Here is a 47,271-nt window from a genome sequence, read left to right on the forward strand (position 1 = left end):
CACCGCCGTCCGGTGCGCCGGGTCGGTGAGCAGTTCGGTCACCCGTTGCCGCACGGCGGTCCACTGCGGACGCCCGAGCGCCAGGAAGTCGTTCCTCGGCGACCCGCTTCTGCTCGTCGCTGGTGTAGAAGATCGCCGAGCGGTAGCTGGTGCCGATGTCGTTGCCCTGGCGATTCTTCGTCGAGGGGTCGTGCACCTGGAAGAAGAACTCGAGCAGCGCGCGGAAGTCGGTCTTCTCGGGGTCGTATACGACCTCGATGGACTCCGCGTGGGTGCCGTGGTTGCGGTAGGTGGCGTTCGGGACGTCGCCGCCGCTGTAGCCGACGCGCGTGGACACGACGCCGGGCTGGTGGCGGAACAGCTCCTCCATGCCCCAGAAGCAGCCGCCGGCGAGGATCGCCTTTTCGGTGGTCACGTCCTCTCCTTACTTGTCGTCGGTGTCAGTGTTGCTGTCACTCATGAACAGGGTGCGGTATTCGCCGTATCCTGCGTTCTCCAGGTCGTCGAGGTGGATGAACCGCAACGACGCGGAGTTGATGCAGTAGCGCAGTCCGCCCTTGTCGGGGGGACCGTCGTCGAAGACGTGGCCGAGGTGGCTGTCCCCGTACAGCGAGCGGGCCTCAGTCCGAATCATCCCGTGGCTGGAGTCTTCGCGCTCGACGACGTTAGTTCTGGCGATCGGCTTCGTGAAAGTAGGCGTTGGCGAACGGGCGCTCGGTGCCGTCCCGCTGGGTCACGCGGTACTGCTCCGGGTCGAGCCGCGAAACGGCCTCCGGGTTCTTGTGGTACTGGATCTGCTGGGGCACAGCTCTCCCTTCACGGCCTGTGGCGCGAAGCTGAGGAACGAGATGGAACGCACCCCACGCGCAAAGGTACAGACACCCCACGGGCCGGTTGTATTCCCGCAGGCCAAACTTTACGTGGACCATCGAGTCCGTAAGAGATGCCCGGAGGGGCTGGCTGGGCGCCTTCGTTGCGGCAGGTGGCCTTGAATAATTCGCCGCCACTGTAGCACCCGTCGAACTCGGAAGTGGACTTGACAGACCAGTTTTGCCGCAACTAGGTTCGGGGCGTCCGACGGGTCGCCGCTAGCGACGAACTGGCCGGCTCGGGCCCACCGGCGTCGAGTTCGACGGACGTCGCGCCTCTCCTCGGGAACCGGGTGCTGCCACATAGATCGCGATTCGGTGGGGAAGGAACAACTGTTCCTCGACACCCTCGCGCAACAACCGCTACCGATCAGCGCGGTGAGACGCCGAGGCCTGGCGCCGCTGATGCTGGTGGAACGAAATTTGCGCCTCGTGCCCGTGCAAACGAGGACTGGATACAAGGAGGTACCGGATGAAGGCGATTGTGGTGACGGACGAGGCCGCGGGAACGGCCGGGATGACGCTGGTGGAGCGGCCTGAGCCCGAACCGGCGCTGAACGACGTCGTCGTTCAGGTTCATGCGTCCGGATTCGTCCCGACTGAGATGGCGTGGCCCTCGACCTGGACCGATCGCCTCGGCCGTGACCGGACGCCGTCGATCCCTGGGCACGAGCTGGCCGGAGTGGTCACCGCTCTCGGCTATGGCACGACGGGACTGTCGGTGGGACAGCGGGTGTTCGGCCTCACGGACTGGACTCGCGACGGCACCCTGGCGGAGTACGTGGCCGTCGAGGCCCGTAACCTCGCGCCGCTACCCGGTGACGTCGACTTCACGGTGGGCGCGAGCCTGCCGATCTCGGGCCTGACCGCGTGGCAGGGACTGTTCGAGCACGGCCGCCTTCAGGCGGGGCAGGGCGTCCTCGTGCACGGCGCGGCCGGCGCAGTCGGTTCTCTGGTGACGCAGCTCGCACGTGAGGCCGGCGCCTACGTCATCGGCACCGGCCGCGCTGCCGACCGTCAGACGGCGCTCGACTTCGGCGCGCAGGAGTTCGTCGACCTCGAGAACGACGTCCTCGAAGACGTCGGCGGAGTCGATCTGGTGTTCGATGTCATCGGCGGCGACATCGGGAAGCGGTCCGCAGGCCTGATTCGAGCCGGAGGAACGTTGGTGTCCGTCGTCGGGCCGCCGGAGGCGCGGCCCGCCGACGGCCTGGCGGTCGACTTCGTCGTCCTGCCCGATCGCGCCCAACTGGGGGAGATCGTCCGGCGGGTGCGGGACGGACGACTGCGGACGAACATCGGCAACGTCGCGACCCTGAACGACGCCCTCGCCGCTCTTAATCCGACCGAGCGGATCACCGGGAAGACGATCATCCGCGTTCGTCTGTGAGTACTCGGGGACAGCGAGCGTCCTGCCGTCCTTGTGGATCAGCGTCAGACCGCGTGGCCAGTTCGGGCGACTCGTACCGGAAGACGTCATCGGACGTCCGGTGAAGCATTTGACGGGCGGCAGGGTGGGCGGGCGCCCACAATGGCAAGAGTGCGGCTCGCCTTCGTCCTGCACCACCACCGCAAACCACGACCGCACTTTGACCTGCGGCTCGAGGAGGATGGAGTGCTGCGCTCCTGGGCGGTGCCTCGCGGCCTGCCGGACGATCCCAGTGACAACCGGCTCGCGATCGCCGTGCCCGACCACCACCTTGATCACCTCACGTACGAGGACGCCGACAAGTCGATCGCCGACATCGGCACGTGGGAGGAACACGACCGCACCGAGCGCCGCATGCTGTTTACGTTGCACGGCCGCACCGGCCGCCGGCGGTACGCGCTCATCCGCACCGGCGAGGGGTGGCTGCTCCACCTGACGAAAGAGCAGCCTTCGGACGAGCGCGGATAGCAGGCTCCCGAGGTCCACTCCCGCGAGCGTCGGAACGACTATCTCCGGCTGAACAGCTCAACCGGCCGCACCCGAGAGTCGTACTGCTGGGCAGCGGTAATGCAGGAGTCTGTGCGCTCGATGTAGGTTCGCGACAGAGATGTCAGTGCTCAGCCCGAACGTCGCTATGACCTGGCCGGCGATGTGCTGGCGACGGCCATCGACCGGTCGTTGATCGACGCGGTGCCGATCGCGGACGCGGTGCGAGACGCGGCGAAGGAGGAGGGCCGGCGCATCGCCGCGGCGGCTGCGGACGAGGGCGATCGCAGAGATTCGCGGAAAGCCGTAAGACTGCTATGTGCTCTGCGCCGAGTGGGGTGGATGCGGGGCGGTGACCGCCCCGCATCCACCGCCGGTCAGCTCCGGGCGGTCGTCATGTGGAAATGCGTCTGCCGACGCTTCGTCCCAATCGTGGCTTGACAGGCAGGCGGGTCCAGCGTGGACGATTCGGTGTGAGGATTCTTGTGGTGGGCGGAAGTGGTCTGATCGGCGCCCATGTCGCGGAGGTGCTACGCGAACGAGGCCATGCGGTGACCGCGTTGGCGCGTACCGCCCAGCCGGGAGTTGATCACTTACTCGATCTCGACTCTGCGTCGATCGACGACCTGCGGCCGCTGCTTGCCGGCCACGACGGTGTGGTGTACGCCGCCCGCACCGATGAGCAGCGACCGCTGCGCAAGCCGATCTATCCGGTGTTCCGCCGAGACATCGTCGATCCGGTGGTGCGCCTGTTCACCGCGGCCCGCCACGAGGGTCTCACCCGCGGGGCAATCATGGGCTCGTACTACACCTACTTCGATCGGCTGCATCCACAGTGGCGCCTTGCGGCCCGCCACACGTACGTTCGATGCCGATTGGAGCAGGCACAGGAGGGACGGGTGGCCGCCGGTCCGGATCTGCCGGTCGCGGTGCTCGAGTTGCCGTTCGTCTTCGGCCGGGCCGGCGACCGGCTACCGAACTGGGCCGGCCCGCTGGACCGCTGGGCCAGATCTCGGTTACCGCTGGCCGTCCCCGTGGGCGGGACCGCCGCGACCTCGGCGCGCAGCGTGGCCGAGATCGCGGTGGATGCCCTCGAGCAGGCCCGCGGCGAGGACATACCGGTCGCCGACGAGAACCTCACGTGGAAGGAGATGATCGCGCGCATCGCCGAGGCAGTCGGCCGGCGCCGGCGGGTCAGTCGCCTACCTGCGAGCGCCGTGCGGGCCTCCCTGCGATGTGGCGGCATGCTGCAGACCCTCGGTCGCAAGGAGTCGGGCATCAACCTCGGTCACCTCGCCGACCTGCTGCTCGCCGAGCTGTTCATCGAGCCGGCGTCCGGCCGGTCGCTGGAGCCGGCGCTCCGCGAGACCTTCGACGATGCGGCATCGGCTGGATAGCAGCATCGCCTGCCAAAGATGCGCCCCGCAGCCGGGAGGACCTGGCGGCTCTCCTCGTCGGCAACCGTTTGTCCCGGGGTGCTACAGAAGACGTGGGGCCGGTGGCCCCGCACGCATCGGGTGCGAGACTGGCCTCCTCCCACCGGAGGGTTAGGGGTACGCGGATGAGAGCCGTCGTGTACGACCGTTACGGGCCTCCGGACGTGTTGCGGATCGAGGACGTCCCCAAGCCGTCTCCCGCCGCCCGGCAGGTGCTCGTCAAGATTGCGGCAACCTCGGTCAATCTGAGCGATTGGGAGACCCTGCAAGGCCGGCCACTGTATTCGCGCATCGGGGGGCTGCGCTCCCCGGCACGCCGGACACTCGGCTCGGACATCGCCGGATGGGTCGACGCGGTCGGCGCGGCCGTCACCCGGTTCCGACCCGGTGACGAGGTGTATGGCGACAACCTCATGCTCAAGGGCGGCTTCGCCGAGTACGCGATCGCCCCCGAGTCGGCGCTGGCCCGGAAGCCTCCAGCGCTGACCTTCGCCGAGGCATCGACGATTCCGCAGGCGGGCGTGATCGCGTGGCAGGGGACCGGTGGCGCCGTGGCTGGGCAGCGGGTCCTGATCAACGGTGCCGGCGGGGGTTCGGGGTCATTCGCGATTCAGCTTGCCAAGCGACTCGGCGCCCAGGTGACCGGAGTCGACAACGCAGGCAAGCTCGACTTCATGCGGTCGGTCGGCGCGGACAAGGTGATCGACTACCGCAGCGAGGACTTCACCCGCAGCGGCCACTACGATCTCATCCTCGATCTGGTCGCGCACCGGTCGGTGTTCGCCTACCGTCGGGCACTGGCGCCCGGCGGCCGTTACAGGTGCGTCGGCGGGTCGGTCCCGGCGCTGCTGCGCGTACTGACGATCGGCTCGGTGGCCGGTCGGCTCACGCGCCGCCGGATGGGCGTCCTCGCCGTCAAGGAGGGGCCGAAGCACTTCGAACCAGTGGCCGATCTCTGCGTGGCGGGTGACCTCGGTATCCACATCGATCGCACCTTCAACCTCGACGAGGTGCCCGAGGCATTAGCCCACGTCGGCGAGGGACGCGCCCTCGGCAAGGTCGTTGTGAGTGTGAACTGACCAGCGGCTATTCCGCGAGCTAAGGTCTGCCCTGTCGATCATCTCTGAGCGAGACCATGGCGGCGACGACGCCAGGCGGGCGCGGAGAGTCGAGGCGCATCGTCAAGGTGTCTCAAGGGTGACGCAGGAAGTCTGGCCAAGACTGTTCAACCATGCGCCGTGGCGCAGTCCGACGCATCGCGCACGGTCCGGGTGATCTCGGCATCATGGGCGGCTCCACCGCCGACCACTCACCTCGCGCAGCCCATCGGCCGCAACAACGTCCGTGTCCTTGCGCACCCGAAAGCAGGTGTCGACGTGGAACGGGCTGGAATCGGTTCTGTGGGCCAGTTCGGGTCCCACTTTCCGGGTTGTCTCGATCGGGTGGTTTCGATGTTTGCGAGTTCCGGACCCGCCTCACGTGGTGGGAGCATCGGCTGGTCTGGACGGGAGCCGGCCGATGCCGTCGATGTCGAAGGCCGACCTGTTCGCGGCGATCCGACGGGACTCGCGCGCCGGCCTGTCCATGCGGGCGCTGGCCCGCAAGTATCAGGTCAGCCGTCGTACGGTCCGTTCGGCGCTGAGTTCGGGGTGGCCGGCGCCCCGCAAGCAGCGGCACACCGTGAAGCGGATCTATGACCGGCTGATCGCCGAGCACGACATGCACGACGTGCCTCATGGACGCTGTGCTCGTCACGTGATCCGTAAGGTCGCGCTCCCGAGCCGCCCCGCGACTGATGGCCTTAGTGATCAAAGTCGGACGCTGCGAGGTGCGCCGCGGGGCTACCCGGCGACGCGGTCCCTGCCGCAGTCGCTTTCTGCCGTGCAGATGGCCGGACCGACGCCATTGCGATGAGGCTTGTGTACCGGCGCCGGGGCGTGCCCTCAGCGGCGGGAGACGAAGTAGACCCGAGGGAGCTGTTCGCCGCCGACGATCGGGGCATCGGTGAGCGGGGTGAGCAGGTCGGTGGGCGCGGCGAGGTACGTGTCGCGCCAGCCGACCTGCTTGAGCGTGTCAGCGAGCTGATCGAGCGGCACAAGGTAGTTCGTGATCGTGGTTTCGAACCGGTCGTACCGTCCGTCGGCTGCCCGTACCACTCCCGAGATCCGGTAGAAGCCGTACCCGGCCGCCTCATTCAGGGCCCCCCGATACAGCAGGATCGACTCGTCGGTCTCCCGTATCTGCATGGCGTTGACACCAAGAAGGCCCTTGCGGGTCGCCACGTCAAACGCGAACAGTCCACCCGGCCGAAGAGCCCGGTACACGCACTCCAGATAGGAGCCGATCCGCTCTAGGCTTCCGAGGTGATTTGGGATGTCGTAGGTCGAGATGGCGAGCGGAAACGGCTCGGGAACGGTGAAATCTGCGGCATCGGCCTGCACGAGCACGGCGTCGTCGCCGAGCCGGCGCCGCGCACGCCGGAGCATCGCCGCTGACACGTCTAAGCCCGTCACCTGGTACCCCGCCTGCTGAAGCTGCGCCGCCACGATGCCCGTGCCACAGCCGATGTCGAGCAATCGGCGCTCGCCTTCTGGATCGAGCGTGCGATGCAGCCGTAGCAGTTGCTCGGCGGCTCGGGTCGGGTATGGACTCCAATGCTCGTCGTAGGCCTGGGCGAACCCTTCGGCGTACTGCTCGGCATGCTGCTCCATCACTCAAGCACCTCCCGTGTCGTCGGTAAGCTGGCGGACCTGGGGCGAGGCGAGCGGGGCGAGACCGGCGGCGAGCAGCACTGCGCCGGCGGCGACCGTCGTGGGGCCGATGCCAAAGCCGGTCGAGGAGTGGCCGGCGAGGTATATACCGGCGGGCTTGAGCGAGAGCGCGACCACGTAGTTGCAGGAGGTCAGCCGGGCCAGCGCAGCGGCCGGCACCCGCTGTTGCAAGGTGGTCTCCCACAGAACGCTGAAGACGTTGAACGCCGCCCCGGCACAGAACGCCGCGGCGGCTGTGACCGCCACCGGCGCGCCGAATCCCATCGCGGCCAGCGGCGCGGCGAGCAGTGGCGTCACGAAGGTGGCCGTACGGAGGGGCCGAACGGGTCGGATCCGCAGGATGGCCACCACCGACAGCAGCATCCCGGCGGTATATCCGGCGAGGATGACCGACCAGGCGACGGCGCCGAAGCGTTCGGCGGCCAGAATCGGCCCGAGGACGGTGAACGCCGCGGCCGTGCCGGCGTTGAGAACCGCCGCCGAGGCGACCACCGCCCACAGCCATTGCCGGCTGGTGAACTCCCGAAACCCCTCTCGCAGGTCGGTCCAGACCCCACGGCGGGCGCGTGCGGTGGGCCCGCGGGTGCGTAGCCCGGCCAATAGAGCGGCGGCGGTGAAGTAGGTGGCAGCGTCGATCGCCAGCGCCACGCCGGGGCCGAGCACGGCGACCGCCGCGCCGGCGATCGCGATGCCGCCGATGGTCGCGGCGCTGCCGCCGAGCCGCAGCAGTGCGTTCGCCGGTCGCAGCCGGTCGGCGTCGACCAATTCGGGCATCACGCCGGTCAGTGCCGGCAGCAGCAGCGCGGAGGCGGCGCCGGCCACGAATGCGGCCCCGACCAACGGTGGCAGCGGCGCCCAGCCGGTGAGCAGCATCGCGGCGAGGGCGGCGAAGGCACACCCGGACAGCGTCTCGGCCGCCACCAGCACTCGGTGGCGCGGGAGCCGGTCGCCGATCACACCGCCGAGCAGCATCAGCCCGAGTTGCGGTACGGCGTGCCCGGCGAGCACAGCGGACAGAGTCCCAGCAGTGGCGCCGGGCAGCGCGAGGACTCCGAACGCGATAGCGATCGGGCCGAATGCGTTGCCGAAAATAGAGATCGTGCGGCCGGCGAAGAGCAGCGCGAACCGGCGCCGTCGGAGCAGACTCAGATCGGCGATCATCGCACCGGCCGGACGCGGGGCGGCAGTCACACGCGGTCCGGCGCCGCGAACGGTCGCCAGGCCGCCACCTGCTCGCCATTCACGACGACGGCGATCTCGACGCCACGTTTGAGTACGTTGGCGGCGAGCGGGCAGATGTGTGCCGGGACCAGCCGGCCCTGGTAGGGCGGCGCGGCCGGTAGCGAAGCCACCGCCGGGTCCCACGGTTGCGCGCAACCGTCGAGCAGGTCGGTTGCGTCAGCGGCGACGGTCAGCGCCACGTCGTCCGGCCTGCAGGCCGCGGCGGCCGCCAGCCCGCCGTCGAGGGTGGCGTACGCCCCGGCGCAGATCTCGGTCACGCCGTCGACGCCGAGAGCCCCGGGCGCGGTCGGGGTACCGCCGATGCTCACTACCGGACAGTCGATGCCGACGTCCCGGAGCGCTTCCGCCACGGCGACCACGCTCCGAGCGTGCCGCCGGCCGACGTCGTGCCGGTCGCGGATCTCCTCGGCTGTGGCGGTGGGGGAATAGCCGGCGATCCCGTCGAACCGAATGCCGGGGGTGTCCACGGCGAGTTTCGCGAGCGCCGGCACGGCCTCGGCGGGCGCATGGCGCAGGTCGATCCGTACGCCCACCTCGGTGCCCCGGGCGGTCGCGGCCGCGCCGATGCCGGTGATCGCCTCGGGCCGGTCGACGTGGAGCGCGAAGCGTGGGACCTGTGTCGCTGCCTCCGCGAACAGCGGGAATCGCCACGCATCCGGCCACGGCCACGCGAGCACGATGTCGCGGACCCCGGCGGCGGCGAGCTGCACGGCGGCACTGGCCGTGTGCACCGCTACGCCAGCCGCGCCGGCGGCGACCTGCCGCTGGGCCAGCTCGACGGTGCGGTGCGCCTTGACGTGGGCGCGGACTTGGCAGCCCGCAGCCGCGGTGGCCCGATGGAACCGGTGAATATTCGCGTCGAGCCGCGACAGGTCGACGATGACCGGAGGGTCGGTGGCCATGCGATCCCCGCTAGTAGGCCGGGCCGCCATCGCTGGCAGCCCGGCGATCACGTTGATCCGGGTCAGGACTCGATCGGTGGTTCGAGGCAGCGCATAGACCTCTCCCTTCGTCCGGTGCACGGACAGCCGACGCTAAGGGAAGCTAGACCCATGTGTCAACGTCGATCCATAGCAGATCGTCCACCCCGAACCTCGGCCCGGGTGGCGATCGCGTGTCAGGAAATCGTGAGGGATGACGAGTTGCTGGGTCGCTCGACCGGGTAGCCGAGCTCGGCGCTGCTGGAAGTGTTCGGGCCGACGCTTGCCGGTTGCCGGCGGCAGCGGCGAGCCGGAACAGCCGTCCTCCCTGCGCGCTGTCCGCGCCATCATCTCCGGCAGGAACGGCTCGGCCTCGTCGAGCCCTTCATCGCTCGATCACCTGCATCTGCTCGTCGGTGTGGTGACCGCCCTCGGCGACGGGCAGCGCGGTGAGGGTGGCAACCTGTTCGGGCGTGAGCGTGACGCCGTCCGCGGCGGCGTTCTCCTCGACGCGGCTGACCCGCTTGGTGCCGGGGATGGGGACGATGTCGTCGCCCTGGGTGAGCAGCCAGGCCAGGGCCACCTGGGCTGAGGTGGCGCCCACCTGGTCGGCGACCGCCTGCACCTGGTCGGCGATGCGCAGGTTGCGCTGGAAGTTCTCCCCGGTGAAGCGCGGGTGGTTCTTGCGGAAGTCGCTGTCGTCGAGGCGCTCGACGTCGGCCGGGGTTCGCAGGGCGCCGGTGAGGAAGCCGCGGCCGAGCGGGGAGTACGCCACCAGGCCGATGCCCAGCTCGCGCAACACGGGAAGGATCTCACCAACCTAACGCCCACCTGACATCGGCTCGTCAGGCGGCGCGTTGTCGGTGCAGCGCCCTTAGGAGTGGGTCGCGGTGACGCTGTAGAGCAGTGTCTGGCTGTAGTTGCTGCTGCTGCAGGGCGAGGAGTTGGTGCAGTTGGCCTGGGTGTACGCGCCGGCTTTGAAATAGGCGCCGGAGAAGCTCCTGCTGATGGTGGTCTGCAGGGTGTTGTTGTAATAGGCACGAACCTGACCCCCGCTAACTACGAACTTGGCCTGGAATCGGGTACCGAGCTGGTAGTTGCTGATGACCAGCTTGTGATGGGTGGAATCGCCGTTGGTGACGTACAGGCTCGAGCCTTCGAGGCGGAAGACGCTCACGTCGTCGTCACCGTCGTGGATCTGCGCGATCACCGCGTGCGGCTTGCCGGACGGCAGCGCGGCGAACGCGCCGTCGACGACGAGGGTGTGAGTGCCGGAGGTGGACGACCAGCTGGCGTTGCTGGTCCCGTTGTTAGTCATCTCGCGCAGTTCCGAGCGTGGGTAGCTCGACCCGCTCGTGGTGACGCCATTGACGGGGGCGCGGAACTGGACGGCGCGGCACGAGTCAGCGGTGACGAACCAGGGAGACACCTGAAAGGCGTCCAGGGCGGGCTGCTTCACCTCGGTGGGACTCTCCGAGGGACCGGTCGGCAGAGTGATCTTCCAGTTGGTCAGGTTGAGCACGTCGGCGGGCACGGCGCAGTCGCCGCCGCCACCGCCATCCGGGCCGTAGATGCGTGCCTCGCTGATGCTGTTCCAGTCGTTGCTCGTGTTGCCGTATCCGACGATCCGCACGTAACGCGCGGCGCGGTCGCTGAAGTTGTACGTCTCGAGCTGGAGGGTGGTGCCGCTGCTCTCCCGCTGGGAGACGACGGTGGTCCATGAGTTGGCGTCCGTTGACGCTTGCACCTGGAAGGCGCTGCGGCGGGTGTCGCCCTGGTGCCATGCGAGGCCGACAGAGCCCACCTGAGTGCTGGAACCGAGGTCGAAGCGGATCCACGAGCCGTCGCCTTCGGCGGACCAGCGGGTCGAGAGATTGCCGTCGAGAGCGTTCGCCGGCACGTTGCCGTCGTGACCGCTGGCCGCCACGGCCGTAACCGGAAGCACGCTGGCAGCATGGGCGGCGGGCACGCCGATCAGCGTGGCCCCGAGAAGGGCGATGGGCATGGCGAAGATAACTGTCCGTCGCATAAGGCGGTCCTTGGTAGATGATCGTGAAATGCCAACCTCTTTCGCACTGGCGCGGACCGACGGTATAGTATGAGTTGACGCTGGTCTATATGCAAGTTCGCTATTGCCTGGTCTCAATAGGTATGACTCACCGCCCGCTCGGTATTGGCGGACTGGGCCTGTCGAATCTGGCGCGGCCACCAGATCTGGTCGCCGATGAGGGTGAAAACGGCGGGGATGACCAGGGTGCGGACGAGGGTGGTACCGACGAGCACGCCGAGCCCGACGACCAGACCGAGTTGGCCCAGCCTCACCAGCGGCAGAACGCCAGGAGCCGCGAACACGGCAGCCAGGACGTGCCGGCGCTGGTGAGACAGTCTCTGAGCGGCTACTCAGGCGTGGTGCTGTCCCGTCATGCCGATGAGGGACCTCAGGCATGGTCCTCAGGTCCTCGGACGAATCGCTGGATCACGTCAGCGACGACGGTGGCGACGCGCTCATTGAGGTGCACGTCATCGATCAGAAGCCTGCGACCGATCCGGTCGGAGATTGACCCGTAGAGCCGACGCAGCAGCAAGCGGTGCACGGTGGCGAGCATCATGAGGCGCCTGGTGCCGGGCAGGACCGGCGCCCACCGCGTTCGCCAGGCTGTGGTGCGACAAGGTTCGCCCAGGTTGACGGGCACTTGGTGCCGAGGTGCGGGTGGTGGAAGATAGGTGAATGAGTGTGCGGAACCGCAACAACGTGGTGTTGGCCGGTCGTGAGGACGGTCCCACCGTTGTTCTCGCGCACGGCTTCGGCTGCGATCAGCACATGTGGCGCCACGTTGCTACTGAAGTCGGACAATGGGCCCAGGTGGTGTTGTTCGACCACGTCGGGTCAGGCAGGGCTGATCCGATGGCCTGGGACGCCGACCGGTACGCCTCCCTGGACGGTTACGCCGATGATGTGCTGAGCATCTGCCAGGACCTGGACCTTCAGCAGCCGATCTTCGTCGGGCACTCGGTCAGTTCGAGCATCGGAGTCCTCGCAGCGAACCGCGAACCGGATCGCTTCTCCGCGCTTGTCCTGGTCACCCCGTCACCGTGCTACATCGATGACGGAGACTACCGAGGCGGTTTCACTCGCGATGACATCGACGAGTTGCTCGAGTCGCTCGACAGCAACTACCTCGGCTGGTCCTCGAGCATGGCGCCCCTGATCATGGGCAATCCGGAGCGGCCGGAGCTGGGTGAAGAGCTGACGGCGAGCTTCTGTCGGACGGATCCTGCGATGGCGCAGGTGTTCGCCCGCGCCACATTCCTGTCCGACAACCGTGCCGACCTCGCCGCGGTGAGCCTTCCCACCCTGATCCTGCAATGTGCCCAGGACGCCATAGCGCCGCCCGAGGTTGGCGCGTTCGTGCAGGCGCAGATCGCCGGAAGTCGGCTTGTCACCTTGGACGCGACCGGGCATTGCCCGCAGTTGAGCGCGCCGGAGGCCACGGCCGCAGCGATCACGTCGTTCATCAGGGCCGCCTACCGATGACCGCCGCTGGCGGGCGTGATCCTCAGGGCGAAGGTCGAAGCGAGGACGGGAGCGCCCGGCCGAGCGAGGTGGGGTTCCCTGCGTTGCTTGAAGACAACCTCGAAGACCTGTACGAGAATGCTCCCTGCGGGTACGTGTCCACCCTCCTGGACGGCACCATTGCGAAGATCAACGACACTCTGCTGGCGTGGCTCGGCTACAGCCGCGATGAACTCGTCGGCCGGCGCCGCTTCAGTGACCTTCTCACCGGCGGGGGCCGTATCTACCACGAAACTCACTTCGCACCGATGCTGGCCATGCAGGGTGAGATCGGCGGTGTCTCCCTCGAACTTCGGGCAAAGGACGGCACCCGTATGCCGGTCCTCGTCACTTCTATCGTCAAGGCCGGCAGCGAAGGTCAGCCCCAACTCATCCGGACGGCCATTTTCGACGCCAAAATGCGCCGCGCCTACGAACGAGAGCTTGTCAACGCGCGCAGAGCCGCGGAACGCGAGGACGAACGGCTACGGCAGCTCGTCAGCAAACTGCAACGCAGTCTGCTCCCCGCCGTGCTGCAAACCCCACCCGGACTAGAAAGCGCCGCGTACTACCGGATGGCCTCCACCGACGAAGTCGGCGGCGACTTCTATGACCTGTTCCCCCTCGACGACGGCCGCTGGGGATTCTTCCTCGGCGATGTCAGCGGCAAAGGCGTCGAAGCCGCCGCCGTCACCGCCTTGGCCCGCTACACGTTGCGCGCCGCAACCGTCTACAACCCCGACCCTGCCGCCGCGCTGCACAACCTCAACACCGTGCTCTGGCAGGAATACCGCGAAGACGCGCGCTACTGCACCGTCGTGTTCGGCATCCTCACACCCACACCGGCCGTCGGCGGGTTCACCGCAGTCATCGCCAGCGGCGGGCACCCCGAACCACTGCTGCTACGGGCCGATGGCTCCGCCCACTACCAACGCACGAAGGGCCGCATCGTAGGGGCCTTCCCGACCTCCCGATACACCAACACGAGCGTCGTAGCGAACCCCGGCGACACGCTGCTCCTCTACAGCGACGGACTCACCGAGGCCCGTCCCGCCAACAGCGAGACCGCCGATGGTCGTTACGGAACGACGGCCCTCGCCCGATTTGCCTCCCATCTCGCACCCACCAACGCCGCCGACGCCATCGCCGCCGTCATCGATCTACTCGACACCTTCGGCACCGGGCTCACCGACGACACCGCTGTCATGGCCATCAGCGCCCCATCCAGTCGACGCTGACCGGCCCTTTGCCATATTTCGCGGCTGGCGTACGTGGACTCATGGGTTGGCACGGCTACCGCCCGAGAACAGCCGAGTGGATCACCGTGCTGGACGCGTAGGGCCCTCCGCGCCAGCCCGCTGCCGGGTGAGCCTAGGCGGAGGCCGAGGTCGCGGCCGGCGGCACGGCGAGGCCGGCGCCGAAGATGTTCTCCTGGTCGTAGGTCGCCTTGATCCGGCGCAACGCCGCCCAGTTCCGGGCGGTGAAAGCCGACGCGGTCCGGGACGGGTCGTACAGGAAGTTGAGGAAGCTGCTGCCGCGGCCACAGCGGGACAGCGCCTGCGTGGTCCGCGGCGACGGGATCGTGTCGAGGATGATCGACAGCGGGGCGTCGCGGTGGGCGGCGGCCCCGTCGTCGCGGGCAATGCGACCGCCCCAGTGGCGGATCTCAACGGTGGCGTCCGGCTCGGCCACCAGCGCGGCCACGAGGTCGTCGTCGAGCGTGCGCACCTGGTCGAACGTACGCGCGAACGTGCCACCCATCGCGGCCTGCGCGTAGTCCACGACGCGCATGGTGTCCGCGGCGACCGGTCCCGCGACCTTCCACAGTGGCGCCAGCAGCGCCCGCCCTCGTTCGGGATCACCGGCGTACAAGGCCTTGATTGCCAGCGAGCCGTCGCGGGTGAGGAGCAAGGCGGTGCTGAGCGCGTCCGGCACCCTTTCGATCCACTGCCGGTAGAAGGCCATCGTCTCCGCCGCCCGCTCGCGGCCGAAGGTGACCGCACCGGCGTACACCCGCGCGACCGGGTAGAGGCGGAACTCGAGGGCGGTGACCACGCCGAAGGAACCTCCGCCGCCGCGCAGCGCCCAGAACAGGTCGGGGTTCCGGTCGGCGCTGGCCGTCGTCAGCTCACCGCCGGCGGTGACGACCTGGGCGCGCAGCACGCTCTCGGCGGCGAGACCGTAGCTGCGGGCCAGCCAGCCCAGGCCGCCGCCCAGCGTGTAGCCGACCACACCCACGTCCGGTGAGGATCCGGACAGGGCCGCGAGCCCGAACGGTGCGGCTGCCGCCAGCACGTCGCCCCACCGGGCGCCGGGGCCCACGCGGGCGACGCGGCGGTCCGGGTCGACCAGGACCGACGCCATCGCGCCGGTGCGGAGCAGCAGCGCGTCGTCGTGCGCGACGTGGGTGCCGTGACCGGTGGCCTGGACGGCGAAGGGCAGCGCGTGGCGACGGGCGGCCAGCACCGCCCGGCGTACGTCGGCCGTGCCGGCTGCCCGGACCACGGCGGCGGGCCGAGGATCGAGCGCCGGGTTGAGGGGCTTGCGGTGATCGTCGTAGCCCTGGTCTCCGGGCAGGAGGACCGGGCCGTCGGTACGCAGCGTCTGTCGGATCGTCATGTCCGTCAGACCGGTGGGCCGTCCGCAACTCATCGGTCCGGGGTGCGATGAGTTTCCCGGGCGCGGGTGGTCCTACCCAAATGGCGGCTCCCGCGATCTCCTTCGCTGTCGGCGCGGTGACCCGCGCCGACATCCCCGAACTGTGCGCCGACCTCGCCGAGTTGCTGCGCGGCCGTGGCCCCGGCGTCGTCACCTGCGACGTCACCGTCGTCACCTGGCCCGACGTGGTGACGGTCGAGGCGCTGGCCCGGTTGGGCCTGACCGCGCGGCGACACGGCTGGCGCCTGGTCGTCAGTGGCGCCGGCGCGGAGCTGCTGCGGCTCGTCGGCCTGCTCGGGCTGAGCGGCGCGTTACCCGAGTCGGGCCGGCAGCCCGAACATCGGGAACAGGCGGGTGGTGTCGAGGAAGTTGGTGACCCCCGCGATCCGCTTGGCTGAGAGTTCCAGCACGATCAGCGCCCACGGGTCGTGCCCCGAGCCGGTGAGGCTGGGCCGGTACTGGCCGAACGCCGGCATGCCGTTGGCCACCACCGGCACCAGCCGCGACCCGCGGCAACCGCTGCCCGTGCCGGACATCCAGGCGACGATGTCGTCGTGGCCGCGCAGCCACAGCGGCAGCGGCGGCATCGACAGGGTCACGTCCTCGTGCAGCAGCGTCGTGAGCGCCTGCAGGTCGTACGCCTCGAAGGCTTTCACGTAGCGCGCGAGCAGCGCCTTCTGCTCGTCGTCCATCGGCTTGTACACGTCGGCGGTGGTGTCGGCGCCCGCGAGGGTGGCCCGGGCCCGCTGCAGGGCGCTGTTGACGCTCGGCACCGAGGTGTCGAGCAGCTCGGCGACCTCCTGGGCCGACCAGGCCAGCACCTCGCGCAGGATCAGCACGGCCCGCTGCCGCGGCGGCAGGTGCTGCAGCGCCGCGACGAAGGCCAGCCGGACCGACTCGCGCTCGGCGACCACGTCGGCCGGGTCGCTGCGCTCCGGCAGCAGCCGGTCGTCTGGCGCGGGGCCTACCCAGAACTCGTCCGGGCGCGGCTCACCAGGCCCGGTGGCGCGGCCGGACCCGGCCGGGCCGAGGTCCATCGGCAGGACCCGCCGTTGCGCGCTGGAGAGCATGGTCAGGCACACGTTCGTCGCAATCCGGTAGAGCCAGGACCGCAGCGCCGATCGCCCCTCGAACTGATCGAAGCCGCGCCAGGCTCGCACGAAGGTGTCCTGTACGGCGTCCTCGGCCTCGAAGACCGAGCCCAGCATCCGGTAGCAGTAGCCGGTCAGCTCCGACCGGTACGCCTCAAGCTGCGACTCGATGGGTGCGCTGGTCGTCACGTCGCTCACCCCGACGAAGGTAGCCGAGGATCCTCCCGCGTGCGGACCGCTCGCCCACGGGGCTGACCGTGTCGCGGCGGTCGATCCCGACGGGCTCGGAAATTTCGCCCCGCCGGCAGCGATGAGTTTCCGGGGCCCGGCCGGTCAGTACCGGTGTCTGTTCGACCTGACACACGAGGAGCCCATCATGACCGCCACGCAGCGCAGCGCCGGCACGGGACAGTACGCCGACGTCAACGGCATCAACCTGTACTACGAGACGCACGGCGCGGGACGCCCGATGGTCCTGCTGCACGGCGGTCTCTGCTCGGGCGAGATGTTCGCGCCGATCCTTCCCGCTCTGGCCGAGCACCACCAGGTGATCCTGGTCGACCTGCAGGGGCACGGCCGGACCGCCGACGTCGACCGACCGCTCGACGTGACGCTGATGGCCGACGACGTCGCCGCGCTGATCGAGCACCTCGGGCTGCAGAAGCCGGACGTCGTCGGCTACTCCCTCGGCGGCGGGGTCGCGCTCCTGGTGGCGATCCGGCACCCGCACCTGGTGGGCCGCCTGGTGGCGGCGTCGGCGCACATCCGCCGCGACGCCATCTACCCGGAGATGCTCCAGCAGCAGGGTCAGGTCGGCGCGGCGGCCGCGGAGTTCATGAAGGAAACCCCGATGTACGAGCTCTATCAGCGGGTGGCGCCGCGTCCCGAGGACTTCCCCCGGCTGCTGGACAAGATCGGTTCGGCGATGGCGAAGGACTTCGACTACACGGAGGAGGTCCGCGGTCTGCAGGTGCCGACGCTGATCGTCGCCGCCGACGCCGACATGGCGCCGCCGAGCCACTACGTGGGAATCTTCGAGCTGCTCGACGGGGGCCTGCGCGACGGGGGCTGGATGGGGGAGAGCCGGCCCAAGGGCGGGCACGCGCTGGCCATCCTGCCCGGACTCACCCACTACGACATCGCCGTCTCACCGCTGTTCGCCGCGGTCACGCTCGCCTTCCTCGACAAGCAGAGCTGATTCGGCGGCACGGCCACACCCGCGTTGCCCGGCGGCCCTGCAGAGGGCCGCCGGGCCTCGATCAACCGCGCAGCGGCGAGCCCGTCATTGTCCAACTGCCGGTTATACCTGTCGCCGAACTGCTCGACCTCGTGCGGGTCCATCGTCTGGTCATGCAGCCCCGGCCTCGACAGAAGCGGCTTGTTGTCGGAGCAGAGCTGGCAGATCCTCCGCAGTGGGCTCATCGAGTATGACCGTGGGGGTGCCGAGCGCCGCGAGGGCTTACGCCCTCCGGCATGATGACGATGGGTGTTACCGCTCGTCCGTGCCGGGGTTCCCGCTGATGGACTCCTGATAGACGTCCGCGTAGGTGGGCGAGTCCTTGACCAGGTCGTCGCAGAAGGCGGCCACGTCGGTGCCGATGAGTTCCAAAACGCCCTTGCCGGCCGCGACACCCTCCTCGAAAAAGTCGACGATCCCGGGGAGCAGGGGCCCGTCAAGCAGAGCGATCGGTCCGACCTTGAACAGGTACCTCTGCATCTCCTTGTAGACGATCTGGTAGTCCGGCGGGAGCGCCCTGACCCGAGCCACGTGCGCCCGCCACTGCTTCTTGCCCTCGATGATGTCTTGGATGCCCACGTCAGCCTCCTAGCCGGCCCAATTTCCTTGCGACATTTCTGTTCAACTGCTCGCGCCACCGGTCGCGATAGGTCCGGGCCCCCTCTCCGCCGGCCAGCGCCGTGCAAAAGCCTGGGATGTCGTCGCCAAGCACCTCGTGGATGCGCTGCCCGTCCGCCGATGCCTCTTCGAGCAGCCCCAAGGCGGCGTCGAGGATCGGCATCAGGTTGCGACCTGTAAAGCCCCCGTAGGGGAAAAGATGGCCCTTGATCTGTTCCCACGCCGCCTGGTAGTCGGCCGGCAACGCCTCTGCCCGGGCTTCGAACACCTTCCATTCCCTGGTGAGATCGCTGCCTGTGATGGTCTCCCAGAAGCTCATCGCCCGCCCTCCTTGAGCCTGTCGATGCGTGATGAGACGTACTGCCACTTCGCCCAGAACGTCGCAAGTTCCTCGCGCCCGGCGTCGTTGAGCGCGTAGAACTTGCGCGGCGGGCCCACCTCGGATGGTCGTTTCGTCACCTGGACGAGTCCGTTTCTCTCCAGTCGCAGCAAGATGGTGTACACCGTCCCCTCGATGACGTCGGCGAAGCCGAGCTCGTTCAGCCGACGCGTGATGGCGTACCCGTAGGTTTCCTCGCCGCCGATGATTTCGAGCACGCAGCCCTCGAGCGTGCCCTTCAGCATCTCCGTCAGGTCGTCCATCGGGCTCCCCTCCGATGCCCCTGGTACCTCGTAGTACCGAGTACCGCTATACGGTACCACCGAGTACTGCTATGCGGTAGCGCCGAGTAGCGCGTCGACAGTTCCTCGGCCTGGATCTTCGCCACGTGCGCCTCACCCTCCGACTGTGGTGGGATCAGCGATTCTCCTGCCGAGTGCTCCGCGGGAGGCCATCGGCCGGCCGCCGCCCGTCTTTCGGCCCGCAGCCAACGGATGACGGTCGGGTCAAGCAGCTCGCCGAGGTGAACGGCCGTGCACCGTGACGCGCCGTCGGCTGCGCCATGGGCGGCTGCAGGTCGAGGAGCGGCCCTACCCACCGTGCGACGTGCGGGGCGGGACGCTGACATTCTTCGCGGCTCACTGCCGGGGAGGCTGGATCTCCTGGAGGTTGCCCGACCGCTTCGGGATCGTCTATCCGGTGACGGGAATCTTCACGGAGGCGGCTCTGCGCATACCGGATCCTCTGCGCCGCCTGCTCGGGAAGGCGCGGAGCAGGATTCTGGTGCAGGCGGCCGAGCCGGTCAGCACCACGGCCGTGGTCGCCGCGACCGGACTGCCGCTCGGCGCGGTCGGTGGTCACCTACGCGTGCTGACAGAGGCCGGCCTGCTACAGAAACGCCGGTCGGGCCGGGAGGTCCTCTACTGGTGGACGGATGCAGCCCGGGCGCTCGTGACCGGTGCCTCCACGTTCTGACGGACCAGTCCTGCTGGCTCAAAACATCGACAAATGCCCGTCCAGACCAGCTGATCATTTCTTCAGCTGCTCTCGCTTGCGCTCGATGTGAGGCAGTGTGTCTCCTGCAGGGCGGTCACCTCACAGGACGAGCGATCGCCTTCAGGGCCGAGAAGCTGACTGACGTCTCCTTCCACCGCTCGGCTGCGGCGCCCAGCCGGCGGCGATCGGAACTTGTCCGCCCCGGGCGACGACGGGGCGCCAGCGGTTCTGGGCTGCCGGGCATGAGGCTCCAGCCAGATTGCCGACAGCGCCTGACTGGTGTTGAGCGACGGCCATGTCGTCGCCGCCGCAGGTGACCGCGCCCATGATCCAGTCGACGGGGAAGGCGGCACCGTGGCGAGACATCAGGCGACGCCCCCGTGAAATGATCCACGTATGCTGACCCGCCGCGATCTCAATCGTGCCCTGCTCGCGCGGCAGCTGCTGCTGGAGCGCTCGCCGCTGGGCCCGCTGGAGGCGATCGAGCAGCTCATGGGCCTGCCCGCCCAGGCGCCGAACCCGCCCTACCTCGGGCTGTGGACGCGGCTGCGGCGGTTCCAGATCGAGGACCTGTCGGCACTGCTCACCTCCCGCGCGGCTGTCCGCACCGCGCTGATGCGGGCCACGCCGTACCTGGTCAGCGCCCGCGACGCCACGGACATCCGGCCGCTTCTGCTGGCCGTGCAGGACCGCCACCTGGGCTCGTCGGGGCGCGAGCGGCTGCGCGGAGCCGATCCCGGCCGGGTCGCCGCCGCGGGACGGGCCCTTGTCGAGGAGCGACCGCGCACCATCAAGGAGCTCGGCGCGGAACTCAGCGCACGCTGGCCCGACGCCGAGCCCGCTGCGCTCGGCGCGGCGGTGCGCGCGGGCGTGCCGCTGGTGCAGGTGCCGCCGCACGGGCTGTGGGGCGCGGTCGGGCAGCCCGCGTACACCAGCGCCGAGCAGTGGCTGGGCGCCGGCGGCGGCCGGGGGACCACTCTGGGCGACCTGGTGGTGCGGTATCTGGCGGCGTTCGGCCCTGCGACGGTGCAGGACATGCAGGCCTGGTCGGGGCTCAGCGGGCTGCGCGAGGTGACCGACCGGCTCGGCGACCGGCTGGTCGCCTACCGCGACGAGGACGGCACCGAGCTGCTCGACCTGCCCGACGCCCCGCTGCCGCACCCGGACACTCCGGCGCCGGTGCGCTACGTCGCCGACTTCGACGCGATCGTGGTCTCCCACGACGACACCAGACGGATCATGGACGACCGGGACCGCCGCGACGTGTTCGGCGTGCCCGGCATCATCCCCGGGACGGTGTTGGTCGACGGGTTCGTCCAGGCCATCTGGAAGATCACCCGGCGGAAGGGCGCGGCGACGCTGGTCGTGCGGCCGCTGTTCCAGATCCCCACCCGCGACGTGCACGACCTGACCGAGGAGGGCGAGCGGCTGCTCGCGTTCGCCGCGCCCGACGCCGTACAGCGCGACGTGCGGTTCAATTCCCGCTGGTGAGCCGTGCCCGGGCAGGCGCAGGAGCGGCAGCGGCCGGTGAGTCCGGACGATCCAGGCCTCGTACCCGTTGAGCGCCAGCAGGATGACGACCAGCAGCGCGGCCGTGACCAGCGCCGGGACCACGACGGCGATCGCCGGGACCGCGCAGCAGGCGAGCGCGGCGGAGAACCGCTGCGGCGTCGCGGCGCCGAACACGCGCCACCGGGCGTAGCAGAATCCGGCCAGGTAGAGCGCGGCGCCGGGGGCCAGCCCCAGCTCGGGGCGCTGCAGGCCGCCCACCCAGGTCTTCCCTGGCCGGTGCACCGGCGGGCGAACACCAGGCCGGCCGCGATCAGCGAGAGGAACGCGGCGGTGCCGCAGGGCAGCAGGAGCCGGGCTCGACGGTGACGGGCCGGCGTTTCCGGTGGCGGAGGGTGACGGATGACCTCATGTGCGGCGCCCTTTCGTGACGGCTGTGACATGCCGACGAACGGAGTGCGGCCGGATCGACAGCGTCGGAGACAATCTCGGGGACGGAATCCGGGCAGGTCAGGCCGCCGACCTGTCGAGGTTTGCCGGGGGACGCAGTGGTGAAGAAGGGCGGCACAGGTACCTGAGGGGGAAACCGCCATGTCCGAGACAAGCCATAACGACGGCGCCGGCCGTCCCGACGGGGTGATCGACCCGATGCTGTGGCGGCTCGCCCTCGGGGTGGCCGACGCGCACGAGCCCGACGGCGAGGGCGGCTGTCGCAACCTGCTCTGCGCCGGCGAGGCGTGGCCGTGCCCGCCGTGGAACAACGCCCAGCGGGCGCTGCAGATCGCCCAGGCCGAAGCGGCGGCGGAGGCGACCGGTGGGACGGCGCCGCACTCCGGCTGGTCCGGCGCCCCGGTGGTGCCGACGGCCCGTCGAGCGGGCGCGGCGCCGCGTCAGTCCGAGGCGACCGCCTCGGCCGCCTGACGCGTTCAGGGCGGCGTGGGATGGGCCGGCGTCGGTACTGAACGTCGCCGCCCGCCGGACCCACGGCCCGAAACGGCACATGGGCCGAACCGGGTCAGCGCCGGCCGACGTGGCCCACGACTACGCCGTACACGTCGAGCCGAACGTCTGGGTCCGGCACCGCCTCTAGGCGCTGCCGATCACGGGCACACCCGCGCGCATCGACAGATTCGCCTTCCTTGACGCGCGTCGACCGGACGACCTAGCGTCAGCCCATGAACCGGCCGAGGTTTCTGCCGCTGCTGACCGCCCTGATCATCGCTGTAGCCGCGGCGGCGGTGCCGTCATCCGCCGCTTCCGCCGCGCCCGCCGGTGCGAGCACCGGCCCGGGCACGGTGATGCTGATCGGTGGCGCGCTCGACGACGACAACAGCGCCGTCTACGGAGAGTTCGTCCGCCAGGCCGGCGGCGCGCAGGCCCGCATCGGCGTGCTGAGCGCGTCCTCGGCGACGCCACACTCGAGCGCCAACCAGGTCGGCAAGCTCCTCGAGCGGTACGGGGCCGCCGAGGCCACCTGGATCCCGGTCAACGTCAAACGGGACGGCAGCGGCGACGACCCGGAGCACGCCGCCCTGGCCGCGTCCATGACCGGCTTCTTCTTCGCCGGTGGTGACCAGTTCCGCTACGTCCAGTCCATGATCCACCCGGACGGCTCCGACGGCGCGGTGCTCGCCGCCGTCCGGCAGCGCTTCCTCGCCGGCGCGCCGGTCGCGGGCACCAGCGCCGGCATGCAGATCTTCGCCGGCCCCGACATGATCACCGGCGGGTCGAGCTACCACGGCGTACGCGACGGTGCCCAGCCCGGCTACTTCGACACCGACGAGGTCCTCGGTTACTGGCCGGCCGGCGGGTTCAACTTCTTCACCTCCGGGCTGGTCGACACCCACTTCGACGCGCGCGGCCGCAACGGGCGTTCGATCCGACTCGCCGCCGACACCGGCCACGACCGGGTGTACGGGGTGGGGGAGGACACTGCTCTGATCGTCACCGGCGCCGGCAGCGCCAACGAGACGGCCCGGGTGGTGGGCAGCAACGGGGTGTCGATCCTCGACCTGCGCTCGGCCCAGGTGGGTCAGGTCGCCGGGCACTGGTCGATCAGCGGTGTCCGCTGGAGCTATCTCACCGACGGCGACACCTACGATTCCGACCAGTGGCAGGTCACGACGGGCGCGACCAACGCACCGCTGGTCCCGGACAGCCGCCCGGCGGCCCCGCCGACCACGGACGTCTTCGGCTCGTACGCGCTGCGTGACGCGGCGCTCGACCTGGCCGACGCCGGGCTCTCCACCGCGACGGCTGGGACGACCGCGGAGACCGCGCCGCCGTTCGTGGTCGGCCTGGCCAAGGACGCGGCGTTCCGGGCGTACACGGTTGACGGGCTCGCTGCCGCCTCGTTCACCGACCTGACGCTCTCGATCCAGGCAGGTTGACCCGCCGCGGCGCGTTCCGCCCGGTACCTTGACCACCACGGCCCGACAGCCATCACGGCCACGACGCCGGTCGGCAGCCAGCCAAACGGGAGATGCCAGATGATCTTCATTACCGCGAAGTTCCGGGTGCTGCCGGAGTACGCCGACCGATGGCCCGAGATCGCCGGCGACTTCACCCGGGCCACCCGGGCGGAGCCGGGCTGCCTGTGGTTCGACTGGTCCCGCAGCATCGACGACCCGATCGAGTACGTGCTGGTCGAGGCGTTCCGGGACGGCGACGCCGGTGCTGCGCACGTGCAGTCCGAGCACTTCCGCACCGCCCAGCGGACCCTGCCGCCGCACCTCGCCGAGACTCCCCGGATCGTCAACACGACGATCCCGCAGGACGACTGGTCCGAACTCGGCGAGATGGCCGTCCCCGACCGCGGCTAGGCACGGCGCCCGAGCAACGGTCTCGATCGGCAGGCAGCAGGCGGTCAGCCTTCCCGGTATGCGGGCAGCCCGAGCGCGGTGCGGACTCTGCCGGCCTCCCGGGCTCCGCTGTGCGCCGCTGCTGCGCGGATCTCCCGCATCAGCGCGTCGCCGTCCACCGCCTCGCCGCCAATGCCGCAACGCGACGTCGTTCTCCTTGAGCAGCGCGCCCATCGGCGCCCGGACCTGTGCCGGCCAGGCCGTCTCGCGCAGCTCAACCGCGTGCGCCGCGTTCGTCCGGGCCACGTGGGCGGCCAGCGTACGGACCGTCCGCCACGGCTTCCCGGCGTTGACCGCGTCCTCCAGCTCTTCCAACGCGGTGTTGTACGGCGCCACGATCGCCAGGTAGCGGCTCTTCGCCTCAGCAGGCGTCAGCGCGGCCGTGGGGGGACCTGCCGGAACGCTTCGGGCCGTGGAGGACCTGCCACGAACGGCTGCGTCACTGGACGGCCGATGGGACGTGGGATCGGGTCCTGGCTGCGGCGACCAGGCTCCCCCCGACGGCGGGTCGTGACCTGACACCCGCCAGTGTTGGGTAGCGCTATGCCCGGACCCAGTGGTTTACCAAGGACACCACAGCTGCCTGCTGGGACTGGATGGTTTCCAGGTCTGGGAAGGTCACGACGCCCCGGTCGGGTGCCAGCCATGTCATCAGCCCAGTGGGATCTTGGAAGGTGAACTCGGCAAGGTCCGGTCGGACCTTCGCTCCGCGGTGGAAGATGAGTTGCAGACGGTCAGCGGGTCGCAGCCGGAAGGTCACCCGGTCCTCTCCGTTGTACCGGAAGCTTGGGGCGTTCCATTTCACATGCTCTGAGATGTCAGCGTTCGACGCCAGGATTGCCAATCTCAACTCCTCGACACCGGCCTTCAGCGGGTGATCGAGAGTCGCCATGAAGTCGTCAACCTCGCCAGGCTTGCTTGGCACCTGCCACGTCCTTCCGTGGTGTCACCGAAGTATGAGAGGTGATCAGTCTGACATCTGCGGCTGACACCAACGGTTGCGGACGGCGGTGGACAGACGCGGACCAGCGGCCGGGCCGGCCGGGACGTGGCAGACGTCGGTGAACGGCACGGCACATGCTGGAAGCGCCTTGTACACGAGACGTGGGCGGTTCAGTTGAGAGGATGGGTGCCGAACTCGATCAGTGCCCGGCCGCCGGCCCGGGAGCCGCGCCGACCGCTAACGGATGTATTCGTACTGCGTAGGACGGCTGCTCGGCCCATTCCTCCGTGTACCGGATCTGCCTGACCTGGCGGTCATCGAGATAGAGGGCGAGGGCGGCGGGTGCGGTGACCAGGCGCAGGGCGGGCAGGTCGACTGGTGCTTCCGCGTCCTGTAGTCGATGCCTGCGGCGGGGTCAGCCCTGCGCGGAGCGCGCGTAGCACGTCGGTCAGCCGGCCGTTGTCTGAATGGGAGAGCACGACGCTGGGCGCGGGGGCGGCCCTCGTCGGCCGTCAAGCCCTTCAGTCACCGGGAGGTGCGTCTTACGCGTGGGGGGCGTGGCGACGTGGTACGACTGCTTCAGCGACAAGCGGACGAAGCGGGCGGGCCGGTGACGACGAACAGAGTGGCCAGTCTGCTGCGCAAGCGCGAGAGTCCGCAGCGTCCGACCTTCCTGGAACTGTTCTTCGATCTGGTGTACGTCTTCGCGCTCACCCGGATCGTGCACGAGTTGGTGCTGGACTACACCAGGGGTCACGTCGCCGACACGTTGACTACTTCCCTCTCGGAAAACGGCGAGACTCTGCTGCTGCTCCTGGCCCTCTGGTGGATCTGGACCCAGACGGCGTGGATGACCAGCAGGTTCGACCCGTTCCAGCCGGCGATCCAGTTCGTTGTCGTCGCGACGATGTTCGGGAGTCTGCTTCTGGCGGTCGCGATATCCGGGGCTCTCGCCGAGACCGGCGTGCTCTTCGCGAGCACGTACGTTGCGATCCAGGTGGGCCGTAGCCTCTTCTTCGTACTCACCCTGCGGGGTCACGGTCTGCGGCGCGTCAACATGCTGGCGCTCGTGTGGTTCGGCGCGTCGGCCGTGCCGTGGCTTGTCGGAGCTTTCGCACCAGAGCTGACGCGTAATTCGCTGTGGACGCTGGCCCTGGTGATCGATTACCTGGGGGGCAGACTCGGTTGGCCGGTACCGCGGCTGGGTCGCTCGCAGGTGTCCCCGTGGGCCGTCGCGGGCGAGCACCTGGCCGAACGCTACTGGCAGCTCGTCATCGTCGCGCTTGGTGAGACGATCCTGACCTCCGGATCGAGTCTTCTACGCGGTCCGATCGTGGCCGAACGAACATTGGCCCTTGCATTGTCGTTCCTCACCACGGTGCTGCTGTGGCGAATCTACTTCTACCGAGCCGGCCAGATCTTGGGCGAGGCCATCGCGGCCTCCGCCGATCCAGCCAGGCTCGGTCGGTCGGCCGAGCTCTCCCACCTGCTCATGGTGGCCGGCATCGTCGCCACCTCGGCCGGTTCCGAACTCATCCTCATAGATCCAACGGGACACGCCAAACCCGCCTGGGTCGGCGCCATCCTCGGCGGACCCGCGCTGTACCTCGCCGGACGCTCGGTATTCGAGCACGTGGCATTCGCCCGCGTGTCCCGGCCACGGCCGATCGGGATCCTCATTCTCGCGGCCTTAGCGCCGGTGATGGTCGGCCTGCCGCCACTCTGGGTCGCTGCAGCAGCCGCCGCCGTCCTGCTCGGCGTCGCCGTCTCGGACGGGATCCGAGCCCACGGACGCCCACTGGAGCAGGCCTCGCCGCCACGCTGACGCGGACGGCCCGTCCTGTCCGCAGAGCTTCGCCAACGACCTCACCCGCCGCCCGCAGCTGATGCTCAACACCTGAAGCTGACGACCGCCACCGCCCCGTCGAACGAGATCGCGTCAGAGGGCGGCGAGCTCCGGCCTGCGCGGAGCCGGCCGCCGGGTCACCGAGCGGCGGCCGGCTCGACGCAAGCCTTTGCAGGTGAAGGTCGGGGCCGTGCCGGATGACGAAGTCCCTGCTCCGATTGTGGGCCTATACGCAGCGATCCTCCGGGCCGGCGGCCGATCACGGCAAACCTCTCCGCACCGGCCTCGGTTGCGGGCAAGATGAGATGGATTCTGCCCAGCGACACGGTGAGCGGGGGTCGGCCGTGAACGACGGATTGGTGACCAGGCGGAGCGCACACGATGTCGGAGAGACAATCTCTGCGCTGCGGGCTGAGGCGGAACGCGTAGGCGCTGCGGTGGCAGCGGTGGTCGACCATGCGGCGGCCGCTCGCAAGGCCGGGCTGAGCATGCCCGACACGCAGGTGATCATCTTTGGTAACCCGCAGGCGGGCACTCCGCTCATGCAGGCCCATCCCGAGATCGCCATCGACCTGCCAATGCGACTCATGGTGCGGGACGACGGCCAGCCCGGTTCGCTGGTCACCTGGCAGGACCCCGCGTACCTCGCCCAGCGGTACGGACTGGGCGAGGATCAGCTTGCACCCCTGAACGCCCCGGCCAAGATCGCCTCCGCGGTCGACGGCCGCTGAGCACGGCCCGAATCGGCCGGTCACACAGCCTGCACGAGGCCACCCGGGCGTCGCCCGTCGCGGGCCCGGGGTGACCGTCGGCAGCGCGAACCCAAGGCCGAGCAGGAGAGGTCCCGATGGCTCGTCCGTGTCCCGCCGAACTTTTCCGGCATCCCGTTCGGGCCGGCCGGCCAGTCCGGCTCCATGCTCGCGTGTAGAAGGCGACAGGACCGGAAGGCTATGGAATGACGTACGTCATCGACCGGGACAGTCTGGCCCGGCTCCGACGTACGAGACGTCGGCCCTGCTCCGCGATTTTCCCGCAGAGGCCGCCGAGGCGCTGATCGCCGTCGCCGGCCCGGGCGTCGACACCCCGGCGACGATCGAGCTCCGCCAGCTCGGCGGCGCGCTTGGCCGCGAACCGCGTGTGCCAAACGCCGTCGGCAACCGGGACGCTGCTTCCAGCTCTCCGCCGCAGCGTTCGCGCCCGGCATGGCCGAGGAGTTCCGCACGCCGTTGGCCGCGCTCGCCGACGCGATGGTCCCCTGGGCGACGGGCCGCAAGCAGGCCAACTTTCTGACCGGCTACGACACCACGGTTGAGGCGGTGGCGCGGGCCCACGAACCAAACACCTACCACCGTCCGGTGGAGGTCAAGCGGGCCTTCGACCCGCGCAACATGTTCCGCGTCAACCACAACATCAGCCCGGGACGGTAGACGACGTGCCCTGAAGACGGTGGCCGGCGGTGAGGTGACTGGGGCAACGCCTCGCCGCTCGGATCTTCGCTCGTTCATCGTGGCCACCAGGCTCGCCGCCAACCGGTCAAGCCTGACTTTTTCTGAGTCGGGAATTCGCGATGCTCTCAATCCAGGCAGATAGATCTAGCTGTTCATCGATGGCTGGGCTAACGTGCGGCCTCACCAGATCAAGGAGGCGTGCCGTGACTCAACCTCCCGACCCATCCAAGACAGTCACTCGGGTCGAACAATTCGGCTACCGACAGGAACTGAGTCGGACCCTCAGCTTCACCGACCTGCTCATCTACGGACTGATCTTCATGGTGCCGATCGCCCCCTTCGGGATCTTCGGCAGCGTGTACGCCGGCTCCGGTGGCATGGTCGCGCTGGCCTACATCATCGGCATGGTGGCGATGATGTTCACCGCCCTGTCGTACGCGCAGATGGTCCGCGCGTTCCCCATGGCCGGCTCCGTCTACAGCTACACCGGTCGCGGCATCGCACCGCCCGTCGGCTTCCTCGCCGGCTGGGTGATCCTGCTCGACTACGTCCTCGTGCCCGGTCTGCTCTACCTGGTGGCCAGCGTGGCCATGCACTCCCTCGTGCCCGGCGTGCCGGTGTGGGCGTGGCTGGCGGCCTTCGTCGTACTCAACACCGTCGTCAACTACTTCGGCATCCGGATGACCGCCCGGGTCAACCGGGTGATGCTCGCCGCCGAGGTGGTCATCCTCGTGATCTTCCTGGTCGTCGGCGTGATCGCGCTGGCGCAGGGCAAGGGTGCGGGCTTCTCGCTCCGGCCACTGTACGACGCGGACACCTTCTCCTGGCCGCTGGTCTTCGGCGCGGTGTCGATCGCCGTGCTCTCCTTCCTCGGCTTCGACGGGATCTCCATGCTGGCCGAGGAGAGTCGCGAGGAGGCCCGGCAGATCGGCCGGGCGATGATCGCGGCACTGCTGCTGGCCGGTGCGCTGTTCGTCGTCCAGACGTGGGTCGCGGCCCTGCTGGTGCCGGACGCGGCCGGTCTGCTCGACAACGGCGACCCCGAGGGAACCGCGTTCTACGACGCGGCCCGGGCGGCCGGCGGGGGCTGGCTGGCCGGGCTGACCGCCCTGGCCACCGCGATCGCCTGGGGCTTCGCCAACTCCCTGGTCGCGCAGGCCGCGACCTCCCGCCTGCTGTACGCGATGGCCCGCGACCGGCAGATGCCGCGCTTCCTCGCCCGGATCAACTCGAAACACAAGGTGCCGGCCAACGCCACCCTGCTGGTCGCCGCCATCTCCCTGGCGCTCGGGCTCTACATGGCCAGCCGGGACGACGGCATCTCGCTGTTGTCCACACTGGTCAATTTCGGGGCCATGACCGCGTTTCTGGCGCTGCACGTCTCCGTCGTGACCCACTACGTCGTGCGCAACGGCAGCCGGGACTGGTTGCGGCACCTGGTGGTGCCGGTGATCGGGTTCCTGATCCTGCTCTACGTCGTCATCAACGCCAAGGTCGCCGCCCAGGTGCTCGGTTTCGTCTGGTTGGGCGTCGGACTGCTGGTCCTGCTGGCCTTCTACCTGACGGGCCGGCGTCCCGAGCTCGCCGCGCTCGTCGAAGTCGCCCACGACAGCACTGATGAGCCGGTGAAGGAGACGCAGTGAACACGGACGTGGTGAAGTACCGGCCGGAGCCGGAGGAACTCTCCTACACCTTCGGCGGGCGCGAGGCGGTGCTCCGGGTGCGCCCGGGCACGATCCTCGAGCTGTACACCGAGGACTGCTTCGGCGGCCGGGTCCGGAGCACCGACGACCTGCCCTCGCAGGTCTGCCAGTTCCCGTACCTCAACCCGGTGACGGGGCCGATCCACGTCGAGGGGGCCGAGCCCGGGGATACCCTCGCCGTGCACTTCATCTCCATCGAGCCGGCCCGGGACTGGGCCGTGTCCACGACCTTTCCGCACTTCGGCGCGCTTACCGGCACCCACACCACGGCGACCCTGCAGCCCCCGCTCGACGAGGTGGTCTGGCGGTACGACGTCGACGTCGCCGCGGGCACGGCGACGTACCGGGCACGCCGGGGCGACTACACCGTGGCGCTGCCGCTGGATCCGATGCATGGCACCGCAGGCGTGGCACCGGGTGCTTTCGAGGCGCGGATGACGATCACCCCGGACGCGCACGGCGGCAACATGGACACGCCGGAGCTGCGGGCCGGAGTCACCGCGTACTTCGGCGTGAACGTGTCGGGAGCGCTCTTCGCCCTCGGTGACGGGCACTGCCGGCAGGGTCATGGCGAGGTGTGCGGCACCGGCATCGAGGCGGCCATGAACACCACGGTCGTGGTGGACGTCGTCAAGGGGGTCGGCACCCCGTGGCCGCGGCTGGAGTCGGACGACGCACTGATGTCCACCGGCTCGGCCCGCCCGCTGGAGGACGCCTACCGGATCAGCCAGCACGATCTGGTCACCTGGACCGCCGAACTGGTCGGGCTGGACCAGCTCGACGCGTACCAACTGGTCAGCCAGGCCGGTGAGGCTCCGGTCGGCAACGTGTGCGACACGAACTACACGATGGTCGCGAAGGTGGACAAGCGCTATCTGGGCGGGGTCGGCGGGTACGAGGGGATGCACGCCCGGCTGCGTGAGACGGCCCGCCACTATCTGACCCACCGCTGATCGGGGTAGGGGCCGGCCGGGTCGCCCCCGGCCGGTCTCGCCACCCGCTGAGGTGGCTGCGCCAGCACTGACGGTGTGAACACCGCCGGCCGCGCCTCTTGCCGTCGCATGGCGGGCTCGTTCTCCCTGATCGATGATTTCGCGAAGGACTACCTGCACGCGCCGTCCTCGTGCCGTGCCCGTGCGTCCATGCCCGCCGCGCCGACGTGAACCAGGCGACCCCGGCACGCGCCAGGCGGTCGCGCGCCTGCGCCCACTCCGGCGGACCCGCGCTTTCCTCGCCGTACCGCGCGTCGTGCTCCGCCACCGGAACCGGCACTGGATCAGCTATGCCGACCGACCCGAGTGATGAGTTGTCGCGCCCGCACCCGTCACACCTACGACGGGACACGACGAGGCGGAAGGATGACGTGATGAGTGCGGACACGCGGCTGGAGGAGCTGGGCGTGAGCGGTCTGGGCGAGGTCGACGAGCCGGCGTTCTCGGGGCTGGCGGAGCGGCACCGGCGGGAGCTGCACGTGCACTGCTACCGGATGCTCGGGTCGTTCGAGGACGCCGAGGACACCGTGCAGGAGACGTTCCTGCGTGCCTGGCGGCGGCGCGAGACCTTCGAGGGGCGGTCGACGTTCCGCGCCTGGCTGTACCGGATCGCCACCAACGCCTGCCTGGACCTGCTCGCCAAGTGCCGCCCGGAGCCCGCGACCGGCGGCGAGGTGCTGTGGCTGCAGCCCTACCCGGACCGGCTGCTCGACGAGCTGCCCACGGGCGACGCGGACGACCCGGAGACCGTCGCCGTCGCGCGGGAGACGATCGAGTTGGCGTACCTGGTCGCAGTCCAGCACCTCGCGCCGCGCCCACGGGCCGTGCTGATCCTGCGGGACGTGCTCGGCTGGCCGGCGAAGGACGTCGCGGAGCTCCTCGGCGACTCCGTCAACTCCGTCAACAGCGCGCTGCAGCGGGCCCGCGCCCGCATGCGGGAGCACCTGCCCGCCGAGCGGCAGGACTGGACCGGCGGCGAGGAGGACGCCGGGACGCGTGAGCTGGTACGCCGCTTCACCGACGCCAGCGTGGCCACGGACATCGACCGGCTCGCCGCAATGCTGCGGGACGACGTCCGCTGCTCGATGCCGCCCACCCCGGGCCTGTACGTCGGCCGTGACGCGGTGGTGCGCGACTGGGTCGAGAGCGGCTTCGGGGACATGACGGGGCTGCGCGCCGTCCCCACCTACGTCAACCGGCAACCCGCCCTCGCCTTCTACCAGTGGCGGAAGCAGGAGGGCGCGTACTTGCCGCTGACGATCGACGTCCTGCGCGTCACCGGCGGGGCTATCACCGAGATCGTGATCTTCCACGACGACCAGTTCCCGCGGCTCGGGCTGCCGGAAAGCCTGCCGGCGGACGGCACGGAGTAGTCCCGATGTGGACGCTCGCGCTGCGCGGTGGCGCGCGTGTCGCGGTGGTCGCGGCGGAGTGGTCCGACGCGTTCGGCGTCGTCATCTGCGGGCGGGTGCAGCTGGAGCTGCGCGACGGCGAGCCCGGGCCGATCCTCGGACGCGACGCCGGGTTCTGGCTCCGCGGCACCGGCGTCCGCGCCCTGCGCAACCCCGGCCGTCGCACAGCGAGGGTACGCATCGTCACGCCCAGGACCAGGACCGACACGCCCCCAGTACGCCAGTTGCCGAATGATGGAGGAACGACATGAACAGCATGGATGACACCGGGGTCGAAGCGGGCCCGGCATCGGGCCGGACCAGCCACACCCACCGACTCCGCGGGCTCGCCGTCACCGGCTTCATTGCCACGCTCGCAGCGATGGTGGCCACCACCCTCGCCGCTGCGCTCGCCCAGGTCGTTGGCGTCGATTTCGAGATCCCCGATGGTGGCGAGACGATCCCGTTGTCCGGGTTCGCCGTGGTGACCGGCTTCTTCTCGGTCGTGGGCATCGCCATTGCCGTCGCTCTTCTTCGTTGGAGCGCTCGCCCCGCCGACCGATTCGTGTGGACGGCAGTGTCGCTGACCGCTATCTCGTTGGTCCCGCCCCTCCTCTCCGGGGCGGACACCGCCACCACCACCGCCCTCCTCGGGCTGCACCTCGTCCCTGCGGCGGTGATGATCCCCACCCTGGCGCAAGGCCTCCGCACCCGGACCGATTGACGACCCCGCAACGGGGCGCTCAGCGCTCGCCCGGGACCTGGTCGAGACCCGGACAGCATCACCGGCCACCGACGCTGGCATGGCAATTTTCCGCCATGCCAGCGGGCGGTGGATGTCCGACGAGAACGCCGACCACTCCCAGCTCCTGGCCGACAGCGCCGCAAATGCGCTCGCTATCTCGCCATCATTTTCGGTTGCTCAGGCGAAATCAGTTGGCGGGCTTGCCGAACCAGCGGGAGAGGTGGTCGTCCAGGTCCTGCTGATCGTCGCCGATCCAGGCGACGTGGCCGTCGGGGCGTAGCAGGACGCACGGAACATCCAGTACCGCGGTGGGATCCGCGAGGTGATCGACCCGGTCCGACCAGCCGCCGACGGTGAGGCGTTCGGTGCGGTCCAGCAGCAGGCCGCGGCCGCGATGCAGCAGATCGTAGAGGTGGCCCTGTTTCACGTCGATGTCGCGCAGGCGGCGGCCGAGCAGGTCGGGGCCCTCGCCGAAGTCGTAGCGGATGCCGATCGCGGTGATCTTCTCAATCAGATGGCGGTTCACCTCGTCGAAGTCCATCAGTTCGGTGAGCAGCCTGCGCACGGCCCGCGGGCCTGGTTCGGTGGACGACAGTTCCATCTGGGCGCGGGTGTTGTCCAGCACGTCCTCGGCGACCGGATGACGTTCGGCCTGGTAGGTGTCCAGCAGTGTTTCCGGCGCCCAGCCGCGGATCTGTGCGGCCAGTTTCCAGCCGAGGTTGAATGCGTCCTGAACGCCCAGGTTGAGGCCCTGTCCGCCGATGGGTGGATGGATGTGTGCCGCGTCGCCGGCCAGTAGCACCCGCCCGACCCGATACCGTTCGGCTAGCCGTGTGGCATCCCCGAAGCGGGACAACCAGCGCGGGGAGTGCACGCCGAAATCGGTTCCGGCGATGGTGCGCAACTGTTGTCTGAAATCCTCGAGGGTGGGCGGTTGCGCACGGTCGCTGACTCCCGCGGCGGGGACTAGGACGCTATAGACCCCTTCGCCGAAGGGCCGGAGCCAGAATCGCTGATGGGTCTCGCGGATTTCGGTCACCTTGGTGGCGATCTCCTCCTGCGGCACACCCACTTCCATCTCGCCCATCAGCGTCTCGGTCCGCGAGGGCTCGCCGGGGAAGCCGACGCCGAGTAGTTTGCGCACCGTACTGCGCCCGCCGTCACAGCCGACGAGATAGCGCGAACGCAGCTGCTCCCCGTCGGCCAGCTCGACGGTCACACCGTCGTCGTCCTGCTCGAAATCGGCCACCGCACAACCGCGCCGGACCTGCGCACCCAGTTCGATGGCATGTTCCTCGAGCAGCTGAACGATGACCGGCTGCGGGATGCCCAGCAGATAGGCGTGCGCGGAATCCAGACCCTCGGGGGCGGGTTTGTTGATGGCGGCGAAGAAGCCACCGGCCGGGCGCTGTCTTCCGCGTTCGAGAATGCGCTCCAGCAGCCCGCGCATCGCCATCAGCTCGATACTGCGAACATGCAGGCCGACTATGCGGACGAACGACACGGGTGCGGTTTCCTTCTCCAGGACCAGTACCCGCACATCGTGCAGCCGCAGTTCGGCGGCCAGCATCGCACCGGTCGGCCCGCACCCGGCAATGATCACGTCGAACATGAGGGGCGCGCGATCGGTGCCGGAGGCCGGCGATGGGAGTCCGGGGACGTCGCCGACGGAGGAGTCGCGTTGGACCGTATCGGTCGATGACGGCTCGGCGGTGAACTGCAGAGAGTGCATAGGTGTTGCCTTTCGGGAGTGCCTTGTTGGCGAGGCGCTCCCAGCGACACCTACGTCAATCGCCCGACCGTGACGGGAAGGGGGAGCACCCACATCGATACAGCGTTCATGGGTCTCACCTCCTCGGGCGGTGTCGCGGTCAGCTGCAAGCTACAAGCCCGAGCATCATCGCGTCCAGTCCTTTACCGGCCACGTGATCACGACTCCAATCGGGCCCGTGCTGCCGGCAGTTCGATGACGACGCGGACCAGGGCGTGCCCTTCCCCGGGTGCCCGATCCATTACGCCAGCCACCCTTGACCCCGGGCGGGCGGCGCGGCGCCTTTGGCGCACCCGAAGGGGTCGCCGCTCCGAGGATCCCTCCCGCAGGGGAGATGACTCACCTCAGGATGGGAGGCGCCATGGCGCCTGAATCCACGATCTTGCTGGTGTGAGAACTCATTTCGGCCCTCGTTGGGGGTACGGCGCGTTCGTGTGGCTGATCTTCTTCGTCGTGTCCCATGTGGTGGCGGTGTTCTGTCCTGGTGATGATCCGACCGGTGACGGACCGTGGGGTCTGCGGGCATACGTGATCTTCAACGTCGTTCTCATCCTCATGTCGGCCGTGGGGGCGGTTGTCGTCGTGGGCACCGTCCGACCGTGGGGACGGCGCGTCCCTCGGTGGGTGCTCCTCACACCGCTGTGGTTCGGCAGCGCGCTACTGGTTGTCCGGGGGGTTCCAGGGATGGTCGAAAACCTGCTCATGGCCGCGGGCATCCGCCGAGGCGGTTTCATGGGTGCGGAGGACATCTCCACTGCGGAGTTCTGGGCCGGCATTGGCATCAACACCTATTTCTTTGTGGGCGGGGTGCTGATGGTCGCGACAACGGTCTCCTACTTCCGTCGACCACGAAGCCAATTGCGCGGCTGACGGCGCAACCTTGCAGACGTCCAGCGCAGACGGAGAGCTCGGCGAGGGGCCCGAGCCGGACGCATGTTCACGGCGCCCTTGACCTAGTGAGACCGACCGTCGATCAGGACTCGACGTCACTGCTCCGGCGGTGGAGCTGCATGCGGTGTCGGGTGAGCGAGTGCCTGCGGCGACACCGGTCACCGCTGTGTTCGCCGAACGTGCCCGGGCGATGTGACCTCCGGCGCAAGGGCGCCGTTACGCCGAGGTCGACTGCAGCCGGCGTGTCAGATGTGCCAGGCCGTCTAGGCGCAGGTCGCCGTCGAGGCCCTTGAGCGCTGCGGTCATCGCGCCGGCAGCGCGCCCCGCCTGCAGCCCCACCTCGGCGTCCTCGACGACCAGGCACCGCGCTGGCGACGCGTCGAGAAGTTCGGCGGCACGCAGATAGCCCTGCGGGTCCGGCTTGCCCGCGCTGACGTCTTCCACCGTGACCAGCACAGGCGGATCGATGCCGGCGGCGCCGAGCCGGACCTTGGCTAGCCGGGCGTCGGCGCTGGTCACCACCGCCCAGGGCAGCCCCAGCCGGGCCAGCGTTGCCAGCAGTTCGTGGGCGCCCGGTGTGGGCCTGACGTCGGACAGGTCGTCGTACTGCAGCGCGAGCTGCCGCGCCGCCGCGGCGGTGACCGCGGCGTCGTCGAGCCAGGGCAATAGCCGGCGAACGGTGTGATCGGCGGGACTGCCGTGCGCTATCGCCAGCGCCGCCGTGGGGGAGACGCCGTATTCGGCCGACCATGCTCGCCAGGCCCGCTCGACAGCGGCGTCGGAGTCCACCAGAGTGCCGTCCATGTCGAACAACACCGCGTCGATGCCTGACAAATCCACGACCACGCTCCCGATTTAGCTGAAATCGTCCATTTCTATCACGCGGCCCTATCTCGGCAGCCGTGGAGTTGGCCTACCGTGCGACCGCCGTCGGTTCGGTACGGCCGTCCTGTGCTGGCTCCGGCACCTGGTGGCTCTTGGGGTTCGGTCGGTCAGGCACCCCAAGGAGCTGGGTTCGTGTTCGGGTGGCCCGGAGCTGCAGGACGGCGACGGAGGACAGCACCAGGGCGCCGCCGGCCAACTGCACCGGGGTCAGGGTTTCGCCGAGGATGAGCGTGGCCAGGGCGGCGGTGACCACGGGCTCGAAGGTGGACAGGATGGCGGCGGTCGACGGGCCGGTCTGCTTCAGACCGGCGAAGAAGGCCAGCATCGCCACCACGGTGGAAACCACGGCGATGCAGGCCAGCCAGAACCATCCCCACGCCCTGAAATCGAGGTCGACCCCGCCGGTGAACAGGGCGCGGCCGCCGAGGCTGCCGGCGGCGCCGGCCATCACCAGCGCGGATAGCACCACCGGTGCCAGCCGGTGCACGACGGTGTCGGCGACGAGGATGTAGATCGTGTAGGTGATCGCGGCTGCGAAGGCCAGCAGCGCCCCGAGCGGGTGGAAGCTCACGCCGCCGGCGCCGAGCAGGACCAGCAGGGTTCCGCCCGATGCGGCCACCAGCGCGGCGCCGCGTCTCGGGGTGAGCCGGTCGCGGCCGAGCAGCACCGCGCCGACGGTGACCAGGACCGGGTAGGTGTAGAGGATGAGCGCCAGCAGCGAGGCGTCCATCAGCTCCAGCGAGGAGAAGAACAGGCTCGCCTGCGTGGCGTAGCCGATGGCACCGAGCCCGATGGCGGTGGCCAGAGTGCGGCCGCGCGTCATCGCCGGCCGGCCGGCCGCCTCGCTCTGGTGCTGATCGGGTTCTGCGCGGCGTAGACCCGGCCTCACCAGCAGGACCACCCCTAGCAGCACGGCGGCCAGGGTGAAGCGCACCAGCAGCAGCGCTCCGGGCGAAACCCCGGCGTCGTAGGCGAGCTTGCCGAAGATCGCCATCGCGCCGAAGCCTGCGGCGGACAAGAGGCATAGTGCGGGACCCATGCCTCAAGGATTGGCAACCGGACTCTTCAGGTCCAGCGATGATTCTTGGAGCCGACTCGTTAGGATTCCCACATGACCGTGTTGGACCTTCGGCGGCTGGGCTTCCTGCGGGAGTTCGAGGAGCGCGGGACCTTGGCCGCGGTCGCCGCGGCGCTGGGCTACAGCCCCTCGACGGTGTCCCAGCAGCTCGCCATCCTGGAGAAAGAGGTCGGCGCCCGGCTGTTCGACAAGGCCGGGCGGGGCGTACGCCTCACCGACGCCGGACACCTGCTGGCTCAGCACGCACGCGTACTGCTGTCGGCGGCCGAAGCGGCAGAGGCCGACCTGGCCGCGCTGAGCGGTGACATCCGGGGCACTGTGCGCGCCGGGGGCCTGCAATCGGCCGCCCGTCGCCTGCTGGTCCCGGCCCTGGCTCGTCTGAGAGCCGATCACCCCCAGGTCCGCGTGGAGATCTTCGAGCTGGAACTCGAACAGTCCCTGCCGGGTCTGCGGCTGGGCGCGGTAGACCTGGTCATCGGCGACGAGTACGACGGTCATCCCCGGCCCCGCCCGGCCGGACTACGCTTCACGCTCCTGCTCGAAGAGCCGCTGAAGATTGTGTTGCCGGCAGCGCATCCGCTGGCCCGACCGGGAGGGCCCGTCGCGGTTGCCCAGCTGCGGTCCGACGTCTGGGCCACTTCCGCCGAGGGCACCGGTCACCACGCCATGGTCGTCGGGACCTGCCGGTCTCTCGGCGGATACGAGCCTGACGTGCGGCATCGCTGCAGCGACGCCGACGTGCAGCTCGAACTCGTCCGCGCCGCGGGCGCGGTCGCCCTCATGCCGGCACTGACCCTGCCCGCCAACGACCCCGCTCTCGCGATCCGTGACGTCGCCGAAGTCGCGGTCAAGCGCCGCCTGGTCGCCGTCACCCGAGACACGCCACCCGCCCCCGCACTGACGGCCCTTTTGACGGCGGTGACGGGCCAGGCGAACGCGGTCAGAGGTGCACGGTGACGCCAACGAGGATCGCTAATCAGTTGCCGGTCGGGGCGCAACTGCCTAACTTGCTCAGCGTGCAGAACATCGGTCCTGGTGCATCCGAGTACGTCGGGTGAGTGGTCGTCTTCGCGAGATCGCTCGGCAGACGGTCGCGATCGCCGAGTCGGGACGCTATCGCAATGGCGCCGGTGATGAGGTCGGCATCGGCGAGGCGGTGCGTGCCGCGGTCGCCGGCACCTGTCATCACCTTCCGGACGAGGTGCTCGCGGTGGGAAACGCGGAGCCCGGCGCCGGCAGGGTGGAGGTGACGTACGAGTCGACGTTGCAGGCGGCCCTCCGGCTCGGGCCTGGTGCGGCGTCTCTGGTGTTCGCATCGGCGAAGAACCCGGGTGGCGGGTTCCTCGGCGGGGCGAAGGCGCAGGAGGAGAGCATCGCTCGCTCGTCGGCGCTGTATCCGTGTCTCCTTGCCGCGCCGGAGTTCTATGCGTTCCACCGCGGGCAGCGAGATCTGCGTTACAGCGACCGGGTCATCTACTCCCCGGGCGTGCCGGTGTTCCGGGACGACAAGGGCAACCTCCTCGACCAGCCGTACACGACATCGTTTCTGACCGCTGCGGCGCCGAACCTTGGTGCGGTCGTGCGCAACCAACCCGCGGACGCTGCGGATGTGCCGGCGGTGCTGCTCCGGCGTGCCCGGCGGGTGCTGGAGGTCGCGGCTGCGCATGGGCATCGGGCGATCGTGTTGGGCGCGTGGGGGTGTGGCGTGTTCCGCAACGATCCCGCTACCGTGGCCGGCGCGTTCGCCGATGCGCTGCAGATGGTCGACCGATTCGACCACGTCGTGTTCGCCATCCGCGACGGACTGCCGGGCACACCCGTGTATCGCACGTTCATGGAACGCTTTCCAGGAACAGTCGCGGACTCGACGGCTGGGAACGAGCGTGGGTGAGCGTCGCAGGGCCCGGCGGACCCCGCAGGAGAAGAAGCAGCTCAGCTACGAGCACGACCGGCGGAACAACTATGGCGGGAACGACAAGGCTTCCCGCAAGAACCTCCGCCGTAACAAGCGCTACCCGAACCGGTTCAACCGCCACCACGAGCGGCAGGTGCTCGACGCGGCGGCCGGTCCGGTAGACGAGCGTGGCGCTGACATGGTCGAGCAGACGCTTTACGTCAAGCGCCGGCGACGGTGGCGCAAGTGGCCGGACATACCGTTGGTTGTTCACGTCGAGGCGGCGCTGGAACGTCGGCAGCAGTCGGAGGGCGGCCGAGAAGGCCAGCTGGAGGCGAGGCTGCAACGCCTGCGGGGGCGCGGTGGGCGTTGTCCCGAGCAGGGTGACCGTGGCTTGCCTCGGTAGGTCGGTCAGCCGATTCGGTCGGCTCCGGCTCCGGTTCGAGTTGCGCCCGATTGACCAGGTGGATCCCTGGGGTGGGGACCGGCGAACGCTGCACTGGTTTGGCCTGACCGATGGCTGGTATTGGATCGAACTGAACGGTCACGCGCTGCTGCGCTACTCCGAACAGACGGTGCGCCGCTGGCGGGCCGACGGCCGGCAAGGCTCGCCCCACGTCGACTACTACGTCGTTCGGCTGTGGGAGGACCTGTTGCAGATGCTGCCCGCAGTGCTCGAGCCGGTGCCCGCCGACCTGGTGCCGTTCATCGAAGCCGACTCCACCGACTGGCTGGAGCGGGGTGAGCATGACGAGGACTTCACCGCCGAGGTCTGGTACGGCGACCACGTTCTAGATCTGGGCTATCTGCGCAACGGTCCGGTGATTCGGTGGTGGCGCACCATCATCAACGGGTTCGACGCAGTGACGATCGACTGGTGGAACCGACGCTGCGGGCAGGACATCGATGTCACGTTCGCCGACCCGGTGAGGGGCCGAATGGTCCTCACCACCGAGGAGTTCGTGGACGCCGTGCGGGATCTTGACCGCGAACTGATGGCGGCGATGCACGAGCGGATCACAGTGCTGGAAGAGCGGCGCGTCGTACTGCCTGATGTCGAGTTGGACCTGACCGCGCTGCGTGCCGAGCATCGTGACCGTGCCACCTGGTTGCAGCATGCCTTGGACCGGCGATTGGAAACCGACTGGGCGGCAGTCAGAGCCGGGGCAGCCTTGCTGAAGACACGCCTAATGACCGAGTCCTCCGTCCGCCGGTGAGCGTGACGGCCGAGCCTGGATCGCTCGGACCTCAGATTTCCCTGTTCGAGCACGCTCTCTGCCTGCATCAGCAGGATCCGGTCTCTCCGCTTCCGCGTGATGGCGAACCGTACCCGGACGACGAATTTCACCGCCGGCGGCATCGACCGAAGACCAGAAAAGATCGGCGACTCGATGGCGGTGCCGTTGCTGCCATCCTCGACATGCACCTCGGCAAGGCCGATGGGCATCCGTGCGACCTCGCCGACGCGTTCCACGATGTCGATGTCCCGATCCATCAGAACGAGCACATCGCCTCAGCGGCGCTGCGCGCGGACCGGCAGCAGGTCCGGCAGACCGGCCGGTGGCTGGTGCGGCACAGCACTGATCGATGCTTCCGCGACAGTCGGGCTGGCGCTGCTCGCCACCGATTGGGCGGAGGAAGACATCCCGCTGATCCAGACCATCGGTCTGCTGTCCGACCGGTTCGGGCCGTTGGCCGCCGAGGCGCTGCGACGTCGCCGCGGCGGCGAAGAAGCGTTGTTGTGGTTGGCTCAGCGGACTCCGCCTCACCGCCGGTGGGCCAGTGACTGCAGCTGAGCGTCCTGATTATGAAAGGCCAGCCTGGATGGCCAGGATGGCGGCTCGCACGCGGTCGCGGCTGCCGGTCTTTGCCAGCACGTTCGCGACGTGGGTTTTGACCGTACTCATTGACAGATGAAGATTCTGTGCGATCTCGTCGTTGTTGAGCCCGGCGCCGATCAACGTGAGCACGTCGGTCTCGCGCGCAGTCAGCTGGTAGGCGGCGAGGTCCACGCGGGTAGCCGGACCGGTCGACCGTACGCGTTCCAGAACGGCGCCGGTGATCTCGGCCGAGAGGATTGCGCCGCCGGCCGCGACGGTGCGAACGGCGGACATGAGGTCGTGGGCAGTGCTGCGTTTGAGGAGGAATCCACGCGCTCCGGAGGCGATGGCGTCCAAGACGTATGCATCATCGTCAAAGGTGGTGACGATGATGACGGCCGGGGCATGGGGAATCTTGGCCAGCTCCCGGGTGGCTTGTAGGCCGTCCAGTACCGGCATGCGGATGTCGACCAGGGCGACGTCGATGCGGGGATCGAGGCGGACGGCATCGAGAAGCTGCCGCCCGTCCGCGGCTTCGGCGGCGACGTGGATGTCCGGCTGGGAACGCAGGATCTGGCTGAAGCCGTCGCGGACCAGATGCTGGTCGTCGGCGATCACGACACGGATCATGGCTTCGCCACCGGCAGGATGGCCTCCAGCACCGTACCGCCGCCTGGGCGCCGGTTCACGTGAGAGCTGCCGCCGAGCGCCCGCGCGCGTTCCTCGATGCCGAGCAGTCCCGAGCCGCGCGTTACGGCCTGGGGCGGACCGGTTCCGTCGTCACTCACCCGTAGCCGGGCGTGACCGCCGACCCGGACCAGCTCAACCCAGGCGGTGGTGGCGTTCGCGTGCCGGGCGATGTTGGTGATGGCCTCCTGAGCGATGCGGTATGCCGCTAACACACCCACCTCGTCGAGTCCCAGGTCGGCGTCGAGACGGACGTGCACCGCTACGCCCTGCTGGCGTAGCGGCTCAGCGAGCAGCTCGTCGATGTCGGACAGGCGCGGCGGGGCGGTCACGGCCACCGGTGCGTCCGGGTTGCCGAGATGCACGACGAGCGTGTCGAGCTCGCGCAGGGCGGTGCGGCCACTGTTCGCGATTGTCTGCAGCGCCACTGCCGGGTCGCTGCTGAACTGCCCGGCCTCGGCCTGGACCACCATTGCGGTGACGTGGTGACCGACCACGTCGTGCAATTCGCGGGCCAGGTTGGTGCGCTGTTCGAGCCAGGCAGCCTGGCCACGTAGCTCGGTCGTCTCCCGGGTGAGGGCGTTGCCGCGTGACCACGAGCGCATCAGGACGGCAACGAGGTAGCCGGCCGCCACGAAGACGAAGGGCTGTTCGTAGAGCCCGCGATGGTTCAGCAGGGCGATGGCGAGGGCGCCGGCGGCGCCGGCCACACCAGCCGCCCATCCCAGCCACGGTCGACGGGCAGGATCCTCGCAGGTCGAGACGAACACGAGGGCGGCCGCCGCCAGGCCCAGCTGGACTGACTCACCGGTGCTCACTATCGCCACGAACCCGGCGCAGGCCGCGAAGACCAGTGCCCGAGGGCCGGGAGGCAGGGCCACGGCCGTGAGGGCGGCGGGCAGCACCAACCACACCCAGCCCGCCGGTACGAGCACGTTCTGGTCGACCGTCGTGACCACGACTGTGACGATCAGACCCGCCGCGCCGTAGGCGAGCCGGCGCACTCCTTCGAGGCTGCGCACCCATTGCCCGATTGCTGTCACCACCTGCACAGTCTCGATGATCCGCCTTGGGCCAGCCAGGTACCCAGGTACCAGCCGAACCGGCACCCCGGTACCGCAGCCGCGCCGAGTTCGGCACCCTGGTACGTACCGCCGAACGGCCGCAGAACCGCACGCTGCAGGGGTGACTCTCGTCGACTCCCGGCCGGCCCTGCAGGTCGGCCCGCTGCTCACCATTCCCAACTACATCACCATCATCCGGACGCTCGCCGCCGTCACACTCGGCATCGTCGCCCTCGTTTCCGGTTCTGTCGCCTTGATCGCAGTGGCGTACGGCATCTACTGGCTCGGTGACATGCTCGACGGCCTGGCTGCGCGGTGGCTCGGCCAGGAGACCCGGGCCGGTGCCGTCCTCGACATCGTGAGCGACCGGGCATGCACTGCCGTGCTCTGTACCGGCCTGGTCGCCTTGATGCCCGATGTCTCGCCGGTCGCCATGGTGTTTCTGCCATCGTTCATGGTCCTGGACACAATGCTGTCGCTGGTGTTTCTGTGCTGGCCGGTGACCAGTCCAAACTACTTCTATCTCGTCGACCGGCGCGTGTGGGCATTGAACTGGTCGCCGCTGGCGAAGGCGGTCAACACGGCTGGGGTCATCGGTGCGGTGGCATTCGGCCAATACTCGGTGGCAGTGACTGTGGCATTGGCCGTCCTTTCGGTTAAGGCGTGGTCCGCCGTGGCGGTAGCCAAGCTGCTGAACCGGGACGGCCGGGCGTGAGCGGTGTCGTGGGGGCCGCAGCTGCGCTCGGATACGGTTTCTCCTCGGCCCTTGTCCCGGTCGTCAACGCGGAGGCCTACGCCGTAGTCGCCGCGCGGCCGGGCGGGCACGCCGTGATCGCCGTGGTCGCTCTGGCGGTGGGGCAAACCGCTGGGAAGCTGCTGCTGTTCGAAACCGCCCGTCGAGGAACTGGCCGGTTGGCCCGGAGGCTCGCACGACGCAACCAATCGGGGCGCGTGGCTGCCCGGGCTGCCCGGTGGGCCGAGCCCGTCCGGCGCTGGCTCTCGCACCGCCGCACCGCTCTGCCGACGGTGCTCCTCTCCGCCTCCGTCGGCGTCCCACCGCTCGCTCTGGTCAGCATCGCCGCCGGAACCGCCGGCCTGCGCCACTGGGAGTTCGCCGTCGCATGCCTGCTCGGACGCGTAGTCCGTTTCGCCATCCTCGCCCTGCCCTGGGCCCTTGCGTGACCCCGAGCGCAATCGTGGCGGCTCCGAAGCATCCGGAACGCTGTGACCGGCTTGAGAACGCACTCACCGAACCGAAGTTCGCACGTCGGCGATGAACACTTCCGCGTAGATCTCATCCAGGGGTTGACCACACGAACCCGTCCCCGTCATGGTCTAGACCCAGTCTTCACGGCCTGACGGCGCCAGAGTCCCGGCCGACCGGCCAGTGCTCCTCAATCAGCGACAGCACCCGTTTGACGACCGGATCCCCGGACGCGAATGCCAGCTGCAGCGCCTCCGTCAGTGAGTCGCGCCCCGCATCGCCGAACCGGGCGCACGTACGAATGAGAGCGATCAGCTCCAGCCGCAGGTTCAGCGCACCGCCGAGGTTACCCCGGATGTCCGGCGCGAGGAACAGCACGAACTGGTGGCGGCTGCCGCTGTCGGCGAGCTCCGGAATCGACTGCAGCCCCTCCGCGATCAACGCGATCCCTCGCGGGTCGGGGCCCGGCACCACCACCCCAGCGTCGATCCCGAACGAATGTGCGTCGCGCGGGCCGCCATCGACGTTCCCGGTGGATGGCGGCGTGACCGACGCTGCACGGGGCTCGCGCGGCGCGTCGGACTGCCGTGCCTCCAGAAGGTGATACTTGAGCGCGACGTAGGTCAGGTCGGTGCGTTTGGTAGGCCGGATAATTGACGAGTGGTCACCGGGCAGGACGCCGTGCGACGGAAAGACCGCCATGGCGGAGGCGGGCCGCACGATGTTGTCCGACTCGCCGGCATACGCGGTGATCGGGATTGGGCAACTCGTGCCGGTCACCTCCCGTGCATAGATGACCTTGTCCAGCACCCGCCGCTGAGTGTCGGCGATCGACTCGACGAACGGTCGCAGCGTCAGGTCCTGCGGCTGGCGGAAGAAGCTTCGGACCGAGAGCATGAACTCGGACCCCGAGTTCGGACAGGCGAACAGGACCACGCTGCAGACGCGCCGCAGCTCCTGGCCGCGACCATCAGCCAGGACGTCGGACAAGTACCGCTGCACGATCAGCCCACCCTGGCTGTGCGCGACCAGCACGAGCCGGTCGTGCTCCCGGCAGGTCGTGGCCAGGAAGGTTGCGAACCCTTTGGAGATCGTGTCGAGCGTCGGGATGGCGCGATTTGGCTTCCACTCAAACACCGGGCTGCTGTAGCGGTAGTAGTGCAGGTCGAACCCGCCGACGACATCTGGATCGGTGGACAGCAGCTTGGCGAAGGCGTCCCACGCCTGCGGTGAGGAGAAAAGCCCATGCACGAATACCACCGCGATACGTTTCATGTCCGTCTCTCCTCGTCGAGAACCTCACGCGTGAGCCGTCACCGGTATGGCGCCCATAGGCCAGCCATGGCGACTATGTCCGGCGCCTGCGCGGCGATCTCGGCGCGCAGGCGTTCGTGCTCCTGCGTCACCACCCTAGGATGATCGGGGCAGTTGGCAGCCAGCCATTCGAGCGCCCCTGACTCGTCGCCCCGGTCGATCAGCACCTCGAACTCGTCGAGCTGTTGCTGGCTCATCTGCTCGGCGAGGGCCATGCCCACGCGGAGCTCCAACTCCTCGTAGACCCCCTGCAGGAGCAGCCGGCGGTGCGCCTTGGGGAGCTCATCAAGCCCGATACCCGCCAGCCAATGGTCATCCAGCGATATCTTCACTGTTCGACCGCCTTCCAGACACCGCAGAGCCGTTCCGCGCCGGCCGGGTCCCGCTGCCCCAGCAGCTCGTAGAGCTGCGGCTGCCAGCTGTCCGACGACGTGCGCAACGGGACCACCGCGCGCAGCTCCTGCTCGGCGGCCTCAGCGTCGCCGAGCACGACCAGGGCCAGGCTGCGTAGTTCGCCGCGGCGGAACGGACTCACCATTCGATCATCAGCGTCCAGTGCCTCTCGGCACATCGTCCGGGCCCAGCCCAGATCGTCCCGACCCATTAGGAGCGCAAGCAGGACCCGGGCTTCGAGCACATCCGGGGTGGCATGCCCGACCGCCGTCCGGAGTTCCCGGGTAGCCTCCTCGTACCGGCCACTCAGGAGGAGCACCTCACCCTTGTTGCTGCGCGCGGCGACGTCGGTCGGCTTTGCCGTTAGCACGGCGTCGAAATCGGCGAGGGCCTCCGCCTGCCGACCCCTCCGGCTGCGCACGACCCCTCGATTGATCTGGCACGCGTAGTTGTCGGGGTCGAGCTGGAGTGCGTGGTCGTAGGCGGCGAGGGCATCCTCGTCGCGCCCGACCCGTCCCAGGGTCACGGCGCGGTTGTGGTGGGTGATCGGGTTGTCGGGGTCGAGCTGGAGTGCGTGGTCGTAGGCGGCGAGTGCGTCGTTGTGGCGCCCGAGGTTGCCGAGTGTGGCGCCGCGCGCGGCGTGGCGGCCCGGGTTGTCGGGGTCGAGCTGGAGGGCGTGGTCGTAGGCGGAGAGTGCGTCGTTGTGGCGGCCGAGGTTGCCGAGTGCGACGCCGCGCGCGGCGTGCCGGTCAGCGTTGTCCGGGTCGAGCTGAAGCGCGCGGTCGTAGGCGGCGAGTGCGTCGTCGTGACGGCCGAGCCGTTCCAGGGTCACGCCCCGGTTGTGGTGGGTGATCGGGTTGTCGGGGTCGAGCTGGAGTGCGTGGTCGTAGGCGGAGAGTGCGTCGTTGTGGCGCCCGAGGTTGCCGAGTGTGGCGCCGCGCGCGGCGTGGCGGCCCGGGTTGTCCGGGTCGAGCTGGAGCGCGTGGTCGTAGGCGGCGAGTGCGTCGTTGTGACGCCCGAGGTTGCCGAGTGTGGCGCCGCGCGCGGCGTGGCGGCCCGGGTTGTCGGGGTCGAGCTGGAGGGCGTGGTCGTAGGCGGAGAGTGCGTCGTTGTGGCGGCCGAGGTTGCCGAGTGCGACGCCGCGCGC

Annotated in this window: 52 protein-coding genes and 3 pseudogenes; 32 read left to right on the forward strand and 23 right to left on the reverse strand. The window is 69.2% G+C overall.

What is annotated here, in order from left to right; genetic code table 11:
• Nucleotides 1-85: 85 nt before the first annotated feature.
• Together msrA and AB0C04_RS31455 are read right to left on the reverse strand one after the other, a co-directional pair.
• Nucleotides 86-415: pseudogene (gene msrA, locus AB0C04_RS31450) on the reverse strand (peptide-methionine (S)-S-oxide reductase MsrA); the annotation flags it as partial.
• A gap of 9 nt (nt 416-424) precedes the next feature.
• Nucleotides 425-794, reverse strand: a pseudogene (locus AB0C04_RS31455) (peptide-methionine (R)-S-oxide reductase).
• 547 nt (nt 795-1,341) lie between these two features.
• Between AB0C04_RS31455 and AB0C04_RS31460 the strand changes: the two are divergent.
• From AB0C04_RS31460 to AB0C04_RS31480, 5 genes are all read left to right on the forward strand, one after another.
• Nucleotides 1,342-2,259 carry an NADP-dependent oxidoreductase gene (locus tag AB0C04_RS31460; RefSeq protein WP_357061896.1) on the forward strand — a complete coding sequence of 306 codons (918 nt, stop codon included), beginning with the start codon at nt 1,342-1,344 and terminating at the stop codon, nt 2,257-2,259.
• 141 nt (nt 2,260-2,400) lie between these two features.
• Nucleotides 2,401-2,766 (forward strand): DNA polymerase ligase N-terminal domain-containing protein, encoded by a 366-nt coding sequence (locus tag AB0C04_RS31465; RefSeq protein ID WP_357061899.1) that lies wholly within the window; start codon nt 2,401-2,403, stop codon nt 2,764-2,766.
• A gap of 422 nt (nt 2,767-3,188) precedes the next feature.
• Nucleotides 3,189-4,181 carry an NAD(P)H-binding protein gene (locus AB0C04_RS31470; RefSeq protein WP_357061902.1) on the forward strand — a complete coding sequence of 331 codons (993 nt, stop codon included), beginning with the start codon at nt 3,189-3,191 and terminating at the stop codon, nt 4,179-4,181.
• 164 nt (nt 4,182-4,345) lie between these two features.
• On the forward strand, nt 4,346-5,299 hold the full coding sequence (locus tag AB0C04_RS31475; protein ID WP_357061905.1) for an NAD(P)-dependent alcohol dehydrogenase: 954 nt from the start codon (nt 4,346-4,348) through the stop codon (nt 5,297-5,299).
• A gap of 439 nt (nt 5,300-5,738) precedes the next feature.
• Nucleotides 5,739-6,134: a hypothetical protein gene (locus tag AB0C04_RS31480; protein ID WP_357061908.1), complete on the forward strand. Its 396-nt coding sequence runs from the start codon at nt 5,739-5,741 to the stop codon at nt 6,132-6,134.
• 29 nt (nt 6,135-6,163) lie between these two features.
• On the opposite strand, the gene AB0C04_RS31485 is transcribed toward AB0C04_RS31480, so the two are convergent.
• The 7 genes from AB0C04_RS31485 to AB0C04_RS31515 all read right to left on the reverse strand — a co-directional run bounded on the left by AB0C04_RS31485 (nt 6,164) and on the right by AB0C04_RS31515 (nt 11,762).
• Nucleotides 6,164-6,931 carry a methyltransferase domain-containing protein gene (locus AB0C04_RS31485; protein WP_357061911.1) on the reverse strand — a complete coding sequence of 256 codons (768 nt, stop codon included), beginning with the start codon at nt 6,929-6,931 and terminating at the stop codon, nt 6,164-6,166.
• Nucleotides 6,932-6,934: 3 nt separating this feature from the next.
• Nucleotides 6,935-8,182: an MFS transporter gene (locus AB0C04_RS31490; protein WP_357061913.1), complete on the reverse strand. Its 1,248-nt coding sequence runs from the start codon at nt 8,180-8,182 to the stop codon at nt 6,935-6,937.
• Nucleotides 8,179-9,135, reverse strand: a complete 957-nt coding sequence (locus AB0C04_RS31495; protein WP_357061915.1) for an alanine racemase — start codon at nt 9,133-9,135, stop codon at nt 8,179-8,181. The genes AB0C04_RS31490 and AB0C04_RS31495 overlap by 4 nt, the downstream gene beginning before the upstream one ends.
• Nucleotides 9,136-9,538: 403 nt before the next feature.
• Nucleotides 9,539-9,955: an aldo/keto reductase gene (locus tag AB0C04_RS31500; protein WP_357061918.1), complete on the reverse strand. Its 417-nt coding sequence runs from the start codon at nt 9,953-9,955 to the stop codon at nt 9,539-9,541.
• Nucleotides 9,956-10,027: 72 nt separating this feature from the next.
• Nucleotides 10,028-11,158 carry a polysaccharide lyase family 7 protein gene (locus AB0C04_RS31505; protein WP_357061921.1) on the reverse strand — a complete coding sequence of 377 codons (1,131 nt, stop codon included), beginning with the start codon at nt 11,156-11,158 and terminating at the stop codon, nt 10,028-10,030.
• Nucleotides 11,159-11,295: 137 nt separating this feature from the next.
• On the reverse strand, nt 11,296-11,505 hold the full coding sequence (locus AB0C04_RS31510) for an MMPL family transporter (protein ID WP_357061924.1): 210 nt from the start codon (nt 11,503-11,505) through the stop codon (nt 11,296-11,298).
• A gap of 86 nt (nt 11,506-11,591) precedes the next feature.
• Nucleotides 11,592-11,762 (reverse strand): hypothetical protein, encoded by a 171-nt coding sequence (locus AB0C04_RS31515; RefSeq protein ID WP_357061926.1) that lies wholly within the window; start codon nt 11,760-11,762, stop codon nt 11,592-11,594.
• Nucleotides 11,763-11,881: 119 nt separating this feature from the next.
• Here AB0C04_RS31515 and AB0C04_RS31520 point away from each other — a divergent pair, with 119 nt between their 5' ends.
• Both AB0C04_RS31520 and AB0C04_RS31525 read left to right on the forward strand, forming a co-directional pair.
• Nucleotides 11,882-12,688 carry an alpha/beta hydrolase gene (locus tag AB0C04_RS31520; protein ID WP_357061928.1) on the forward strand — a complete coding sequence of 269 codons (807 nt, stop codon included), beginning with the start codon at nt 11,882-11,884 and terminating at the stop codon, nt 12,686-12,688.
• Nucleotides 12,689-12,771: 83 nt separating this feature from the next.
• Nucleotides 12,772-13,944, forward strand: a complete 1,173-nt coding sequence (locus AB0C04_RS31525) for a SpoIIE family protein phosphatase (RefSeq protein WP_357061931.1) — start codon at nt 12,772-12,774, stop codon at nt 13,942-13,944.
• Nucleotides 13,945-14,077: 133 nt separating this feature from the next.
• Here AB0C04_RS31525 and AB0C04_RS31530 read toward each other — a convergent pair whose 3' ends face one another.
• Nucleotides 14,078-15,325, reverse strand: a complete 1,248-nt coding sequence (locus AB0C04_RS31530; RefSeq protein WP_357061934.1) for an FAD-binding oxidoreductase — start codon at nt 15,323-15,325, stop codon at nt 14,078-14,080.
• 80 nt (nt 15,326-15,405) lie between these two features.
• On the opposite strand from AB0C04_RS31530, the gene AB0C04_RS31535 reads away from it, so the two are divergent.
• Complete coding sequence (locus tag AB0C04_RS31535) at nt 15,406-15,762, forward strand: STAS domain-containing protein (RefSeq protein WP_357061936.1); 357 nt, start codon at nt 15,406-15,408, stop codon at nt 15,760-15,762.
• Here the strand turns inward: AB0C04_RS31535 and AB0C04_RS31540 are convergent.
• The gene (locus AB0C04_RS31540) at nt 15,676-16,653 is read right to left on the reverse strand and encodes a sigma-70 family RNA polymerase sigma factor (RefSeq protein WP_357061939.1); all 978 of its coding nucleotides are present in this window, start codon (nt 16,651-16,653) and stop codon (nt 15,676-15,678) included. The genes AB0C04_RS31535 and AB0C04_RS31540 overlap by 87 nt on opposite strands.
• A gap of 178 nt (nt 16,654-16,831) precedes the next feature.
• On the opposite strand from AB0C04_RS31540, the gene AB0C04_RS31545 reads away from it, so the two are divergent.
• Nucleotides 16,832-17,653 (forward strand): alpha/beta hydrolase, encoded by an 822-nt coding sequence (locus AB0C04_RS31545; RefSeq protein ID WP_357061941.1) that lies wholly within the window; start codon nt 16,832-16,834, stop codon nt 17,651-17,653.
• A 291-nt stretch (nt 17,654-17,944) separates the two neighbouring features.
• Here AB0C04_RS31545 and AB0C04_RS31550 read toward each other — a convergent pair whose 3' ends face one another.
• From AB0C04_RS31550 to AB0C04_RS31560, 3 genes are read right to left on the reverse strand one after another with little or no spacing between them, the layout of a single operon-like run.
• Entirely contained in the window at nt 17,945-18,271 is a 327-nt protein-coding gene (locus AB0C04_RS31550; protein ID WP_357061943.1) for a DUF1048 domain-containing protein, read from the reverse strand.
• Between the two features lies 1 nt (nt 18,272).
• Nucleotides 18,273-18,629 carry a DUF1048 domain-containing protein gene (locus AB0C04_RS31555; RefSeq protein ID WP_357061946.1) on the reverse strand — a complete coding sequence of 119 codons (357 nt, stop codon included), beginning with the start codon at nt 18,627-18,629 and terminating at the stop codon, nt 18,273-18,275.
• Nucleotides 18,626-18,952 carry a PadR family transcriptional regulator gene (locus tag AB0C04_RS31560; protein WP_357061949.1) on the reverse strand — a complete coding sequence of 109 codons (327 nt, stop codon included), beginning with the start codon at nt 18,950-18,952 and terminating at the stop codon, nt 18,626-18,628. The genes AB0C04_RS31555 and AB0C04_RS31560 overlap by 4 nt, the downstream gene beginning before the upstream one ends.
• Nucleotides 18,953-19,358: 406 nt before the next feature.
• On the opposite strand from AB0C04_RS31560, the gene AB0C04_RS31565 reads away from it, so the two are divergent.
• The 7 genes and pseudogenes from AB0C04_RS31565 to AB0C04_RS31595 form a co-directional block, all read left to right on the forward strand.
• Nucleotides 19,359-19,664, forward strand: coding sequence for a winged helix-turn-helix domain-containing protein (locus AB0C04_RS31565; RefSeq protein WP_357061952.1), 306 nt, complete (start codon nt 19,359-19,361; stop codon nt 19,662-19,664).
• 417 nt (nt 19,665-20,081) lie between these two features.
• Nucleotides 20,082-21,176, forward strand: coding sequence for a winged helix DNA-binding domain-containing protein (locus tag AB0C04_RS31570; protein ID WP_357061955.1), 1,095 nt, complete (start codon nt 20,082-20,084; stop codon nt 21,174-21,176).
• A gap of 82 nt (nt 21,177-21,258) precedes the next feature.
• Nucleotides 21,259-21,387 (forward strand): hypothetical protein, encoded by a 129-nt coding sequence (locus AB0C04_RS31575; protein WP_357061958.1) that lies wholly within the window; start codon nt 21,259-21,261, stop codon nt 21,385-21,387.
• 398 nt (nt 21,388-21,785) lie between these two features.
• On the forward strand, nt 21,786-22,115 hold the full coding sequence (locus AB0C04_RS31580; RefSeq protein WP_357061961.1) for a hypothetical protein: 330 nt from the start codon (nt 21,786-21,788) through the stop codon (nt 22,113-22,115).
• Nucleotides 22,116-22,369: 254 nt separating this feature from the next.
• Complete coding sequence (locus AB0C04_RS31585; RefSeq protein WP_357061964.1) at nt 22,370-23,584, forward strand: cyanophycinase; 1,215 nt, start codon at nt 22,370-22,372, stop codon at nt 23,582-23,584.
• A gap of 99 nt (nt 23,585-23,683) precedes the next feature.
• Nucleotides 23,684-24,016 (forward strand): putative quinol monooxygenase, encoded by a 333-nt coding sequence (locus AB0C04_RS31590; RefSeq protein ID WP_357061967.1) that lies wholly within the window; start codon nt 23,684-23,686, stop codon nt 24,014-24,016.
• 422 nt (nt 24,017-24,438) lie between these two features.
• Nucleotides 24,439-24,531 (forward strand): annotated as a pseudogene (locus AB0C04_RS31595) (transposase); the annotation flags it as partial.
• A 65-nt stretch (nt 24,532-24,596) separates the two neighbouring features.
• Here the strand turns inward: AB0C04_RS31595 and AB0C04_RS31600 are convergent.
• Nucleotides 24,597-24,980 carry a DUF1801 domain-containing protein gene (locus tag AB0C04_RS31600; protein ID WP_357061969.1) on the reverse strand — a complete coding sequence of 128 codons (384 nt, stop codon included), beginning with the start codon at nt 24,978-24,980 and terminating at the stop codon, nt 24,597-24,599.
• Nucleotides 24,981-25,623: 643 nt separating this feature from the next.
• Between AB0C04_RS31600 and AB0C04_RS31605 the strand changes: the two genes are divergently transcribed.
• The 8 genes from AB0C04_RS31605 to AB0C04_RS31640 all read left to right on the forward strand — a co-directional run bounded on the left by AB0C04_RS31605 (nt 25,624) and on the right by AB0C04_RS31640 (nt 33,102).
• Nucleotides 25,624-26,823 carry a low temperature requirement protein A gene (locus AB0C04_RS31605; RefSeq protein ID WP_357061972.1) on the forward strand — a complete coding sequence of 400 codons (1,200 nt, stop codon included), beginning with the start codon at nt 25,624-25,626 and terminating at the stop codon, nt 26,821-26,823.
• Nucleotides 26,824-27,281: 458 nt separating this feature from the next.
• A complete protein-coding gene (locus tag AB0C04_RS31610) occupies nt 27,282-27,575 on the forward strand; it encodes a DUF302 domain-containing protein (protein WP_357061974.1) in 294 nt (97 codons plus the stop codon).
• A 471-nt stretch (nt 27,576-28,046) separates the two neighbouring features.
• On the forward strand, nt 28,047-28,271 hold the full coding sequence (locus AB0C04_RS31615; protein ID WP_357061977.1) for a BBE domain-containing protein: 225 nt from the start codon (nt 28,047-28,049) through the stop codon (nt 28,269-28,271).
• 224 nt (nt 28,272-28,495) lie between these two features.
• Nucleotides 28,496-29,935 carry an APC family permease gene (locus AB0C04_RS31620; protein WP_357061979.1) on the forward strand — a complete coding sequence of 480 codons (1,440 nt, stop codon included), beginning with the start codon at nt 28,496-28,498 and terminating at the stop codon, nt 29,933-29,935.
• Nucleotides 29,932-30,948 (forward strand): acetamidase/formamidase family protein, encoded by a 1,017-nt coding sequence (locus tag AB0C04_RS31625; RefSeq protein WP_357061982.1) that lies wholly within the window; start codon nt 29,932-29,934, stop codon nt 30,946-30,948. Before AB0C04_RS31620 ends, AB0C04_RS31625 begins: the two co-directional genes overlap by 4 nt.
• A gap of 413 nt (nt 30,949-31,361) precedes the next feature.
• The gene (locus AB0C04_RS31630; protein ID WP_357061984.1) at nt 31,362-32,360 is read left to right on the forward strand and encodes an RNA polymerase subunit sigma-70; all 999 of its coding nucleotides are present in this window, start codon (nt 31,362-31,364) and stop codon (nt 32,358-32,360) included.
• Nucleotides 32,361-32,365: 5 nt separating this feature from the next.
• Entirely contained in the window at nt 32,366-32,650 is a 285-nt protein-coding gene (locus AB0C04_RS31635) for a hypothetical protein (protein ID WP_357061987.1), read from the forward strand.
• The gene (locus tag AB0C04_RS31640) at nt 32,647-33,102 is read left to right on the forward strand and encodes a DUF6069 family protein (RefSeq protein WP_357061991.1); all 456 of its coding nucleotides are present in this window, start codon (nt 32,647-32,649) and stop codon (nt 33,100-33,102) included. The genes AB0C04_RS31635 and AB0C04_RS31640 overlap by 4 nt, the downstream gene beginning before the upstream one ends.
• A 208-nt stretch (nt 33,103-33,310) precedes the next feature.
• On the opposite strand, the gene rox is transcribed toward AB0C04_RS31640, so the two are convergent.
• Nucleotides 33,311-34,735, reverse strand: a complete 1,425-nt coding sequence (gene rox, locus AB0C04_RS31645; RefSeq protein WP_357062031.1) for a rifampin monooxygenase — start codon at nt 34,733-34,735, stop codon at nt 33,311-33,313.
• 591 nt (nt 34,736-35,326) lie between these two features.
• On the opposite strand from rox, the gene AB0C04_RS31650 reads away from it, so the two are divergent.
• The gene (locus tag AB0C04_RS31650) at nt 35,327-35,764 is read left to right on the forward strand and encodes a hypothetical protein (protein WP_357061993.1); all 438 of its coding nucleotides are present in this window, start codon (nt 35,327-35,329) and stop codon (nt 35,762-35,764) included.
• A gap of 237 nt (nt 35,765-36,001) precedes the next feature.
• On the opposite strand, the gene AB0C04_RS31655 is transcribed toward AB0C04_RS31650, so the two are convergent.
• Together AB0C04_RS31655 and AB0C04_RS31660 are read right to left on the reverse strand one after the other, a co-directional pair.
• A complete protein-coding gene (locus AB0C04_RS31655) occupies nt 36,002-36,625 on the reverse strand; it encodes an HAD-IA family hydrolase (protein WP_357061995.1) in 624 nt (207 codons plus the stop codon).
• 73 nt (nt 36,626-36,698) lie between these two features.
• Nucleotides 36,699-37,709 carry a DMT family transporter gene (locus tag AB0C04_RS31660; protein WP_357061997.1) on the reverse strand — a complete coding sequence of 337 codons (1,011 nt, stop codon included), beginning with the start codon at nt 37,707-37,709 and terminating at the stop codon, nt 36,699-36,701.
• Nucleotides 37,710-37,781: 72 nt separating this feature from the next.
• On the opposite strand from AB0C04_RS31660, the gene AB0C04_RS31665 reads away from it, so the two are divergent.
• The 5 genes from AB0C04_RS31665 (at nt 37,782) to AB0C04_RS31685 (ending at nt 41,438) form a co-directional block, all read left to right on the forward strand.
• Nucleotides 37,782-38,705 (forward strand): LysR substrate-binding domain-containing protein, encoded by a 924-nt coding sequence (locus AB0C04_RS31665; protein ID WP_357062000.1) that lies wholly within the window; start codon nt 37,782-37,784, stop codon nt 38,703-38,705.
• A gap of 97 nt (nt 38,706-38,802) precedes the next feature.
• Entirely contained in the window at nt 38,803-39,639 is an 837-nt protein-coding gene (locus AB0C04_RS31670) for a TIGR02452 family protein (RefSeq protein ID WP_357062003.1), read from the forward strand.
• Nucleotides 39,632-40,048: a hypothetical protein gene (locus AB0C04_RS31675; RefSeq protein ID WP_357062006.1), complete on the forward strand. Its 417-nt coding sequence runs from the start codon at nt 39,632-39,634 to the stop codon at nt 40,046-40,048. The genes AB0C04_RS31670 and AB0C04_RS31675 overlap by 8 nt, the downstream gene beginning before the upstream one ends.
• Complete coding sequence (locus AB0C04_RS31680; protein WP_357062009.1) at nt 40,032-40,859, forward strand: DUF5984 family protein; 828 nt, start codon at nt 40,032-40,034, stop codon at nt 40,857-40,859. Before AB0C04_RS31675 ends, AB0C04_RS31680 begins: the two co-directional genes overlap by 17 nt.
• 99 nt (nt 40,860-40,958) lie before the next feature.
• A complete protein-coding gene (locus tag AB0C04_RS31685; protein ID WP_357062012.1) occupies nt 40,959-41,438 on the forward strand; it encodes a hypothetical protein in 480 nt (159 codons plus the stop codon).
• Nucleotides 41,439-41,447: 9 nt separating this feature from the next.
• Here AB0C04_RS31685 and AB0C04_RS31690 read toward each other — a convergent pair whose 3' ends face one another.
• Together AB0C04_RS31690 and AB0C04_RS31695 are read right to left on the reverse strand one after the other, a co-directional pair.
• Complete coding sequence (locus AB0C04_RS31690; RefSeq protein ID WP_357062014.1) at nt 41,448-42,080, reverse strand: response regulator transcription factor; 633 nt, start codon at nt 42,078-42,080, stop codon at nt 41,448-41,450.
• An 8-nt stretch (nt 42,081-42,088) separates the two neighbouring features.
• The gene (locus tag AB0C04_RS31695; RefSeq protein WP_357062017.1) at nt 42,089-43,201 is read right to left on the reverse strand and encodes a sensor histidine kinase; all 1,113 of its coding nucleotides are present in this window, start codon (nt 43,199-43,201) and stop codon (nt 42,089-42,091) included.
• Nucleotides 43,202-43,334: 133 nt separating this feature from the next.
• Here AB0C04_RS31695 and AB0C04_RS31700 point away from each other — a divergent pair, with 133 nt between their 5' ends.
• Together AB0C04_RS31700 and AB0C04_RS31705 are read left to right on the forward strand one after the other, a co-directional pair.
• The gene (locus AB0C04_RS31700) at nt 43,335-43,928 is read left to right on the forward strand and encodes a CDP-alcohol phosphatidyltransferase family protein (protein ID WP_357062020.1); all 594 of its coding nucleotides are present in this window, start codon (nt 43,335-43,337) and stop codon (nt 43,926-43,928) included.
• A complete protein-coding gene (locus AB0C04_RS31705; RefSeq protein WP_357062022.1) occupies nt 43,925-44,395 on the forward strand; it encodes a VTT domain-containing protein in 471 nt (156 codons plus the stop codon). The genes AB0C04_RS31700 and AB0C04_RS31705 overlap by 4 nt, the downstream gene beginning before the upstream one ends.
• Nucleotides 44,396-44,561: 166 nt before the next feature.
• Here AB0C04_RS31705 and AB0C04_RS31710 read toward each other — a convergent pair whose 3' ends face one another.
• From AB0C04_RS31710 to AB0C04_RS31720, 3 genes are all read right to left on the reverse strand, one after another.
• Complete coding sequence (locus AB0C04_RS31710) at nt 44,562-45,692, reverse strand: alpha/beta fold hydrolase (protein ID WP_357062024.1); 1,131 nt, start codon at nt 45,690-45,692, stop codon at nt 44,562-44,564.
• Nucleotides 45,693-45,730: 38 nt separating this feature from the next.
• Complete coding sequence (locus AB0C04_RS31715; RefSeq protein WP_357062026.1) at nt 45,731-46,063, reverse strand: DUF5663 domain-containing protein; 333 nt, start codon at nt 46,061-46,063, stop codon at nt 45,731-45,733.
• Nucleotides 46,060-47,271 (reverse strand): tetratricopeptide repeat protein (locus tag AB0C04_RS31720; RefSeq protein WP_357062028.1); only part of this gene is annotated, 1,212 nt, incomplete at its 5' end. The genes AB0C04_RS31720 and AB0C04_RS31715, both read right to left, overlap by 4 nt.

The sequence above is a fragment of the Micromonospora sp. NPDC048909 genome, assembly GCF_040649635.1.
Classification (GTDB): Bacteria; Actinomycetota; Actinomycetes; order Mycobacteriales; family Micromonosporaceae; genus Micromonospora.

Coding starts and splice junctions, on each gene's coding strand:
- AB0C04_RS31460 (WP_357061896.1), top strand. CDS start 1,342: ATGAAGGCGATTGTGGTGACGGACGAGGCCGCGGGAACGGCCGGGATG.
- AB0C04_RS31465 (WP_357061899.1), top strand. CDS start 2,401: ATGGCAAGAGTGCGGCTCGCCTTCGTCCTGCACCACCACCGCAAACCA.
- AB0C04_RS31470 (WP_357061902.1), top strand. CDS start 3,189: ATGCGTCTGCCGACGCTTCGTCCCAATCGTGGCTTGACAGGCAGGCGG.
- AB0C04_RS31475 (WP_357061905.1), top strand. CDS start 4,346: ATGAGAGCCGTCGTGTACGACCGTTACGGGCCTCCGGACGTGTTGCGG.
- AB0C04_RS31480 (WP_357061908.1), top strand. CDS start 5,739: ATGCCGTCGATGTCGAAGGCCGACCTGTTCGCGGCGATCCGACGGGAC.
- AB0C04_RS31485 (WP_357061911.1), bottom strand. CDS start 6,931: ATGGAGCAGCATGCCGAGCAGTACGCCGAAGGGTTCGCCCAGGCCTAC.
- AB0C04_RS31495 (WP_357061915.1), bottom strand. CDS start 9,135: ATGGCCACCGACCCTCCGGTCATCGTCGACCTGTCGCGGCTCGACGCG.
- AB0C04_RS31505 (WP_357061921.1), bottom strand. CDS start 11,158: ATGCCCATCGCCCTTCTCGGGGCCACGCTGATCGGCGTGCCCGCCGCC.
- AB0C04_RS31515 (WP_357061926.1), bottom strand. CDS start 11,762: ATGATGCTCGCCACCGTGCACCGCTTGCTGCTGCGTCGGCTCTACGGG.
- AB0C04_RS31520 (WP_357061928.1), top strand. CDS start 11,882: ATGAGTGTGCGGAACCGCAACAACGTGGTGTTGGCCGGTCGTGAGGAC.
- AB0C04_RS31530 (WP_357061934.1), bottom strand. CDS start 15,325: ATGACGATCCGACAGACGCTGCGTACCGACGGCCCGGTCCTCCTGCCC.
- AB0C04_RS31535 (WP_357061936.1), top strand. CDS start 15,406: ATGGCGGCTCCCGCGATCTCCTTCGCTGTCGGCGCGGTGACCCGCGCC.
- AB0C04_RS31545 (WP_357061941.1), top strand. CDS start 16,832: ATGACCGCCACGCAGCGCAGCGCCGGCACGGGACAGTACGCCGACGTC.
- AB0C04_RS31555 (WP_357061946.1), bottom strand. CDS start 18,629: ATGAGCTTCTGGGAGACCATCACAGGCAGCGATCTCACCAGGGAATGG.
- AB0C04_RS31560 (WP_357061949.1), bottom strand. CDS start 18,952: ATGGACGACCTGACGGAGATGCTGAAGGGCACGCTCGAGGGCTGCGTG.
- AB0C04_RS31570 (WP_357061955.1), top strand. CDS start 20,082: ATGCTGACCCGCCGCGATCTCAATCGTGCCCTGCTCGCGCGGCAGCTG.
- AB0C04_RS31575 (WP_357061958.1), top strand. CDS start 21,259: ATGACGACCAGCAGCGCGGCCGTGACCAGCGCCGGGACCACGACGGCG.
- AB0C04_RS31580 (WP_357061961.1), top strand. CDS start 21,786: ATGTCCGAGACAAGCCATAACGACGGCGCCGGCCGTCCCGACGGGGTG.
- AB0C04_RS31585 (WP_357061964.1), top strand. CDS start 22,370: ATGAACCGGCCGAGGTTTCTGCCGCTGCTGACCGCCCTGATCATCGCT.
- AB0C04_RS31590 (WP_357061967.1), top strand. CDS start 23,684: ATGATCTTCATTACCGCGAAGTTCCGGGTGCTGCCGGAGTACGCCGAC.
- AB0C04_RS31615 (WP_357061977.1), top strand. CDS start 28,047: ATGGCCGAGGAGTTCCGCACGCCGTTGGCCGCGCTCGCCGACGCGATG.
- AB0C04_RS31630 (WP_357061984.1), top strand. CDS start 31,362: ATGAGTGCGGACACGCGGCTGGAGGAGCTGGGCGTGAGCGGTCTGGGC.
- AB0C04_RS31635 (WP_357061987.1), top strand. CDS start 32,366: ATGTGGACGCTCGCGCTGCGCGGTGGCGCGCGTGTCGCGGTGGTCGCG.
- AB0C04_RS31640 (WP_357061991.1), top strand. CDS start 32,647: ATGAACAGCATGGATGACACCGGGGTCGAAGCGGGCCCGGCATCGGGC.
- rox (WP_357062031.1), bottom strand. CDS start 34,735: ATGTTCGACGTGATCATTGCCGGGTGCGGGCCGACCGGTGCGATGCTG.
- AB0C04_RS31660 (WP_357061997.1), bottom strand. CDS start 37,709: ATGGGTCCCGCACTATGCCTCTTGTCCGCCGCAGGCTTCGGCGCGATG.
- AB0C04_RS31665 (WP_357062000.1), top strand. CDS start 37,782: ATGACCGTGTTGGACCTTCGGCGGCTGGGCTTCCTGCGGGAGTTCGAG.
- AB0C04_RS31685 (WP_357062012.1), top strand. CDS start 40,959: ATGGCGAACCGTACCCGGACGACGAATTTCACCGCCGGCGGCATCGAC.
- AB0C04_RS31710 (WP_357062024.1), bottom strand. CDS start 45,692: ATGAAACGTATCGCGGTGGTATTCGTGCATGGGCTTTTCTCCTCACCG.